Here is a 56,930-nt window from a genome sequence, read left to right as displayed (position 1 = left end):
CGGCATGGCGACAGGCCTCAGGCGATCTGGAACAGTTGTTCGAAGTTGGAAATGGCGAGGATCTTGCGAACGTCGGGGTTGCAGTTGGCCAGGCGGATCTGCGCACGCTCGCCACCGGCGTGGTCGCGCAACAGCAGCAGCATGCCAAGGGCGGAGCTGTCGAGGTAGGTGGTGCCCTTGAGGTCCACGACATAGCGCTTGGGCGTGGTATTGACGCGCTCGTAGGCGTCGCGGAATTCCTGGTGGGCGCCGAAATCGAATCGTCCCTGGATGTAGATGGTCAGCTCCTGCCCATCATCGGAGGGCATCGAGGTGATGGCCATGCAAAGCTCCTTGTTCAAGTTCGGAATGCGCGTGGTGAAGATTTAGCACCCACCATGAGGCAGGGCAACTGGAAAGCCGCGTCGCGGGAGAATTTATGGTTCTGAGATGACGCGTTGAAGAATGCATTCGCTCTCCGGACGTGGGGACGCTGCGTGCACCAGACTCTGTCGCCAGTCCACTCGTGACTGGCTCGGCCTTGACCGCAGGGTGCGCTGTGCGCACCGACTTCTGGATCGACTTCGGCGCCGGGTCGAACCGCCGGTGCTCACGGCGCACCCTAGCCGAGCGGCTTCACCCTGCTGGCCCGGCCATTTGAATGAATTCGCCCCTACAGGTCTCTGGCCGGCAGGCGCTGCACCAGTTCGTCGAGGAGTTTCTGCTCGCGCTTGTCGTCGGCGGCACGGGCTTCGTCAAGGTAGCGCTGCACCAGCTTGCGCAGGCCTTCCAGGCGGGCGTAGCGCTGTTGCCAGGCGCCACGGGCCTTGTCGAGGTTGTCGCGATGCCAGTTGACGCTCTGCGTCTGTTGGCCGATGGCGGACTCCAGTTGGGACAGGAAGCGCTGGTAGTTCATCAGCCACTGGCCGGAAACGCCGCGTCGCCCCTCTTCGATCCATTGCTGCTGGTAGTCGGAGCGGTAGCGCTCGAGTTCACCGAGTTTCATCTCCGCCTGGGTCAACTGGCCCTGGCAGCGACCAAGCATGCGCGCCGCTTCGCGCTCGGCGCGCTCGGCCATTTCCACCACTGGCGCCAGACGCGCCGCCCGATTGCGCGACATGCCCTATCAGCCCTTGGCGCCCAGGCTCGCGGCCAGGCGCTCGGTGCTCTGGGCCAGGCGCTCGCTTTCATCCAGACCCTGGCGCAGGAAGGCGCTCATGGCAGGCTGGCGGGCGATGGCAAGGTCGGTGTCGGGATCGCCACCGGCTACGTAGGCGCCGACGCTGATCAGGTCGCGGCTCTGTTGGTAGCGCGACCAGAGTTGCTTGAAGCGCTGGGCCATCTTCATGTGCTCGGGGCTGACCACCTGGGGCATTACCCGGCTGATGGAGGCTTCGATGTCGATAGCCGGGTAATGACCTTCCTCGGCCAGGCGACGGGACAGCACGAAGTGCCCGTCGAGCACGCCGCGGGCGGAGTCGGCGATGGGGTCCTGCTGGTCGTCGCCTTCCGACAGCACGGTGTAGAAAGCCGTGATGGACCCGCCACCCTGCTCGGCATTACCGGCCCGCTCCACCAGCTTCGGCAGCTTGGCGAACACCGACGGCGGATAGCCCTTGGTGGCCGGCGGCTCGCCAATGGCCAGGGCGATCTCGCGCTGGGCCTGGGCGAAACGGGTCAGGGAGTCCATCAGCAGCAGGACGTTCTTGCCCTTGTCGCGGAAGTACTCGGCGATGCGGGTGCAATACATGGCGGCACGCAGGCGCATCAGCGGCGCATCGTCCGCCGGCGACGCCACCACCACCGAACGCTTGAGGCCCTCTTCACCGAGGATATGCTCGATGAATTCCTTCACCTCGCGGCCCCGTTCGCCGATCAGGCCGACGACGATGATTTCCGCTTCGGTGAAGCGGGTCATCATGCCCAGCAGCACCGACTTGCCCACACCGGTACCGGCGAACAGGCCGAGGCGCTGGCCGCGGCCGACGGTCAGCAGCGAGTTGATCGAGCGGATGCCCACATCCAGCGGCTCGCTGATGGGGTGGCGCTTGAGCGGGTTGATGGTGGGGCCGTCCATCGGCACCCAGTCCTCGGCCTTCATCCCGCCCTTGCCATCCAGCGCACGGCCGGCGCCATCGAGCACGCGGCCGAGCATGGACATGCCCATGGGCAGGCGGCCAGTGTCCGGCAGGGGCACGACGCGGGCACCGGGGGCAATGCCGGAGAGGCTGCCCACCGGCATCAGGTAGATCTTGCTGCCGGCAAAACCCATCACTTCGGCTTCCACCTGCACCGGGTGGTAGCTGTCGTCGTTGATCACCAGGCAGCGGCTGCCAACCGGCGCGCGCAGGCCTTCGGCCTCCAGGGTGAGGCCCACCATGCGCAGCAGGCGGCCCTCCACCAGGGGTTGCGCGGGCAGATCGATGACATCGTTGTATCCCGCCAGGCGCTTGGCGAAGCTGGCGCGCTCAATACGCATGGTCGTGGCTGTCCGGGGCGTCCAGGTCCAGCACCAGGTCGGCCGACGGCGGATGGACCTTCTGTTCGCGCTGTTGCTCGAAGAGCTGTTTCATGGCCTGGTTCAGGCGGGTCTCGATGCTGGCATCGATGCGCGAGTGCTCGGTTTCGACCCGGCAACCGCCCGGCTCCAGGGATTCGTCCTCGAGGATGCGCCAGGATTCCTCATGGCGCTCCCGCAGGGCCTTCACCTGTTCGAAGTCCTGCGGATTGATGTGGATGCGCACGTTGCTGGCGCCCATGGGCAGCAGCTTCAGCGCTTCGCGCAGCACATGGCGGATCTGCCCGGAATCCATGCGCAGCTCGCGCTGGATCACCTGGCGGGTGATCAGGCTGGTGAGGTGCACCAGGGATTCCTCGATCTGCCGGTCCTGCTCGGCGATGGGGTCCAGCAACTGGGCCATCAGGGTTTCGAACTGGGCCAGGCGAGCGCCCAGTACAGCTTCCGCTTCCTGCTTGGCCTTGAGTTGACCGGCATGGAAACCGTCGCGCTCGCCGGTGGCAAAGCCTTCGTTGTAGGCGTCCTGGCGGATGGCCTCGAGCTCGTCCAGCGTCAGCGGCTTGACGTCCTCGACCGGTACTTCCTCGATCTGCGGCTCAGGCTCCGGTTCAGGCGAGGCTTCGGCTTGCGTTTCGTCCGCTTCCTCAGGCTCCGGGGCGTCCGGGTCGAAGCTGGGCAGCGACCAGCGATCGAAGCCGCTGACGTCCTTGGCGCGGATCAGTTCGCTTGCCGAATCCTTGTTGGCCATGGACACCGCCTCAGATCATTTCTTCGCCGCCCTTGCCGCCGAGGACGATTTCCCCGGCTTCGGCCATGCGGCGGGCGATGGTGAGGATTTCCTTCTGCGCCGACTCCACGTCGCTGACGCGTACCGGCCCCTTGGCCTCCAGGTCGTCGCGAAGCAGTTCGGCGGCACGCTTGGACATGTTCTTGAAGACCTTTTCCTTGATGGCGTCGTCCGAGCCCTTGAGGGCCAGCACCAGCACGTCAGACGACACTTCGCGCAGCAGCGCCTGGATGCCGCGGTCGTCCACATCGGCCAGGTTGTCGAAGACGAACATGAGGTCTTCGATCTGGGTGGAGAGGTCTTCGTCCACCTCGCGGATGGAGTCCATGAGCTGGCCTTCGACCGAGCTGTCGAGGAAGTTCATGATGTCCGCCGCGCGCTTCACGCCGCCCATGGTGGTGCGGGTGGTGCTGGCGTTGCCGGCGAACTGCTTCTCGAGGATCAGGTTGAGTTCCTTGAGCGCGGACGGCTGCACGGTGTTGAGCGAGGACACGCGCAGGACGATGTCCAGGCGCACCTTGTGGTCGAAGTGGCTGAGCACCTCGGCAGCCTGGTCCGGGTCCAGGTAGGCGACCACGATGGCCTGGATCTGCGGGTGCTCGTAGCGGATCACGTCGGCCACGGCGCGCGGTTCCATCCACTTCAGGCTGTCCAGGCCGCTGGTGCTGCCGCCCAGCAGGATGCGGTCGATCAGGTTGTTGGCCTTGTCCTCACCCAGGGCCTGGGTGAGCATCTTGCGGATGTAGCCGTCGGCGCCAACGCCCAGGCTGGTCTGGTCGCCGACGATCTCGACGAACTCGCTCATCACCTGCTCCACCTGTTCGCGGTGGACGTTGCGCATCTGCGCCATGGCAACGCCGACCCGCTGCACTTCCTTCGGGCCCATGTGCCGGAGCACCTGGGCAGCATCGGTCTCGCCCAGGGACAGCAGCAGGATGGCTGCCTTGTCGACCTTGTTCAGTTTGGCGGGGGCGCGATTATCACTCATCGGCGTTGATCCACTCTTTGACTACCAGGGCCACGCGGCCGGGATCTTCAGCCACCAGGTTCTTGATGGCATTGAGTTGCGCATCATACCCGTCACTCGGGCTGGGCAGGAGGATGCTCTGCGGTCCACCGAGGCTGACGCGGTCATCCGACAGCTCGCCGGACAGGCCCATTTCGCCCAGGTCGACGTCGCCATCGCGGCCGCCTTCCAGGTCCCTGGACTTGCCGCCGCCAGAGATATTGTTCAGCACTGGGCGCAGCACGAACCACACCAGGATCAGAATCAGCAGGGCGGGGAACACTTGTTTGAGGCCCGAGATGAGCATCTGGAACCAGACCTGCTCGTACCACGGCAGCTGGATCACCTCATCCTGGTCACCGACAAACGCGGTATTGATCACGCTGACGCTGTCGCCACGGCTGGCGTCATAACCCACCGAGTCCTGCACCAGGCGGGTGAAGCGGGCGATCTCGTCGGTGGTCCACGGCACTCGCGTGGTTTCACCGGTCGTCGCGTCGACCTTCACCTGATCGTCCAGCACCACCGCGACGGAAAGCCGGCGCAGGCGGCCCTGCTGCTGCTTGGTGTAGCTGATGGAGCGGTCCAGCTCGAAGTTGCGGGTGGTCTGGTCGCGTTTGTCGGTGGGATACGGCGCGAGCATGGGCTTGCCCGTGGCCGGGTCGATGATCTGCTGGCCGTTGTCGTCCAGGATCGGCTGGCCCGGCTGCACACTTGCGGTCGTGGTGCTCGTGGCCTGTTGCGGCGCGGCGCCAGGGGCCGGCGGCTGGTTGGACAACGCACCGGGCACGCCCTGCGGGCCGCCGTTGTTCTGGCGTTCCTCGGCGAGTTTCTGTTCGCTGCGCAGGGCCGGCTGGTCCGGGTTGTACATTTCAGAGGTGGATTCGACGGCGCTGAAATCCACGTCCGCAGACACTTCGGCCTTGTAGCGGCCATTGCCCAGCACCGGCTGCAGGATGCTGTGCACGCGCTGGGTGTAGAGCGTCTCCATGCGCCGGGTGTAGTCGAACTGCTTGCCGGCCATGGTCAGCTCGGACAGCTCCTGCTGGTCGGACAGCAGGTTGCCTTTCTGGTCGACCACGGTGACCTGGGACTTTTCCAGTTCCGGCACGCTGGTCGCCACCAGGTTGACGATCGCCATCACCTGGCTCGGCTCCAGGGAACGACCCGGATAGAGCTCGACCAGCACCGAAGCGGTCGGCTTGCGCTCGTCGCGGACGAACACCGAGCTCTTCGGAATGGCCAGGTGCACGCGCGCACCCTTGACGTTGTTCAGGCTGGAAATGGTGCGGGCCAGTTCGCCTTCCAGGCCACGGCGGTAGCGGGTGGCTTCCATGAACTGGCTGGTGCCGAGGCCCTGTTCCTTGTCGAGGATCTCGAAGCCGACGGTATTGTCGCTGGGGGCCACGCCGGCGGCGGCCAGTTTCATGCGGGCACGGGCGAGGTCGTCGGACTTCACCAGCAGGGCGCCGGAATTGGGCTCGATCTTGTAGGGGATGTCGGCGGCGCCAAGGGCTTCCACCACCTGGTTGGCGTCCATTCCGGAAAGGCTGCCGTACAGCGGGCGATAGTCCGGCTGTTGCGACCAGAGCACCACGGCGAAGCCGATGGCGACGCTGGCCGCCAGGCCGACCAGCAGGCCGACCTGGCGCAGCATGGTCATCTGCGAGAGGTTTTCCAGGAAGGACAAGCCGAACAGCGGCTTCTTCTCTTCCGACGCCCCGGATGCATCCGCCTTGGCGGGGACCTTTGCAACAGCGGCTTCAGCCATTTCTCAACCCGTCCTCAAACCGGCATCTGCATGATGTCTTGGTAGGCCTGGACCAGCTTGTTCCGCACCTGGGTCATGGCCTCGAAGGAAACGCTGGCTTTCTGCGACGCGATCATCACGTCGGTGAGGTCCACGCCCTTCTGCCCGACCTCGAATGCGGTGGCCATGTCTGTGGAAATCTTCTGGGTTTCAGCCACCTTGTTCACCGCCTTGCCGAGCATGTCGGCGAAGCTCGGCACACTGGCTTCAGGCGCCGCTACGGGGGCGGGTTTGGCACGGGCCATCGCATCCATCTGCATGGCCCGCATTTCCAACATCAGGCGATTGAACTCAACACCCTGGCTCATCACATTCCTCCAACTGCCGCGATTTTTTGACGCTACGCGGTCCGATGAAGGGGTATCTGCAACAAGGGTGCCAAAAGCTCAGGGACGGGTATTACAGGGAGAAATTCGAATCTGCAGGAGCGAGCTCTGCTTGCGAAAGTTCGCGCGCGGGCTGCTCGCGAGCAAAGCTCGCTCCTACGGGAAGGGGAGCCCGAGCCCCCTACGCTCAGCTGGCGTAGAGGTAAGCCTCCACGTCCATGCCGGCGTCACGCATCTGGGCCAGCTTGTAGCGCAGGGTGCGCGGGCTGATCCCCAGGCGCTCGGCGGCTTCCTTGCGGCGGCCACGCTCCGAGCGCAGGGTGTCGATGATCATCTGGAACTCGTGGCGGCGCAGATCATCGCCCAGGGCACCGGGTGCTTCGGCGGGCGCAGCGGCCGTCGGCAGCGGCACCACCGGCGCGGACACCGGCATGGCAGCGAACGCTGGCGCGGCGGGCGCGATGGCCATGCCGATCGGCGCGGTCAGGCACAGATCGTGGGGCTGGATCACCCCGCCCTGCTGCAGGATCAGCGCGCGCTGCACGGCGTTGTCCAGTTCACGCACGTTGCCCGGCCAGGCATGGGCCAGCAGCGCGGCCTGGGCTTCGGCGGAGAAGCGCACGGCGGCGTGATTCATTTTTTTGACGTGCTTGGCGAGCAGGCGCTCGGCCAGGGGCTGGATGTCTGCCGGACGCTCCCGGAGCGGGCGCCAGGCCAGGGGGAAGACCGAGAGGCGGTAATAGAGGTCTTCACGGAAACGCCCCGCCGCCACTTCACCGGCAAGGTCGCGGTTGGTGGTGGCGAGCACGCGGATATCCAGGCTGATGGGACGACGCGCGCCCACTCGCTCCACTTCACGCTCTTGCAGCACGCGCAGCAGCTTGGCTTGCAGGCCCAGGGGCATTTCGGAGATTTCATCGAGCAGGATGGTGCCGCCGTCGGCCAGCTCGAACTTGCCCGGCGCGCTGGCGATGGCGCCGGTGAAAGCGCCCTTCTCGTGGCCGAACAGGGTCGCCTCGAGCATGTTGTCCGGAATGGCCGCGCAGTTGATGGCGATGAAGGGGCCATTGGCGCGAGTCGATTGCTGGTGGATGTACTGCGCCAGCACTTCCTTGCCGGTACCGGACTCGCCCGAGATCAACACGGTGGAGTCGCTACGCGCGACCCGTGCGGCCAGCTCCAGCAGCTGCCGGCTGGCCGGCTCCAGGGCCACCGGACCGTCACCGACGGCCCGGCTCACGCGACCCAGTGCATGACGCGCCACCAGCTCCAGCAGGGTATTGGGCTCGAAGGGTTTGACCAGGTAATCGGCGGCGCCCTGGCGAATGGCATCCACCGCGCGCTCGACAGCCCCGAAGGCAGTCATCAGCAGCACCGGGAGCTGCGGGTAGCGCTGGCGGACGATGGCCAGCAGCTGGTGACCGTCCAGGCCCGGCATGTTGACGTCGCTCACCATCAGTCCGAAGGACTCCTCACCCAGCGCCACCAGGGCGGCCTCGGCGCAATCCACTGCGCGGTAGTCATAGCCGCCGATCATCAGGGTGTCCGCCAGGGCTTCACGCAGGGCGCGGTCATCTTCGACCAGCAGAATTTTGGCAGTCATCGTCCTTTACTCCTGTGTAACCGACTGCGCCGCGGGAATCAGCGGCAGGACCAGGGTGGCGCACGTGCCACGGCCCGGACGCGAGCGCAGCTGCAGCTCGCCCCGGTGGGCACGCGCCACCGCCTTGACCACCGCCAGTCCCAGTCCGGTACCGGTGGTCCTGGTGGTGAAGAAGGGTTCGCCCAGGCGCGCCAGGGTGGCGGCGTCGATGCCCGGGCCGTTGTCGCTGATGGTCAAGCGCAGGTCTCCCCCGCGCTTGTAGAGATGAACCTTCAGGAGCAGGTCGCGGCCGGCGGCCTGGTTGGCGTTCTCGATCAGGTTGAGCATCGCGCCGACCAGCGTGTCGCGATTGCACAGCAGCTCGCCCGCGGAGAGGTCGCACTGCCAGCGCACCTGCCTGCCTTCGAGGTGGGATTCCGCCGAGGCGCGCAGTGCAGTGAACAGTGCGGACGGCGCCAGGCGATCCGGCAGCGGCAGCTCGCCACGGGCGAATACCAGCATGTCACGCACCTGGTGCTCCAGCTCGTGCAGGCGTTCCTTGAGCCGGCTGGCGAAGCGTTGCTGCTGCTCGGTGGGCAGCACCTGCTCTGCCAGGTGGCTGGCATAGAGCAAGGCGGCGGATAGCGGCGTGCGGATCTGGTGGGCCAGGGACGCAACCATGCGCCCGAGGGAGGAAAGCCGTTCGTGGCGGGCCAGTTGATCCTGCAGGCGACGGGTTTCCGTCAGGTCATTGAGCAGTATCAGTTGGCCGGGCTCGCCATGGAGGGAGCGGGTGGCGATGGAAACCCGGCGGCCATCCCTGAGGGAGATTTCATGACCGTCGTCTTCGCGCGGGGCGAAATTGCGGGCGATCACTTCGCGCCAGAGCATGCCCACCAGGGGCTGGCCAAGCAGGCTGCGCGCCACGGGGTTGGCTTCGCGCACCACGCCCTGCCCATCGATCACGATGACACCGCCAGGCAGCAGGTCCAGCAGGCTCTGCAGGCGGTTGGCGAGGCGTTCCTTCTCCGCCAGCTCCTGCATGCGCTGGGCACTGACCAGGGCCAGTTGGCCCTTCAACTCGGTGACCCGCGCCTCCAGCATGCTGTAGGACTCGCTGAGCTGGGTCGACATCTGGTTGAACAGTGCGAAGGCCTGTTCAAGACCAGCGCGGCTGGCCTGCTCGGCTTGGGCGGATTCCGGATTCTGTGCGGGGATTACGGCGTGGCTCATGCTCTTCTCTCGCTCCATCGACCGTCAGCAGACGGTCGGTCGAGGGAGATATAGCAATACCCGTGCCTAAAATTTATTCCTTTAAAAACAAAGACTTGGAAAAAGCGGAATTATTCTTCCGCCAATTCCTCGTCACGACGGCTCATGCCGTACTTGCGCATCTTCTCCACCAGGGTGGTGCGGCGGATGCGCAGGCGCTCGGCAGCACGGGCCACGACACCGGATGCATCGTCCAGCGCCTGCTGGATCAGCCCCTGCTCCAGGTTGCCGAGGTAGTCCTTGAGGTCCAGGCCTTCCGGCGGCAGCAACGCAGGCGAAGAGACGCCCGGCAGGCCGGCACCGATGGCCGAACGCTCTTCGATTTCCTCACGCAGGCTGGCCTTGAGCTGCTCGTCCTCGTCATCCACATGGCGGAATTTCTTCGGCAGTTCGCTGACGCCGATGACACCGTAGGGATGCATGATCGCCATGCGCTCGACGAGGTTGGCCAGTTCGCGGACGTTGCCCGGCCAGTCATGGTTGCACAGGGACATGATGGCGGCGGAGTTGAAGCGGATGGAGCCGCGCTTCTCGTGCTCCATGCGCGAGATGAGTTCGTTGATCAGCAGCGGGATGTCTTCCACACGCTCGCGCAGCGGTGCCATCTCGATGGGGAACACGTTGAGGCGGTAGTAGAGGTCTTCGCGGAAGCTGCCAGCCTCGATCATCTGCTCGAGGTTCTTGTGGGTGGCGGCGATGATGCGCACGTCGACGTTCTGCGTCTTGTTGCTGCCCACGCGCTCGAAGGTGCGCTCCTGCAGCACGCGCAACAGCTTGACCTGCATCGGCAACGGCATGTCGCCGATCTCGTCGAGGAACAGGGTGCCGCCGTTGGCCAGTTCGAAGCGCCCTGCCCGGCTGGTGATGGCACCGGTGAAGGCGCCCTTCTCATGGCCGAAGAGTTCGCTTTCCAGCAGTTCCGCGGGAATGGCGCCGCAGTTGACCGGCACGAAGGGTGCCTCGCGACGCTTGGAATGGTAGTGAAGGTTGCGAGCGACCACTTCCTTGCCGGTGCCGGACTCGCCGAGGATCAGCACGCTGGCGTCGGTATCGGCCACCTGCTGCATCATCTGGCGCACCTGCTGGATGGCGCGGCTGGTACCGACGAGGCTGCGGAACAGGTTGGGTTCGCGCTGGCGGCCACGCTCGCGGGCGTGATCGTACATTTCGCGGTAGACCTGGGCGCGATGCAGGGAATCGAGCAGCTTGTTGTAGCTCGGCGGCATCTCCAGGCTGGCCAGCAGGCGACGGCGCAGGTCTTCGGGCCAATCCGCCTGGACCTGGTCACCGATCAGCAGGACCGGCAGGAACTCGTCCCAGGCCAGCAGTTGCTTGATCAGCTCGAGCACACCGCCCTTGGCGCTCACCTCGCCCAACATGACGCACAGGACGTCGCGGCTGGAATCCAGGGAGCCCGTCAGGTCGCGCCAGTCATTGCTGGCACAGTCCAGGTACTCTTCCCCGAGGAAATTCAGGATCACCGCAAAATCGCGGCGGCGATCGCTATTGTCGTCGATCAGCAGAATCTTGGTTTCACGCCACATTGTCTGGTTCTTGCTTTTAGGGCTGAACGCCGCGTTTCACGGCGCATGGGCAGACGGTGCACCCCGAGGGAGGGATCGACCGGCAATTGGCCACTAGTAAAGTGAAAAACCCTTGCCGAGTCAATTTTATGGCGTGCTTTTTTTGTTCGAACCGACGGAATGGCTAAGCGGTTGTCGGCGCAGTATCGAAGTAATGGCAGTTGGGAATCGCCCGGCCATCAGCCGAACAATTTGTAGACCTTGGCTCCCTGCTGGGCCTGGTTGAGCTGGATCAGTTCGCCGGCGATGCGCTGCTGCTCCGCCTGGCAAATGGTCACCAGCTCGCGATACAGCGACAGCAGTTCCTGCATGCGGCTGCCGAGCGCTTCGACATCATCCACGGCCTCGACCATCGCGTCATCCACCGCCTGGCGGCAAAGCTGGTCGAGCTCGCCGATGGCCGCCCAGTCCTGGCGAGCCAGCGCGTCGCGCAGTGCGCTGCCGGTTGCTTCAAGACGCTGGACTGATGCATTCATTGGAAATCTCCTGCCAACCCGGACGGCATCACTGGGCGATGCCATCCCATCCGGTTTTCACGTTGCGCAGCAATCCTGCCACTTCGTCCACCAGCGCAGCGTCGCTTTTCAGGTTCGCTTCCAGCAGGCGGGACACCATGTACTCGTAGAGTGCATCGAGGTTGGAGGCGATTTCGCCACCCTGCTCGAAGTTCAGGCCGTCACGCAGGCCGCCAATGATAGCGATTGCCTTGCCGATCAGCTCGCCTTTTTGTGCCAGCTGGCCACGTTCGATGGCGCCACGGGCCTGGGCCAGGCGGGTCAGGCCACCTTCCATGAGCATCTGGATCAGTCGATGCGGGCTGGCGTCCACCGCCTGGGCCTGGGTGTTAACGGACTGATACTGCTTGAGGGCCGCCATCGCGTTCATGTTCGCTCTCGCTCGTGTGTCGGGCTGTGATACCCAAGGTATCGGCAGCGACAGCGAGAGCTTTAGCCCGCACCTTTGCGGAAATCAGGAAATTTCCGCGGCGGCCGGCGCATCCACTTCGGGGCCGATGCTGTCCCAGGCCTGCTTGATGTCCAGCAGCAGGGCCTCGACCTCATCGATGGGACGCGGCGAGTTGTCCAGGGCCACACGGGACAGCCGGCGTGTCATGTAGTCGTAGAGGGCATCGAGATTCTCGGCGATCTCGCCGCCGAGCTGCTTGTCCAGGCTGGCCTGGAGCACGCCGATGATGCTGAGGGTGGAGCCCACCGCCAGGCCGCGCACTTCCGGGTTGCCAGTTGCCAGGCCATGACGGGCGAGCGACAGACGCTCCAGGGCACCATCGAGCAGCAATTGCACCGCGCGATAGGGGCTGACTTCCTGGCTGGTCTTGACCTGCTTGTAGGTATCGATCGGATTGGCCATTGCTTAGCTCTGCTTGACTACACCGGGAAGGTTGGAAAGGGCCTGGCTCATCCGGTCGCTGGTCTGCTTCAGATTGGCGATCAGGGAGTCCATGGCGTTGTACTGGGCATACAGGCGCTTCTGGACCTGTTCGATTCGCTGATTGAGCTTGGTGCGCTGGTCCGTCACCGAGTTGAGCGTGTCCTGCAGGCCGTCCTGGCGCTTGGCGAGGATGCCGCCGGTCTCGGTATAGACGTCCAGCTTCGAATTCATGCGAGCGGTCAGCCCCTTCTCGCCAGTGAAGAAACCGGCGACGGCCTCGTACTGGGTGCTGAGGACCTTGTCGAGTTTCGAGTCCTCGACCTTCAGCGTGCCATCCTTCTGGGTGGTGATACCCAGGTCGGACAGGATGGAGATGCCATCCTTCTGACCCGAAGGGTTCACCAGCTCGTTGCGCACGGTGGACACCAGCGAGCGCACCGTGGCATCACCCACGAGGGCGCCGGTCACGGGAGCCTTGTCATCACCGACCGAAGTCACCGACGTCAGCGTCTTGGTCACCCCCATCAGTTTGTTATAGGCATCGACGAACTTCTTGATGTTGCCTTTCACGGTCGAGGTGTCCTGCTCGACCGTTACCTTGAACTTCTTGCCGGGCTCCGCGCTGACCAGGTTGAGGGTGACCTCGGAAATCGCGTCGGACACGGTGTTGCTGGCGCTGCGCAGGCTCAGGCCGTCGATGGTGAATTCCGCATCCTGGGCCTGGGAGATGTAGCCACTGCTGGCGGCATTGTTGCCATCCAGCGCGGTCAGGGCGCCGGTGGGGCTGGAAGTCGGATCGTTGTCGGCGAAGTTGCCGATGCGGAACGCTTCGAGGCCAGCCGAGGCCTGGACATAGATGTCCTTGCCGGCGCCGGTCTTGTCGGAGCTGAGCACCAGGCGTGACGATCCATCCGCCGGGTTGCTGACGATGTTGGCACTGATGCCCTTGTCCTTTAGCGCCTTGTTCAGGCTGTCGCGGATTTCGGAGAGGGAGGCACCGGCGGCAACCTGCACATCGACGCCGCGGTCATCGGGCCCCAGCTTGACGGTGAGCGTACCGGCTGCGGCTGCGGTGGCGTCCTTGGCGAAGGTGGCGGTGCCGACCTTGCTGGCGGTTGCGAGCTTCTCGACAGTGACCTGGTAGGTTCCGGAACTCGCCTTTTTGGTGGCGGAGACGGTCGCCAGATCGGTATTGCTGGACTTCGCCGCACGCTTGGAAAAAAGGTCGCTGGAGTTGAGGTCCTTCAGCGCGGTCTGAAACTCGCTGATGGCGCTCTTGAGCTGGCCGACAGCAGAGAACTTCGAAGTGGCGGCCTTCTCCACCCGCGACAGCTGGTTCTCCTTGGGCGCCCTTTCAGCGTCCGTCAAAGCCTTCACGATGTCGTCGATGTTGATGTTCGAACCGAGTCCGGTTATGCCAGCCATTTTTCCGTTACCTCGCCAATCGTCTGACGCCTGCTCCAATATTCGATAAAGCAGTCAAGAAACGTGCCACGTAGCACGGAGGTACCGCCCCTGCGTGTCAGGCTTCGGCCTTGAACAGCAGGCTGCGCATTTCCGAGAGGCTTTCCGCCAATTTCAGCGCATCCTCCGACGGAATCTGACGGATCACTTCTCCGGACTCCGTATCGGTCACCTGCACCACGACCCGGCCACTGCTGTCGTCAACGTCGAAATTCAGGTTGCGGCGAATGCTCTGGACGAACTCCTGGATGCTGGAGGCGGCGGCTTCGACCGGCTCGCGCTCCTGGGCCTCGGACTTTTGCCGTGCCTGCTCGGACACCTTCTCGGGGCTTTCCTTCTCCGCCGGGCCGCGAACCTGGGCATTGCCGGCCGGAGTGGCATTCACGCCCTTCCCCGTCAGGTTGATGATTCCGATATCCATTGTGCTCACCTCACAAATGGCAAGAAGGGGGGAAGCGCCAAGCACTTCCCCCCGCGTTTACCGCCTTGCCTCGTCCGGGCCTTAGCCCAGGAGGCTGAGGACCGCCTGCGGCAGCTGGTTGGCCTGGGCCAGGATCGAGGTACCTGCCTGTTGCAGGATCTGGTTCTTGGTCAGGTTAGCCGTTTCTGCTGCGAAGTCGGTGTCCTGGATTCGACCGCGGGCGGCCGACACGTTCTCGCCGATGTTCTGCAGGTTCGAGATGGTGTTCTCGAAGCGGTTCTGCACGGCACCGAGGCTGGCGCGCTGGGCGTCGATGGACTGGATGGCCTGGTCGATGATGATCACGGCTTCCTGGGAAGACTTCACCTCGGTCAGGTCGATGTCCTTCACCTGGTTGTCATCGGTCACGGTGGAGATGGCCAGGTTGGTGCCGGTGCCGGCTGCGGATTCGGCAGCGGTGACGCTTGCACCCGAAGCGAAGGTCAGGTTCTGGATGTTGCCGTCGGCGGAGCCAGAGGTCAGCGAGGACACCAGATCGATGCCACCGGTGTCATTGACGAAGGCACCCACGCCGATGTTGGCGTCGTTGATCACGGTAGCCAGGGCCTGCACCTGCTCGGCAGCGGTGGCACCGCTGGCGTAGGTGGCGCTGAAGGTACGCGCCTGGCCGCCAGCCATGGTCACGGAGATGGCGATGGCGCCGGAAGCGCTGGCCGGGGCGGTGGCAACGGAACCGGAAGCAACGGTGCCGGAGCTGAAGGTAGCTTCCAGGGACTCGGTGCTCATCTCGTCGATCTTGACGCTGATGGTTTCGTTGGCGGCGCTGCCCACCTGGAAGGTGGTGGTGCCGAAGGTGCCGTCGAGGAGCTTGCGACCACCGAAGGTGGTGGTATTGGAGATACGATCCAGCTCTTTCTTCAGCTCGGTCACTTCGTCGTTCAGGGCCTTGCGTTCTTCGGTGCTGTTGGAGCCGTTGGACGACTGCAGGGCCAGGTCACGCATACGCTGCAGGATGCTGGTGGACTGCTGCAGAGCGCCTTCAGCGGTCTGCGCCATGGAGATACCGTCGTTGGAGTTCTTCACCGCAACGCCGAGGCCGTTGATCTGGCTGCTCAGGCGGTTGGCGATCTGCAGGCCGGCGGCGTCGTCCTTGGCGCTGTTGATGCGGGAACCGGTGGACAGACGCTGCAGGGAAGTGTCCAGCGCACGGGAGGAGGTGTTCAGGTTGCGCTGGGTATTGAGAGAAGCAATGTTCGTGTTGACGGTCAAAGCCATGGTGGTGTCCTCCGAGGACTGCGTGTTTGCCTGAGCTTGCGACCTTGGGCGGGCATCGCCCAGGCACCCATAAAGTTCGCATTCGTACTTCGTATCGGCGGTGTCGGAGGAAGCTTTAGGGGCATTCAAAAAAAATTTCTTACCCGGGGCTTGCCAAGCCAACGTCCGCCATCCAGCCAGCTTTTCGACCCGCATCCCGAAAACTTGAGGGCCGGATTCTGACCGATCCGGCAAGGGGCCCCGCCCCGGTCAAGAAACGACAAGGCCCCGCATGTGCGGGGCCTTGTCGATTTCGACGTCAGGAGCGTCAGTGCGAACCGGGTGTCCAGCCCTTGAGCCAGAGCTCGAGGTTACGACCCTCCAGCATCCAGTCCCGGCGAACCACGGCCTGGAGCTCGTCACCCATGCGGGCGGTGGCCTCCAGGTCGGCCAGGTGCATGCGGATCGCCTCCACCCAGTCCTTGAAGCGGTTCTTCACGCGGGTCACCGGCAGGTCGCCCTGATAGCAACGGATATCGCTGCAGATCACCGGGAAGCCACAGGCACCGTACTCCAGCAGGCGCAGGTTGCTCTTGCACTCGTTGAACAGGTTCTCCTCCACCGGTGCCAGGGCCAGATCCAGGTTCAACCGGGCGAGCGCTGCCGGATACTGCTCGATGGCCACGCCAGGGTGGAACTCGTGGACGTAGGGGCGCATCGACTCCGGGCACATGCCGAAGAAGACCCACTCCACCTCGTTGGCCAATTCCTTGACGACGTCCTCGATCAGCTCCAGGTCGCCGGTATGGCTCGAACCGCCCGCCCAGCCCACTCGCGGTTTGGCGGAAACGCGGCGCTGACCCTGCAGCCCCTGCCACCAGCCGACCGGCAAGCGGTTCTCGACCACCACAATGTCCTCATGCATGCCGGCAAAGGCTTCGGCGAGCGGATGCGTGGAGACCACGAAACGGTCGACGAACCCCAGGCCACGCCGCAGGGACTTGAGAATGTCCTTGGGCATGTGCTGGCGATGTGCGCTCTTCATCGGCAGGTTCAGCAGGTAGTCGTCCAGCTCGTACACCTTGAAGGCTCCGGAGAAAGCCTTCATCCGCCGCATGGCTTCCAGGCGCTCGTCGCCAATCTGCCGTTGCAGGACGATGGTGTCCGGCGCGTAGCGCTCCAGATCGGTCACGTGCATCAACCCCATCGACAGCGCACCGTCGGCCATCCCTGCCTGTTGCAGGGCGGCGAAGGGCTGCATGACACGGTAATGGCCACAGCCGAACTGGTCCGCCGGATGGGCCAGCACGGTCGGCAGCGGCTTCCAGGACGACAGCGGCCGCCAGGACAGCGCGGTGTCGGCCAACTTGAAGCCGCCGGGCATGGCCAGCGAGAAGCAGGGGTTGTATGCCGGGTCGCGTGCCAACACCGGCAGCCACTTGGCGTAGAACGCGTCCTGTCCCTCCACGGAAACGGCGGGCGCCTCGTCAGCATCGAGCATCAGTTTCGCGTTGGCCGCCCAGACCGTCAGGTAACCTGCCTGCCTGGCGCGCAGGCAGATGTCCGCGTCGATGTAGTTTTCCGGCAGGTCCTCAGCGATTCCGCCCAGCGAGCCGAAAAGCTCCCGGCCAATCATCAGGCACTCGCGGCTGACGGCGCTGTAGTTCTGGTCGACCTGCAGGCGCTGCAGGTAGCCGGGCGCGTCCAGGGGCTCGCCCACGAATGGGCGACCGACCGGCCCCTCCAGCCCGAGGATCAGGCCCGCATGCCGGACCGATCCATCGGCGGCAAGCAACTTGGCCCCGACTACTCCGACTTCCGGACGCTGGGCATGATTGACCAGTTCGTCCAGCCATTGCGGGTCGATCACCGCGGTATCCGGCGAGAGCAGCAACAGGTAGTCGCCCTTCGCCTGGCTGGCAGCAAGATTCAGCGCTGCCGCCGCACTGAGCTGCGCCGCGGCGGGCCAGACGGTTCTCAGGCGCGCTTCGCCCATTCCTTCGAGCGCCTTGAGCCAGTCCCGGACCTCGCCCGCAGCGGGATCGCTCTCGATCAGAAGCAGTTCGTAGCGCGAATAACGAGTCGTCTCGAGCAAACTCTCCACACAGCGTTGCAGCCTCGCAAGCTGGCTGCCCGCCAGGACCAGCAGCGAAACCATCGGCTGCTGCGGGTGCCCGTAGTGGATGCGGTATTGCCCCGGCTGATCGGACTCGATCCTGGGTTGCTCGTAACCCCGCTCCTGCAGATGACGCAGGATTGCCTGTCGTTCGTCTTCGATATCGCAAACCGTCGGCGCATCGGTGATCAGCAGCGGCTCGGCGATGTGCCCGAGCCCGGCAAGACCGCCGGAGCCGATCAGCCGCAGGAGCATCTCCAGTTCGACCGCACGAGGGAGGCCCGCGTCGAAACCGCCCGCCTCCAGCAGCACGTCCCGACGGAACAGCCAGTGATGGGCCATGCCCGCCGGGAAGCTGAGCAGATAGTCGAGGTTGAAGGCCGGCCGGAAGGCGGCCCCCAGATCGCCGTTCGATTGACGGTACATCTGGTCGCAATACACGGCCCTGCAGTCGGGCGCCGTGAGCAATTCCAGGCAAGCCATCAGCAGGCCGTTGGAGGTGAGCTCATCACCGGCATTGACCAGGACGAGCCAGTCGAAATCGGCGGCCTGCAACGCCTGGTTGAGCGGCATTACCCACGCATCCGCAGAAACCCCGACAACCCGCCCCGGGAAGCCCTCCGCAGCCGATTGCGCAACAGTCAGCAACAGCGGCTGCACATTGTGGTAGGCATTACGGGAGGGGTTCAGCGATTCCAGAGTGAGCGCTACGGCGGCAGCATCCCCCTTCATATCCCGAACCACGACGCCGATGCTCGGCCCGCCCTGCTGCAGGCGCTCCTCCACCAGACGCTGCTGGGTCGGCGTGAGCACACGCTTGTGCAACCACTCCTGCAGGCTGGCATTACGCACTCGCCCACCGGCCGAATCCTGGATGCCGAAGCGCTTGAGCATTTCCTGGCGAGCCTGGCGCACGGCATCGCTGCCCAGATCGGAATGGCGGCGATACATCTCCTGGTAGAGGCCGCCGAAATTCTTCTGCTCGCGACCGAGCATATGGTCGGAGCCGGTATTCGGAGCGTCCCGCAGGTGAACCTCGGCGGTCACCTGCGGCACATGGACCAGGGGATGCCGGGCGGCGAGCCGCAGCAGCATGTCCCAGTCTTCGAAGGCCGTCAGGCCGGTATCGAATTCACCGACCTCCGCCAGCATGCTGCGGGGATGCGCCCAGGTATTCACAGGGATGTAGTTCTGGACGAACAGGCGCTCCTTGTCATAGGCCGCATGGGCGAACGGCGCACTGCGGCTCAGCTCGATGCGCTCGCCGCCTTCCACCTGTTCGTTGATGTATTCCACACCGGTGTAGACCACGGCCAGTGGGTGCTGCTCGAAGGTGTTCGCCAGTACCGCCAGGTGTTCCGGGAGATAGATGTCGTCGTCGTCCAGGTAGCTGACGTAGCGTCCCTTCGCCAGCTTAAGTCCCGCGTTCCGGGCGGCGGACAGCCCCTGATTGCGCCCCTGATAGAGGTAGGTGATGGGAAAGTCGAACTCCGCCAGCAGCGACTCCACCGGATCGCCATGGTCGTTCACCAGGATCACCTCGAAGTCGCGCAGGGTCTGATCACCCAGGCTGACCAGGGCATCCCTCAACAGGCCAGGGCGGTTGTAGGTCGTCAGGATGATGGAGAACAGCGGCTCGTATCGCGCACCGGCCAGCTTGTCCAGTTCGGCCAGTGCCTCGGCGTTTTCCTGGCCGAGGGCTCGCGCCTTGTGGGCCATGCGCAGTGCCGGGCCATGCTCGTCGATCTGACGCAGGATGCTCGACACGCGCCAGCAGGCGGCAGCCTTTCCCGCCCGGTCGTCGGCAAGGTCGGGAAACAGTCGGCTGACGGGATAACGGGCGAAGGCATCCAGCACCACCTTGCCTTCGAAGGCCCGGGTCTTCGCGCTGGAAAGACTTTCGCCATGCTGGCGCCAGTGGCAGAGGATCGCGTCGACTTTCTTGAAGTCGGCCGTGTCGGCCAGGCGAGTCCAGATCTGGTAGTCGTGGCAACGGGTGAAGGTCGTGTCGTAGTCGCCATGGCGCGTGTACAAGGCACGGCGCACGGCGGTGCCGGGGTTGGGCAGGCAGTTGCCCTGGACCAGCATCGGCAGCAGCGACTTGCCCTGGTAGTCGGCATAGCGGGTGCGGTGCACCTGGCCGGGGAAGCGATCGTCGAAGATCTCCAGGTCGCCATAGAACACATCCGATCCGGGATTCCCGGCGATGCTCCGGCGCAGCGCCGAAAGCGCGCCCTTGGCCTGGCGGTCGTCGCTGTCGATCCACACCACGAACTCGCCGCGTGCAGCGGCAAGCCCCTTGTTACGCGCCGAAGCGCCGCCGCCGTGGTCGTTGTGGAGCAGGCGGATGCGCGGGTCCTGGATGGAACGGACGATCGCCACCGAACGGTCGGTGGAACCGTCATCCACCACTACCAGTTCGAAGTCGGTGTCGTCCTGCGCCAGCACCGACTCGATGGCCTCGCGCACGTAGCGTTCGCGGTTGTAGACCGGCATGACGACGCTGAAGAAAGGTGGCGCACCTTGTTCCGCCGGTGCAGGTGCGAGGACCGACTCGGTAACTTCAGGCGCCGTGAAAATCGAGAAACGCTTGTTCAGCCAGGCCAGGGTGTCGGCGATCAGTTGCGACTTGGCGGCTTCCGCGACGTTCCGGTGCAGGCAAATGCTCTCGGTGAAGAACGCCGCCAGTTCCTGGTACTTTGGCGCCACGCGCTTGCCAGTGATGCGCTCCATCATGGTCGAGGTGCGCTTGCTGATCTCACGACGGATGTAGAGCGGCCGCTCTATGCGGGCAAAAGGTCCATGGGCGGCCAGGTGGCAGAGAAACACCAGGTCGGCGCTGACGATGGGTCTGAACGGGAGATCGACGAACTCTCGCCGCAGCAGTTGGTTGATCGCCTCGCAGCGGTCGAGTGAGTTCAGCAACCGCTGATGGCGCTCATGGGGCGTCAGCGGCTCATCGAAGACATAGTTGCCGCCATTGGTGTGCGCCAGTACGCGGTCATTCTCATCGATCCACTGGGTATGGCTGTACACGAGACTGAGGCTGCGATCAGCATCCATCCGCGCACAGGCTTCCTGGAGGAACTCGGGATGCAGCATGTCGTGTCCACCGAGCCACATGAACAACTCGGACGACGTGTTCTCGAAGCAATACTGGAAGTTGGCGGTAGCCCCCAGATTGCTATCGTGCCGAACGTAGGTGAAGCGCGGGTCCTTCTCGCAGAACTCTCGGCAGACGCGCTCGGTTTCATCGGTGGACGCGTTGTCTGCGACCAGCGCCCTGAAGTCCGGGTAGGTCTGGGCGGCCAGAGACTTCAGTGTCTCCAGCACGTAGGGTCCTTCGTTGTAGACGGGAACCGTGACAACGACTTTATGTTCGAGCTTTGGCATGGGGCTCCCCGTAACCAGGAATTTCAAAGGCTTTTCCACCCGCGTACAGGCATGCGCGCGTCAGCGGACGCAGCGCAGGTAGCCATCGGGCGCGACTGTGATGAGCAATTTGCTGACGATCCGCTTGTCGATCTCGAAGCGATCGTTCTCGCCAAGGAATTGGTGCACCGCCGTTTTCGGGTTGTTGCCGCGCCCCCACGGACGATCGCTGGCCTGAAGGTCGTCAGGCATGTCTTCCAGCAGGGTGTCGTACACCACGAGATAGCTGTCCCGGGTCACGAACGGCGAGTAAGCCTGCAACTCGGCCAGGACGTGTTCATGGGTATGGTTCGAATCCAGCACAACCAGCACCCGCTGCTTTCCACGAACATGCTCGGCAACCTGCTGGACCGTTTCCGGGGCAATGGACGAGCCCTGGATCAGGCGCAAGCGCTTGCTCATCGGATGGCGTTCGATCTCAGTTCGGTTGTGGGCGCGGATGTCGATATCCACCCCCAGCACGTAACCGTCACCGCCCAGCAATTCGAGCAGCGAGGCGTAGTAGAGCGCGGAGCCGCCGTGGGCCACGCCGGTCTCGATGATCAGGTCCGGCTGGATGTTCCAGATGAGCTCCTGCATGGCGATCATGTCCTGCGGGAACTGGATGATCGGTCGTCCCATCCAACGGAAGTTGTAGGCGTACTTGTGGCGGGTGATCTCCCGCAGCCAGATACGCGACAGCGCCTGCACATCCCGATCTTCGTGCAGGCCGTCGATATTTGCCTCCACCTCGGCCGCGAACCGCTCTATTTCATTCATCTTTCACGAACTCCCGCCAGGGCAAGGTACTGGGTTGGATCAGCTCCGCTCCCTGTCGCCCACAGTTGGCAACGAGGTCGAGGCTGGATACGAAAGGGGTGAAGTCGCCATGCAACTGCGGATAGGACGACTTGCTGTAATTCATGTATTCCACCTGGATACCGGCCCGCTCGAAGGCCTGGTGGTCAAGGTAATTCCGTGCACCGAGCCCGGTCACGTAATGGCTGCCACCCAGGGCCCTGACAATCGCCAGAACCCGCTCACTGCCGGCTCCGCCGATACCCAGTTCTTCAATGCCGACAAAGCGCGTATTGCGCGCCAGGCCGAAATACTCGCAGAGCACCTTGAGCGACAGGTCGCCAATCTTCGCAATGCTGTCGCAGTCTGATGCGTACACCTGATCGAGCAGCGCCAGCATCTCGGTGCGGTACGGTGCAGCGGCGTACGCCTGCTCTAACAGGGCCCGATGCCTGGTGCGCCAGTCGGTGCGATGGTCAGGCCGCACCTCGGCGATCAGTTGGCCAAGCGACAGTCCGGTCAGCGGCACGCTCAACCAGTGGCTGCCCTTGGCCGTCTTGACCTGTACCCGGTTGGTAAAGCTGCCCTTGGAGAACTGCACGTCGTTGTAGTGCACGAACACATCCGCCAGGCACACTTGCTCGAGAAAGCCGGGCCACGGAAAGAACATGGGCTGGGATATGACCACCCTCATGGCAGCAACAGCCTCTCCATGATCAATACATCGCGGTAGGCCCCATCGATGCGGGCATGCGCTTGCAGGCAACCCACCTCGCGGTAGCCGACACGCCGGTAGAAACCGGTGGCCGGATTGTCCGCCAGCACGTGGAGGACAATCTTGCGGATGGAGAAAATCCGGCGGGCGTAGTCTTCGACCAGAATCAGGGCTTCCCGCCCTGCTCCCCTGCCCTGTGCGTCCGGCGCCAGGCAGATGCCGAGCTCAGCCGTCCCGTGGAAAGGGCGCTGGTTGTACAGCTGCAAGTAGCCAAGGCAGTGTCCGCCGTCACGGGCACCAATGATGAAAAACAGCACATCTTCGCTGCCACTCTTGTCGATGAGCCAGCGACGCACCTTCTCGACCGAGTTCGGACGTGCCTGGGCCATCAGCAGGTTCTGCAGCTCCAGATCATTGCGCAGTGCAACGAGGGTGGGCACGTCTTCGTCCCGCCAGGCTCTCAATTCGATTGTCTGTCCTTCCAGCATGGACCGCTCCTCAGAGGTAGAACTGACGCAATGAGCGCCCCTGCAACGCAGGGATGTCGGCGATGATCTGCCGCGCGTGGGCCGGATTGAGGCCCACCAGGATCGTGTCGACGTTTTCGTCCAGCTCGGCCGGAGCCACGATCGGCCTGCCGAACAATTGCCGTCCCCGGAGGAACGGGTTCTGGTCGACGAAGCAGGAGATGCGCTCGGCACCGCCAAGGCAGGCCGCAATGAAGGAGCCATAGAAGCCGGCGCCATATACGGCGCAACAGGCATCTTCTGGCAATCCATCGACGTAGGACATGATCTTGTCCGCCGCCCCCTGCCAAAAGGACGCAATGCGCTCCAGCTCCACCAGGTTTCGCGCCACTACGCCCCCATCCAACGACGGTTCGGCCAGCCCACTCTGCGGGCGACGGGCCAGGATCACGAACGCGCCACGATGCGAGTCGGCATCGATGCACTCGATTTCGAAGCCGGCCTGCTGCAACAGGTAGCCCAGCGAGCTTTCGGTGAAATGGTTGACATGATCGACCACGATGAAATCGGCGATGTTCGTCGCCACGTTAGGGACCACACAATAGAAGTGGCCACCGGGCCGTACCAGCGCGCGAATGCGTTGCAACGCCTGGATCGGCTGGACGATGTGCTCGAGAGCGAAGAACGATGTCACCAGGTCGAAGCTTCCAGCCCATTCCGACTTCGGCTCGAAGGTCGACCAACGCTGTTCCGGAAGGAAAGCGGACCAGAATCGCCGGTAGGCATCACTGACATCGAACAGATGCACCTGCAGGTCGGCCCTGTGCTTTAGCAGTGCCTGCATGGTCGAACTCTTGGCGCAGCCGTAGTCGAGCACTCGTGCACCCGATTCCAGTGGGACCTTCTCCAGCAATACCGCAAGCTGGTGCTCGGTGCGATACAGCGGACGCCCCCCGCGCACTTCGTAGATCTGATCTTCTTCCTCGCTGTCAGCAAGGATGTTGTACTGCTCGGCGTAATAGCGGTCGACCTGCTCCATCTCATCGGTCTGCAGATGCGCGCAGGCCTGGCAGGCCCATACCCGGGTCGAGGCCGGATAGGTCTTACCCAACGAGGTCAGCGCCAGTCCGGAGTCCATCTCATAGAGCATCTTCAGATCGGCGCCAGCGCATACCTGGCACAGTGTCCGAGTCATTCAGCCTCCCCATCGGCACACAGCTCGGGGTGAACACTGCGAAAGTCCACGCCGGCCGCAAAGGATCCCTTCCAGCCATGGGCGCGGCCGGTGGGTTCGTTGAAATTGAAGTAGCGGAGCTGCATCGACCAGCGCGAACGTTGCGCCCGGTTGAAGCCCGAAGCATGCAGCACCAGAAAGTCCACCACCACCAGGTCACCCGGCGCGGTAAGGGGCGCCGCCTGCGGATATCGCGCGATTCGTTCCTGCTCATCCTGCAGGACCAGCGCATAAGCCCGCGTTTTTCCGCCTGCGCCCACGGAATGTACAGGTACGAGTCCGTCGTGGTGCGAGCCCAAGCAGAACTGAACAGGTCCCAGCTCCTCGCTCACCTTGAGCAGAGGGCTCCAGTAGACCAGGCCATCCAGGCTGCGCAACTGAGCCGGATACTCCTGATGCCAGTTGGCGCGAAAGCGTTCTTCCCCGGGATTGTCAATGCGGATGCCATAGCCACCGGCAGCGACGCCCGGCAGTGCGTCTTCGCCGCGCAGCTCGCGGAACAAGCGATCATGCAAGGGATGGGCGACCAGGCGTACGAACGCCGGGATCTGCTTGACCGCGTCATAGACTTCAGCGCCATGGGCACGATTGGTCGCGATCAACGCCTGATAGCCGCTATCGAAGGTTTCGGCACTGAAGGGCTGACGCGAAATCGGCAGTCTGTACTTGTCGATCACCAGGCCGATGATGTCGTAGATGGCACGCTGGATCGGCAGGATGTCACTTTCCAGGTCATAGAAGCCGGGAATGATCAGCAGGCCTTCCTCTTGGAAAGTCTCGCGCTGCGCAGGAGTCAGCAGCGCGCCAGTCACGGAGCAGCTCCCATCATGCCGGTAGCCCGGCCATCGATCCCGGCGAGAATCGCGCTCACCACCCTGTCCTGGTCTATCCGACTCATGTCGTGGTAGCTCGGCAGGTTGAAGGCGCGCTGTGCCAGGTCATGGGAAACGGGGGTCGGCCGGCGGGCAATCCCGGCGAATACCGGCGTGTCGCCCAAGGGCTGGAAGAAAATCCGCGCGTCTATGCCCGCCAGGCGCAGCGACTCGAGCACTTCGGCTCGTCGACCGGCAAACTCGGTGGGCAACACCAGGGTCGGCATCCAGTAGCTATTCAGGCAACCCTCGGGTTCCGGATTCATGCGGCAGCCGGGCAGGGCCGGAAGCAGGCGTTCGGCGTAGTACGCGAAGATCTCACGCTTGCGGCACACCAGCTCGTCGATCCGCTCGAGCTGGGCGCAGCCGAGCGCGGCCTGCAGGTTGGACATCTTGTACTTGTGCCCAAGTTCTGAAGGCCAGAACTGGCGCATGTCGCCGGCAGCCCGCCCGTGGTTGTTGAGCTGCTCGACGCGGCGGACCAGTTCGGCATCGCGGCTGGCCAGCATGCCACCCTCGCCAGTGGTCATCACCTTGGTGCCATGGAAGGAAAACACCGAGAAGGTCGACAGACTGCCGGCCTTGTGGCCGTCGATAGCCGAGCCCAGAGCCTCGGCGGCGTCCTCGATCAGCGCTATTCCATGCTGGTCGGCAATCTCCTTCAGCTCACGCATCGCGGCCAGGTTGCCGTACAGATGGACCGCGATGATCGCGCGGGTCCGCGGGGTAATGGCGCGACGAACCTGTTCAGGGTCCAGGCACCAGCTGTCTTCCAGCACATCCACCAGCACCGGCACAGCGCCAACGTAGAACACTGGCGCAGCAGAGGCGATCCAGTTGATGTCCGCCAGGATGACTTCGTCCCCCGCGCCGATGTCCAACGCCCTCAGTCCCAGGTGAAGGGCACCGGTGCAGCTGGACGCGGCAACGGCATGGGAGACGCCGAGGTAGCGCGCAAAATCGTTCTGGAAGCGATGGATATAGTCGTAGCAACGCTCACCCCAGCCGTTGCGTACGGCATCGGTGACGTACTCGAGCTCCAACTCGCCAATACTGGGCTTGGTGTAATGGATCCTGCTCATAGCACTTGCAACTCCGGTATGGCCACGACGAATCGCCCGCCCCACTCCTCGATCCGGGCATATTGCTGCTGCACTTCCGCCAGCAAGTTCCAGGGCAATACCAGCAGATAGTCCGGGCGATCCTCGTCTATCCGGGCAGGCGAGACGATGGGAATGCGGCTGCCCGGCAGGAACTTGCCTTGCTTGTGCGGGCTCAGGTCGGCGACCCAGGCCAGCAGGTCCTCGCGCACTCCCGCGTAATTCAGCAAGGTATTGCCCTTGGCTGCGGCACCGTAGGCGGCGACCCGCTTGCCCTGTGCCCGGGCCTCGAGCAGGAAGCGCAACAACTCGTGCTTGATGCGCAGCGCCGCTGGCGCCAGGCCGGCATAGTAGGCCCTGGTCTTCACGCCCACCTCGCCTTCCCGGGCAAGCAGGTCGTCGACGGCCTCAGTACGGACTCGACGCCCCATTGCGCGCTGGACGAAGAGCCGCAGAGAGCCTCCATGGGTCGGCAGTTGCTGTACATCGAACACGTGCAAGCCATTGCGCTCGCACAAAGCCGCGACCGCCGTCAGCGAAAGGTACGAATAGTGCTCGTGATAGAGCGTATCGAACTGGTACCCCGCCATCAGGCTCAGCAGATGCGGAAATTCGAAAGTAGCCACGCCGTCGGACTTGAGCAACACGGCGAAGCCCCGGAGGAAGTCGTTGATATCCGGCACATGCGCGAGGACGTTGTTGGCCACCATCAGGTCAGCATTCCATCCTTCCGCGGCAAGGGCATGGGCCTGCGCTTCGCCGAAGAAGGTCTCGCGGATATCAAGGCCCTTCTCGCGGGCAGCGCGCGCCGTACTGGCGGTGGGCTCGATACCCAGGCAGGGAATACCGGCAGCGGCGACGAACTGCAGCAGGTATCCGTCATTGGCGGCCACTTCCACTACCCGGCTGTCCTGGCCCAGGGAAAAGCGCTCGGCCATTTCCCCCACATAGTGGCGGGCATGCTCGAGCCAGCTGCTGCTGAAGGAGCTGAAATAGGCGTAATCGGCATCGAAGAGGCTGTCGGCAGCGCGATAGTCTTCCGTCTGGACCAGCCAGCACGACTCACAGACCAATACCCTCAGCGGCACCCACTGTTCGGTCTGGTCGAGCTGGTCGGCGCGTAGATAAGCGTTCGATGGCGGCGCAGTGCCCAGGTCGATCAGCGGCAGGCGCACCGGCTCGCCACAGCCACGACACTTCATATCTCGACTCCTTGGAAGCTGTCCTGAAGCCAGGGGTGACCTGCGTCACGGGGGGAAAGGTTGCCCACAGGCATGGGCCAATCGATGGCCAGCCTCGGATCGTTGACCGAAAGCCCCCCTTCATGGGTGGGGCTGTAGTCAACGCTGTGCAGATACAGAAGCTCGACGCAATCGCTGGCAGCCTGGAAACCATGGGCGAAGCCCGGGGGAATCAGCAGGCTCTGACCATCCCCCTCTTCCAGCCACTCGGCATGCCAGTGGAGGAAGGTGGGCGAGCCGCGACGCAAGTCCACCGCTACATCCCAGATGCGGCCACGAAGACAGGTGATCAGCTTGCTTTCCCCATGCGGCGGATACTGGAAATGCAGGCCGCGCACCGTTCCGCGCTCTCGAGTAATCGACAGGTTGATCTGGCGCACGTGGAACGGGCAATTCGCCAGTTCGAGGCTTCCTTCGCAGAACAGTCGGGAAAACCGGCCACGCGCATCCTGGTGGCTGCGGTGTCTGAGCAATTGCAGCCCTTCCAGGGGCAAGGCACACAACTGAAGCTCGCTCACACACACCTCCAGTAGTCGGCCAGCTGTGCGAGGCAGGTCGCGCGCATATCAGCGCCCTCGCGCCAGTGGCGATGCCAGGCAAGTGTCTGTTGCAGGCATTGCTGCAGCGGCCACCGGGACCGCCAGCCGAGCAGTTGACGGGCGCGATTGCTGTCCAGTCGAAGGAGGCCGGCCTCGTGCATTTGTGCCGCTTCGACGACCAGTCCAGGGGCTTCCGGCCAGAGTGAAGCCAGCCGCCCGACCAGTTCGCCCACGGTGCTGCAGTCGCTTTCCGAGGGCCCGAAATTCCAGGCACCGGCCAGTGGCATGCCCTGTTCATGAAGCCCCTGCGCCAGCTGCAGGTAGCCGGCAAGCGGATCGAGCACGTGCTGCCAGGGTCGTACTGCCTCGGGGTAGCGCAGGGTGACCGGCTCTCCGCCGCTCCAGGCCTTCAGGATATCCGGCACCAGGCGATCGGGAGCGAAATCACCACCCCCCAGTACATTACCGGCCCGCGCCGTGGCCACCGCCACCCCATGGGCAGCATGCCGCGATGCCGGAAAGTACGAGGCGGCGAAAGACTGCACCAGCAGCTCACAGCAGGCCTTGCTGCTGCTGTAGGGATCATGGCCACCCAGCGGCTCATTCTCGCGGTACGGCCATGGCCATTCGTTGTTGGCATAAACCTTGTCGGTGGTCACTACGACGCAGGCACGCACACTGCCGACGCGGCGAATGGCCTCCAGCAAGTGCAGGGTGCCCATGACGTTGCTGGCATAAGTGCCGACAGGGTCGCGATAGCCCTCACTCACCAAGGGCTGCGCAGCGAGATGCAACACGACTTCCGGCTTGCAATCTTCCACCACTTGCAGCAACGCCGGCAGATCACGCAGGTCGCCGATCCGGCTATCGATCCCCTCGGCAACCCGCGCCAACTCGAACAGGCTGGGACCGGCCACGGCCGGCAGCGCGAAACCGGTTACCCGTGCGCCCCATTGCTGTAGCCAGAGTGCCAACCAACCGCCCTTGAATCCGGTATGGCCTGTCAGCAGGACCCGCTTGCCTTGCCAGAAGGCGGGATTCAGCGCCACAGCTTCCACGGCGCCTCCCCGGTCTGCCACAACTGCTCCAGGTGGTTCTTGTCACGCAGAGTGTCCATCGCGTGCCAGAACCCCTGATGCTGATAGGCCTGCAACTGCCCTTCGGCAGCCAGTCGTTCGAGCGGTTCGGCCTCCCAAGCGGTCGAATCATCGGCAATGTAGCGCAGCACCTCGGGTGACAGCACGAAGAAGCCGCCATTGATCCAACCGCCGTCTCCACGCGGCTTTTCGGCGAATCCGTTGACACGGTTCCCATTCAGATCAAGCGCGCCGTAGCGTCCCGGCGGCTGCACGGCAGTGACCGTCGCACGCCTGCCGTGCTGCCTGTGGAACGCCACCAGGGCACGGATATCCACGTCGGCGACCCCGTCACCGTAGGTGAAGCAGAAGGCCTCTTCGCCTTCGACGAAACGCCCCACCCGGCGCAGACGACCACCGGTCATGCTGTCATCACCGGTATCCACCAGCGTCACGCGCCACGGTTCGCTGTAGTTCTGGTGGACCTCCATCTGGTTGTTGCGCATGTCGAACGTCACGTCGGAGGTGTGCAGGAAATAGTTGGCGAAGAAATCCTTGATGGCGTAGCCCTTGTAGCCCAGGCAGATGACGAAATCCTGGATGCCGTGATGGGAATACATCTTCATGATGTGCCAGAGGATTGGCTTGCCGCCGATCTCGATCATCGGCTTGGGTTTCAGATGGGATTCCTCGCTGATGCGAGTGCCCAGGCCACCGGCAAGAATGACCGCTTTCATCGCTGCTTCCCCTGCTACACCGACCCGTCAATTAGTCGGCAGGCTGTTGTTTGATGCCCTGGCGCTGCAATAAGCAGGCCATACCCGGTCAACAGCAGTCGACCGGGAGGGTATCCAGCGGGGAAGCAATCAGGCCGGGAGACGGCCGATGGAGTGGTAGCGCAGGCCGTAGCGCTGCACGGCGCGGGGCTCGTAGAGGTTGCGCCCATCGAAGATCAGGGCGTCCTTGAGGGAGTTTCTGATCAAGTCGAAATCCGGTGCCTTGAAGCTCTGCCAGTCGGTCATGATGGCCAGCGCATCAGCTCCTTCCAGCGCGGCTTCCTTGCTGTCCACCAGTTCGAGATCCGACCGCTCACCGTAGAGGCGACGGCATTCCAGCATCGCTTCGGGGTCGTAGGCTCGCACCCTTGCGCCAGCCCGCCACAACTGCTCCAGCAGGGTCCGGCTGGGCGCTTCGCGCATGTCGCCGGTGTTGGCCTTGAACGCGAGTCCCCACAAGGCGATGACCCGTCCGCGCAAGTCCTCGCCGTAGTGCTGGTGAATGCTCTCGCCAACCTTGCGCTTCTGCCGATCGTTGACCGTCGCAACCGCCTGCAGGATTGCCGGTTCATGACCGGCCTGCCTCGCGGACGCCTTCAATGCGCTCACATCCTTCGGGAAACAGGCACCGCCATAGCCACACCCCGGATAGATGAAGTCATAACCGATTCGTGGATCGGCGCCTATGCCACGGCGCACGGCTTCGATGTCGGCGCCGAAAAGCTCGGACAGCCCCGCCATCTCGTTCATGAAGGAGATCTTGGTGGCCAGGAAGCAGTTGGCGGCGTACTTGGTCAGCTCGGCGCTGCGCCGGTCCATGACCATGATCTTCTCGCGATTGCGGTTGAACGGGTTGTAGATCTCCTGAAGCAACTCGATGCTGGCGGGCTCGCTGGAGCCGATGATGATCCGATCCGGGCGCTGGCAGTCACTTACCGCCGCGCCCTGCTTGAGGAATTCGGGGTTGGACACCACGTCGACGCGCAGTTCGGATCGGCCGCGCTCGGCGAGCAGCCGGTCCATCAGCGCCTGAAGTTCGTCGGCCGTTCCCACTGGCACGGTGGACTTGTTGATGACCACCTGATCGGATCCGCTGAGATTGGCGATGCCCCTTGCCACCTCGAAGACCTGGCTGAGATCGGCATGCCCCTCGGCATCGGACGGCGTGCCGACAGCGATGAACTGCACCCGGGCGTGCTGAATGGCGTCCTCCAGCGAGCCGGAGAAGCGCAGACGGCCCTCCTGCATATTGGACTGCACCATGCCCGTCAGGCCGGGCTCGAATATCGGCACCTCACCACGCTCGAGCATGGCTCGCTTGGTCGCGTCGTTTTCGATGCACAGCACATTGTGACCGACGTTTGCCAGCACCGCCGCCTGAACCAGGCCAACGTAGCCAGCCCCAAATACACCGATATTCATGCCTGCTCCCTATGACTCCGAACCCGCGTCGATCAACCCAGCTTGTTGAACAGGCTGAGCCCCGCAATCTTCACGTAACTCTGCTGCGACGCTTCCAGGATGATCGACTGGAACGACAGCCGCGACAGCGCCTCGGCGTAGTCCAGTTCCCGCAGGTCGGCCTGGATGGACTGGTTCACCAGGGTCACGTCTTCGTTGTCGGTGAGGGTGGATTCGACCACGTTCAGGCGCGCGCCGATGTCGCCGCGCACCGAGTCGACCACGGTCATGCCGTTGTCCAGGTTGGTCAGGGCCTCGGCGATGGCGTCGCGGACGACGTTGCTTCCCGCCGGTGTATCGGGTGAGTTCTCAAGGGCCATGCGCAGGTTGGCGATGGTGTCGAGGATGCCCTGCTTCTGCTGGGTGGGCTGGGGCGTGATCTCGATGGTCTCGCCGCCTACGGGCACGCCGTCGAACTTGATGCTGACGCCGCGGAACACGACCTGGTCGGCGGTCGAGTCATCCGTGTCGATGGCGCCGCTGCCGAGCACCGGCGTGGTGGTGCCCAGCGCGAAGATTTCGTAGCTGTTGGGGTCGGGGTTGCCGAAGACGACCTGTACGCCGGCATCGGGGAATGGCGGGTTGCCGGTGAAGGAAACCTCGTCCTGCACCAGCGGCGCCGAAGGGCTCAGGGTGGAGCCCGCGGGGCTGTTGGTCAGGGCGCTATCCAGCCGCCCGGCATTGATCACGTTTTCGAAGACACGCTTGCCGTTGTCGCTGATGGCGACCTGCAGGGAACTCGCCACCTGCAATTTGCGCTGGCCTTCGTCGCCCTGGTAGCTGTAGCTGCCGTCAGCATTGCGCACGAAGGGCTGGGTCTTGCCCTGGAAGCCGGAGAAGATGTACTCGCCGCGCGCGTTGCGCGTATTCATCAGGCTCAGCAGCTCGTCCTCGCGTTCCTTGAGTTCGGCGGAGATGGCCTTGCGGTCCTCCGCGCTGAGGGCGCCGTTGCCGGCCTCCCCCGCCAGCTCGCGCACGCGCTGGAGCACGGTGTTGACCGAATTCAGCGTCACTTCTTCCTGGGTCAGGCTGTTCTTGGCCGCTGTCAGGTTGGAGGCGTACTGATCCAGCACGCCCTGCTGCTGATCGAGTTGCAGGAGGCGTACCGAGGCCACCGGATCGTCAGCGGGGGTGAGGATACGGTTGCCGGTGCTGATCTGTTCCTGGGTACGGGTGACGTTCGCGTAGTTCCGCTGCAGGCCCGTCACGCCATTGTTGTATTGCTGGATGGTGGAAATGCGCATGGCGGGCTCCGTTAGCGGAAGGTGCTCATCAAGGTATCGAACAGGCTCCGGGCAACTTGAATCACTTGCGACGAGGCGTTGTAGTACTGCTCGAACTTGATCAGGTTGGCCGCTTCCTCGTCCAGGCTCACGGCCGAGAGCGAGTCGCGGTTGTCCGTGGCCTGCTTGAGAATCGCCGTGCTCGCTTCACTGTCCACCCGCGCCTGGGCGGTCAGGGTGCCCACCCGCTCCACGAGATCGCCGTAGCTGTCGGAGAAGCTGGAGCCGGTGCCGCCCACCAGGGCATCGACACCGACGGCGGCCTTGGTCTGCAAGTCCACCAGCTTGAGAGCGTTACGGTTATCGGACACGCCGTTGCTGCTCATGGCGAGGCTGAAGGTATCGCCGGTTTCCGCCCGCCCGCTGAAGCTCTGGGTGATCTGGTACTCCTGCGTGGTGGCAGGAGTACCGGTGGTGACCGACACGGTGTAGCTCAGCTGGTTGGTCTGCCCCGGGGTCACGCTCAGGGTTCCCGACGGTGGCTGGGTGATGGTCACGCCAGGCGGCAGGCCGGAAAAGCTCAGGCTGCCCGGCGTGCCTGCCGTGTAGTTCATGGTGATGGACGAGATCGCCGCCAGGTGCGCCTGGCTCATGGGAGTCAGCGTATTGGTGATGCTGGGCTGGCCAATCGCGCCGGTACCCTTGTTTTGCAGGTTCGCTTCCGAATGCAGGGGCGCGGCGAAGGCCAGCTGGTCCGCCTGGTCCAGCACGGCGGCCATGTCCTTGGCCCCGGTACGTGTGGGCTGCAGGATGTATTTGTCACCGGTGGTGGGCGGCGGCACGCCGAGGGCGATCTGGAAGCCCTGATCGCGACCCGAGCTGTCGGTGATGGTCAGGGTGCCGGACGGGGTGCTGTCGCTGACCACCATTTCCTGGTTATCGCTCAGGCGGCGCACCCTGTAGGGCGGCGTCGCCGTGGCGTCGTACTCCATCTGGTAGTCGCTGGTATTGAGCAGGCTGGTGTTGGTGATGTTCAGCGCCGGCTGGGCATTGCTGTTGCCGGCAAAGGCCTTGACCCGCAACGCCGTCAGGGCCGGGTCGTTGTAGTTGCCGAACAGCGCCGCGCCGACTTTTCCCTTCAGATCCAGGCCCTGGCCGAGCTGGGTGTTGACCTGGTCGCTGATGGACATGGCCAGGCGCCCCAGGGTGTTCAGGCTGGAGTCCAGGGTTTCGCTGCGGTAGCGGATCAGGCCACCCAACTCGCCGCCGCTGAGCAGCGAGGTGACGCCCTGGCGGGAATCGCCGCTGACGAATTCCAGCTCGAATCGGCTGGGGTCGCCCTTGCCAGGCACCGCTTCCAGGCGGTTGGCGGTATTGCCCACCACCAGCGGTTGGCCGGTGCCGACGAAGATGCTCTGGGTGCCATCGCTCTGCGGCACCACGCTGACGCCCACATAGGTGGAAAGCTGACGGATCGCTTCGTCGCGGGAGTCCAGCAGGTCGTTGGGCACCTGGCCGTTGGAGGACGCGACGGCGATGGCGTCGTTGAGGCTGGCGATGGAGCCGGCCAGGCGGTTCACCTGGTCCGCCACCGACGACATCTGCTTGTTCAGCGAATCGTTCTGCGCGTTCAGGCGGTCGTAGACGGTGTTGAAGCGTCGCGCCAGTCCCTCGGCCTCGGACAGCACCAGTTGCCGCGCCGGCATATTGGCGGGGTCTTCGGCGGCGGTCTGCATGGCCGCGAAGAAGCTCTTCAGCGACGGCGTGATGCCGGTGGTGGTGCCGGACAACAGCGAGTCGAGCTGGTCGATCTGGCTCTTGTACGCATCCACATCGCTGCTCAGCGACGTGGTGTTGCGCAGTTGCGCCGTCAGGAACTCGCTGTAGCTGCGACGGATATCCGTCAGGGTGACGCCGCTGCCGATGTAACCCGAACCGGAGAACTGCGGCAGGGTCGTGGACTGCGTCGCGCTCTGCCGCGTGAATCCGGGCGTATTGACGTTGGAGATGTTGTGGCCGGTAACGGTGAGCTGCGTCTGGCTCACGCGCAGTCCCGACAGGCCAATGTTCAGTAAGTCAGCCATGACTCAAGCCTCATATCCTGGTGGTCGTGCTGTCGACTGCAGCAACGGCCTGGTAAACCTGCATGCCGCGGGCGATCTGGGAAATCTTGCGGGCGTATTGGGGGTCGGTGGCGTAGCCGGCTTTTTGCAGCTCGCGAACGAATTGCTCGGAGTTGTCGGCGGAATTCAGCGCCTTGTCGTAGCGGTCGTTGTTCTGCAGGAAGCTCACGTAGTCGTGGAAGCTCTGCTCGAAGGAGTTGTAGGAGCGGAACGATGCCGCCTCCTTCACCGCCTTGCCGCCCTTGTATTCGGTGGTCATCACCCGCGCGGAATCGCCGTCCCAGCTCTTCTGGGCCTTGATGCCGAACAGGTTGTGGCTGCTGCTGCCATCACCCTCGCGGATGATCGACTTGCCCCACCCGGTTTCCAGTGCGGCCTGGGCCACCAGATAGCGCGGATCGACGCCGATGCGTTCGGCGGCCTTCTCGGCCATCGGCAGCAGCGTCTCGATGAATTCGTTGCGTGACGCGAACGCGCGCTTGCTGGTGCCCTTGGTGGCCTCGACACCCACGGACTCGCGCTCCGGCGCGGCGTAGGTCTTGGCCGGGGTCCAGTCCTCGCCGGCCAGTGAGGTAGCGGCAACCTGCTCGGGCGACGGCACGATGCCGGCGGCCTGGCGGTCGCTGAGCTTGCCCGGCAGGGCCAGACGACGCTGGTTGAGCAGTTTGGAGTCGTCGCGCTCCGCGAAGCCCGAGGCTTCGGCTTTCGCCACCTGCCTGCTGCCCTGCGCCGGCCAGTTGGCCTGGGCGCCGGACTGTACCTGGGCGAAGGGATTGGGGCCGGTCGACTTGTTGGTCTTGGACAACTGACGGGTCAGCACATCGGCCAGGCCGACGCCGCCCTGCTTGGACAGGGTCACGGCCAGCTGCTGGTCGTGCATGTCCTGGTAGGTCTTGGTCTCGTTGCTGTTCAGGTAGTTGCCTTCGGCGAAGGCTTCGCCCGCCTGGCGCATGGACTTCATCATCTCGTTGAGGAACAGCGACTCGAATTCCTGGGCCACTTTGCGGATATTGGCCTCGCTGTCGCGGTCCTTGCCGGCCTTGAACTGGCTGAGCCGGTTCAGGTCGGTGTAGGCGCCGCTGTCCACCTTGGAACTGCCGGCCAGACCTGCGGAGAATTTCGCGTTCATCGCTTTCCCTTAAATCACGATCAGGTCGGCTTGCAGGGCGCCGGCCTGCTTCAGCGCTTCGAGGATGGCCATCAGGTCGGACGGTGCAGCGCCCACCTGGTTGACCGCGCGAACTATTTCATCAAGCGTGGTGCCAGGGCCGAACTTGAACATCGGCTTGGCTTCTTCCTCGGCATTGACCTTCGAGCGCGGCACCACGGCGGTCTGGCCACCGGAGAAGGCTTCCGGCTGGCTGACGATGGGGTCCTCGGTGATGGTGACGGTCAGGCTGCCGTGGGTCACGGCGGCCGGCTGCACCTTCACGTTCTGGCCAATGACGATGGTGCCGGTGCGCGAGTTGATGATGACCTTGGCCACGCCCTGGCCAGCCTCCACTTCCAGGTTCTCGATCACCGAGAGGTAATCCACGCGCTGGCCCGGATCCAGCGGCGCGCTGACCCGAACCGAGCCGCCATCCACGGCCTGGGCGACGCCCGGACCGAGCAGTTCGTTGAGCTTGTCGACGATGTTCTTTGCGGTGGTGAAGTCCGGGCGGTTGAGGTTCAGGGTGAGGAAATTGCCCTGCTCGAAACCGCTCGGCACCGGACGCTCAACGGTGGCGCCGGAAGGAATGCGCCCGGAGGACGGGACGTTGACGGTGATCTTCGAGCCATCGCTGCCCTCGGCGTCGAAACCACCCACCACCAGGTTGCCCTGGGCGATGGCATACACGTTACCGTCGATACCTTTCAACGGGCTCATCAACAGGCTGCCGCCGCGCAGGCTCTTGGCGTTGCCGATGGAGGAAATGGTGACGTCGATGGTCTGGCCCGGCTTGGCGAAGGGCGGCAGGTCGGCGTGGATGGACACCGCCGCCACGTTCTTCAGCTGCACGTTGCCGACGTTGGCCGGCACCTTGATGCCGAACTGCGCCAGCATGTTGTTGAAGGTCTGCAGGGTGAACGGCGTCTGGGTGGTCTGGTCACCCGTGCCGTTCAGGCCCACCACCAGGCCGTAGCCGATAAGCTGGTTGCTCCGCACGCCCTGGATGCTCGCCAGGTCCTTCAGGCGCTCGGCCTGGGCAACGCCTGCGGCGAGCAGCAGGCAGAGGGCGGTGATCAGTCGCTTCATGGTCGGTCTCATCAGAACGGGAACAGCGGGCTCATGAAGAACCGGTCGAACCAGCCGGGCTGGCTGGCATCGGCGAAGGCGCCGGTGCCGGAATAGGTGATACGCGCATCGGCCACACGGGTGGAAGACACGGTGTTGTCGGTGCCGATGTCGTCGGCGCGGACCATGCCGGCGATGCGCACCAGCTCGTCGCCGGTGTTCAGGGTCAGCCACTTCTCGCCACGGACCGCGAGGATGCCGTTGGGCAGCACTTCGGACACGGTGACGGTAATGGAACCGGACAGGCTGTTGCTCTGCCCCGCCTTGGAATCGCCCTTGGTGTCGCGGGTGGCGTTGTACTCGGCATCCAGGGAAAGGCGCGCGGCATCCAGCGGGTTCAGGCCGCCGTTGGGGTTGTTCACCGACACGCCGCCGCCAAACAGCGAGGTCAGGCCGATGTTGGCGTTGCTGTCCTTCTGGATCTGCGAGTTGGCATTCTTGCTGGCCTGGGTGCGCTCGTTGAGGGTGATGGTGATGATGTCACCCACGCGATAGGCCTTGCGGTCGTCGTAGAGGTTGGTTTCGAAACCGGCCTGGTAGATAGCGCCATTGTTCTGCGCCACCGGCAGCGGGGTGCGCGGCAGGACCGGCGCGTAATACGGATCGTTCGGCCGCGGAGCCGGCTGCACGCAGCCCTGGACAAGGGTGATACCGAGCAGCGGGAGAAGAATGATCAGCCGGTTCATGGCGACTACCTCAGGGCGTTACAGGTTCTGCGTGACGAAGGAGAGCATCTGGTCGGCGGTGGAGATGACCTTGGAGTTCATCTCGTAGGCGCGCTGGGTGGTGATCATGTTCACCAACTCCTCGACCACGCTGACGTTGGAGTTTTCCAGGGTGTTCTGCTGCACGGTGCCAAGGCCGGTGAGGCCGGGAGTACCGACCTGCGGCGCACCGCTGGAAGCGGTCTCCAGGAACAGGTTGTTGCCGATGGCCTGCAGACCGCCGTAGTTGACGAAGTCGGCGGTCTGGATGTTGCCGATCACCTGGGCGGCGGGGTTGCCGGTGGTGGTCACGGAGACAGTGCCGTCTTCACCCACGGTGAAGGTCTGCACTTCGGCGGGCAGGACGATGGCCGGTTCCAGGGCGAAACCCTGGGAGGTGACGATCTGGCCGTCGGAGTTCAGGTGGAAACTGCCGTCGCGAGTGTAGGAGACAGTGCCATCGGGCAGCAGCACCTGGAAGAAGCCACGGCCGTTGATGGCCATGTCCAGCGGCTGTTCGGTGGTCTGCAGGCTGCCCTGGGTGAAGATCTTCTGGGTCCCCGCGATGCGCACACCGGTACCCAGTTGCAGGCCGGTGGGCAGCTCGCTGTCCTGGCTGGTCTGGCCACCGGGCTGGCGGCGGATCTGGTACAGCAGGTCCTCGAACTCGGCGCGGTCGCGCTTGAACCCCGTGGTCGAGACGTTCGCCAGGTTGTTGGAAATGGTGGTCAGGTTCATGTCCTGGGCGGACAGGCCGGTCTTGCTGACCCAGAGTGCCGGAAGCATCTATTTCTCCTCGGGCGCCGGAAACGTGGCGCCGCCTACTGGTGATTAGCTGAACTGCAAGACCCGCGCCATTGCCGAAGAATTGTCTTCGGCGGTACGCATCATCTTCACGGAAAGCTCGAACTGGCGGGACAGCGAGAGGATCGCGGTCATCTCTTCCACGGCGTTGACGTTGCTGGCTTCGATGAAGCCGGAAGTCACGCGGACATTGGCGTCGGCCTGCACCGCCTGCTGCGGGTCCTTGATCCGGATCAGGCCGTCGGCGCCCTTCTCCAGCTGCTTGGGATCGGGATTGACCAGCTTGATGCGGTCGACCTCGGCCACCACGTTTGGGGCTTCGCCGAGAGCACGAATGCTGATGGTGCCGTCCTGGCCGATCTCGACTTTCTGCTCCGGCGGAATGGCGATGGGACCGGCATTGCCCATGACCGGCAAACCATTGCCGGTGCGGAGCTGGCCAAGGGCATCAATCTGCAGGCTGGCGGTGCGCACATAGGCTTCGCCGCCGTCGGGGGCCTGAACGGCAATCCAGCCCTCCCCTTCGATGGCCACGTCCAGGTCACGACCGGTTTCCTGCAGGGCGCCGGGAGTGAAGTCAGTGCCGGGCCGCTCGGTCATGGCATAGACCCGCGACGGAAAGCTGTCGCCGAACACCGGCATGGAGCGCGCCTGTTCGAAGTCGCGACGGAAACCGGAGGTCGAGATGTTCGCCAGGTTGTTGGCATGAGCACGCTGGGCCAGGCTGTTCTGGCTGGCCCCGCTCATCGCGACATAAAGCATCTTGTCCATGAATCTCTCCGAGTGGGCGTTGCCGCCCTTGGCTCTTTGCCTGCTATGCAGCAAGCGCCATGCCAACGCCGAAGTTCAATCGCAAGACATTGAATTAAAGGATTCTTTAGAAAAGAAAAAGGCCCACTGAAGGGCCTTGTCAAAGCGCTGGCGGCGAGGGGATGCCGCCAGCGGCAAGGGGATTTGCCGCTTGGGAAACGCTTTCCCGGCTTGCTTCTCGTAAGAGCGAATTCATTCGCGATCGGCCGGCGCAGCCGGCCCAGGCCTCAGACGGGCAGGTCTTCGACCTGCTTCGCGATTGAAATCGCTCCCACAGGCAGTCTATTTATCAGCGGAGGTTGATGATGGTTTGGGTGACGGCGTCTTCGGTCTGGATAGTCTTGGCGTTCGCCTGGTAGTTGCGCTGGGCGACGATCAGGTTCACCAGTTGGTCCGACAGTTCGACGTTGGAATCTTCCAGCGCGCCGGCCTGCAAGGCACCCAGGGTGCCGGAACGCGGGGTGCCGACCACCGGCTCACCGGACTCGAACGATTGCACCCAGCCGGTCTTGCCTACCGGCGTCAGGCCCTGGACGTTGGCGAAGTTGGCGAGGATCACCTGGCCCTGCACCTTGGACTGGCCGTTGGTGTAGCGGGCGAAGATCACACCGGTGTCGTCGATTTCCAGGCCTGCCAGTTGACCGGTGGTGTAGCCGTCCTGGCTGATGCTGTTGACGGCGAACGCGCTGGAGTACTGGGTGGAGCCACGAATATCGACGCTGATGCCGCCGGCGTTGGCGGTGGCGCCGTTGGACGACCAGTTGGCCGGAGTACCGCCGTCGGAAACCGCGGGCACCCAGTCGTCGAGGTTCATCAGGCCGGTGGCGGGGTCGTAGTTCAGCTCGCCACCCGCCGCCATGCCGGCGGTGTTCAGGCTGCCGTCGGCGTTGAACAGCAGGTTGGTGGTGTGCGGGTCGGTGCTGGCCGGGTTGGACGGATTGCGTCCATCCACCAGCACGGCCATGGTCCAGTTGTTGGTCACCGGCGGGGTAGCGGCCGGGTCCGAGTTGTTGATGAAGTACTGGGTCATGACGTGGGCGTTGCCCTGGGAGTCATAGATGTTGACCGAGGTGGACGAGGTGTAGGTCGTCGGGTCGCTCGGATCGAACGGCGTATTGGTCGGCGCCTTGGTGGTGGAGTTCAGGTTGAACTTCTGCGCGACTTCGGTGGTGGCCTTGGGCGCCTGGTTGGAGGTCTGGATCTGCAGATCACTGACTACGCCGTTCTGGACGTTGCCATTGCCGTCGATGCCGTAGCCCTGCAGGCGATAGCCGAAGTTGTTGACGATGTAGCCGTTGCGGTCGGTACCGAAGTAACCGGCGCGGGTGTAGCTGATCTCGCCGTTGTTGCTGGTCTGGAAGAAGCCGTTGCCGTTGATGGCCAGGTCCAGGGCATTCTGGGTGTAGTTGATGTTGCCCTGGTTGAACAGCTGGGACACGTCCCCCAAAGCCACGCCGCTACCCTGGGCGTTCTTGCCGGTGCCAAGCACCGAGGCGGCATAGACGTCGGCGAACTCGGCACGGGACTGCTTGAAGCCCGCAGTGCCGGCGTTGGCAATGTTGTTGCCGGTGACGTTGAGGTCGCTGGTCGCTGCGCGCAGACCACTGAGACCGATGTTGAACGCCATTACTTTCTCCTTTGCCGGTGCTTCCCGGCGCTCTTGACCGGGAGGTTACTGACCGATGACCTGGACCTTGGACAGACCGACACTGCCGATGCCGGCGAGGTTGAGCATCAGCTCGCCGCCGTTCTGGCCCAGGGTGACGCTGTCGACGTTGGCCGGAAGCATGGTGTAGAGGGCTTTGGTTTCGCCGCTGTACTGGGCCTGGGCTTCGAACTTGTAGGTGCCCGGCGGCATGACCTTGCCGCTGGAGTCCTTGCCGTCCCACATGAAGCTGACGCTGCCGGCCGGCTGCTCGCCGAGGTTGATGCGGTTCACCAAGGTGCCGGCGTTGTCGTAGACGTTGACCCAGACGTTGCTGCTGGAAATGGGCAGATTGGCGCTGGCCTTGAAAGTTTCCGCGGTATCCACCACGGCCTTCTCGCTGGGCACGATGACCTTGCGCCCCACCAGGGACGAGGCCTGAAGTGCCTGGGAGGACTGGTAGCCGGACAGCAGCGAACCCATGCTGCTGTTCAGCTTCTCGATGCCTTCCACCTGGCTGAACTGCGCCAGCTGGGCGATGAACTCGCCGTTCTCCTGGGGCGCCAGCGGGTCCTGGTTGTTCAACTGGGCGACCAGCAGCTCGAGGAACTCGTTCTTGCCGAGGTCCTTGCTCTTGGGTTCGTTCTTGATGGCGTACTGGTCGAGGAACGACTGGCCATCGGTGGACGCTACGTTACTGACACTCATGCTGTTCCCTCGCGCGCTATCACTGACCCAGGGTCAGCACTTTCTGCATCATCTGTTTGGCGGTGTTCATCATTTCCACGTTGGTCTGGAAGGACCGGCTGGCGGAAATCATGTCGGCCATCTCTTCAACCACGTTCACGTTCGGGTAGTAGACGTAGCCGTCCGCGTTGGCCGCCGGGTGGTTCGGCTCGTAGCGCGGGGTCAGGGTGCTCTGGTCCTCGATCACACCGAGAACCTGCACGCCGGCGCCGGACTGGTCCTGGTCGGCGAACAGCGAACCACGGTCGCCGTTGCCCAGGCTGTCCTGCATCACGGTGGCGAACACCGGATGGCGGGCGCGGTAGGTCTGGTCGAGGCTGGAGGACACCGATTCGGCGTTGGCGATGTTGCTGGAGATGGTGTTCAGCCGAGTGTTCTGGGCACTCATGCCGGTGCCGGCGATGTTGAAGATGCTGGACAGGGACATGGCTGGGCTCTCCGTTATTCGCCGCGCAGGGCGTTCATCAGCCCTTTGAACTTGCTGTTGAGGAAGGTGAAGCTGGCCTGGAACTGCATGGCGTTCTCGGTGTAGTTCGACTGTTCCAGCTGGGCGTCGACGGTGTTCTGGTCGATGGCGGCCTGGAACGGTACGCGGTACTTCAGCGAGGCGTCGGCGATCTCGAAACCTTCGGCGGCAATGTGATGCTCGTTGGTCCGGGTGGCCTGGAAGCTGCCGTGGGCGGCCTTCTCCGACTGCTGGGCCAGCACGCTGGCGAAGTCCAGGTCGCGAGCCTTGTAGTTCGGGGTATCGGCGTTGGCGATGTTGTTGGCCAGCACCTCGCCGCGCTGGGCGCGGAAGCTGAGGGCTTGCTGATGGATGCCGAGGGCCTTTTCGAAACTGATGCTCATGTCCGGAACCTTTGCCAGTGGCAATGTGGTTTTGCTTGCATGACATTCAGCAAAGGCCGTGCCACTTTAGTTTTTCCTTTATTTTCAACGCTTTGAATGAAAAACAAGCGGCAAAAAGCGGCAAGAGGCGCTGGCAGGGCGGCAAAGCGGCAAGGGCGGTTTGCCGCTGGTTGCCGCTTTGCCGGGGGTACGAGTTGTGGGAGCGAATTCATTCGCGAATGATTTCGCTCCCACCGGAAAAAGAAGAAGGCCGCCCTTGGGCGGCCTCGCTGCACTCATCACGCCAGTGGGTACAACCTGTCGTCGAACTGGTCCAGCCGGGGAAACGCGAGCGGCACATCCTGGTCCAGCCCCAGCAGTCGTGCCTGGTAGTCACGCAGGAAATCCTGGCGCGCGTCATTGCTGATATAGGGCACGTGCCAGGCCACGAAAGGCGGCAACACATCCAGGCCGACATAGGCCAGGGTGCCGCGCAACAGCGGACGCAGCATGTCTTCCAGCGGGCCATGAATGGCGCCTTCACCGAACATGTGCTCGCGGCCGCCCAGGGTCAGGGTGACCAGCGCCTTCTTGCCGGCCAGGCCGCCCTGGTCATAGAAGCGCTTGCCGCCATAGCAGACGCCGGACACCAGCACCCGGTCGATCCAGCCCTTGAGAATGGCCGGCACCGAGAACCAGTAGAGCGGGAAGTTGAGAATCAGCAGGTCGGCCCAGAGCAGCTTCTCCAGCTCGCGCTGGATATCCGGCGCGATATCGCCGGCCTTGACCCCTTCACGTTGTTCCAGGGCATAGACCAGGTAATCCGGATTCTGCCGCTGGCCGAAATCAGCCGCGCTGGCCACCGGGTTCCAGTCCAGCGCGTGGAGGTCGGACTGGCGGACTTCGTGCCCCTGCCCCTGCAGGGTTTCCACCGCCAGGTTGCGCAGGGCGCTGCAGAACGACTGCGGCTCCGGGTGCGCATGGACGATCAGTACTTTCATGGGAATTCCTTGTGCGGGATGTGCCACGGATTGGCGCTGGACATTACCGGACCCGACGATGGCGATTTCCGGTCCCGGCGCCAACCATCATTCATGCGATTGCTCGCAGCTCAATCAGTGCGGCGGCGCAGCCGGCGATGCGTCGGCAGGCTTCCTCCAGCGGCTCGCTGCCCAGCACCAGCCCCAGGCGGATATGCCCCGCGGCGCTGGGCCCGAATGCCTCGCCCGCCAGCACCGAGACGCCGTAGTCGTCCAGCAGGCGGTCGGCGAAGTCCTGGGCGGACAGGCCGGTTTCACGGATGTCCACCATCACGAACATGCCGCCATCCGGCCTCAACGCACGCAGGCCGGGGCAACCTTCGAGGGTGGCGCACACCAGGTCGCGCCGCTGGCGATAGGCCTCGCGCATGGCTTCCAGCTCCGGAAGTCGCGCTTCAAGGGCAACGCAGGCGGCGTCCTGGACGAAGTCAGGCGAGCCGTAGAGCATGCACAGGGCGAGGTTTTCCAGGTGTCCGGTCAGTTCCTCCGAGCCGACCACCCAACCCACGCGCCAGCCGGTCATGGCGTGAGACTTGGACAGGCTGTTGATGGTCGCGGTGCGCTCGGCCATGCCCGGCAGGCTGGCCGGGCTGATGTGCTCGCCCTCGAACAGCAGCTCGCTGTAGACCTCGTCGGAAATCATCCACAGGTCATGGGCGATGCAGAGTTCGGCCAGGGCATTCCAGGTGGAGCGCGGCAGGCTGGCGCCGGAGGGGTTGTGCGGGCTGTTCAGGGCCAGCGCGCGAGTGCGCGGGGTGATGGCGGCAGCCACATCCTCGGGCTGGATGCGGAAGCCATTCTCCGAACGCACCGGCACCGGGACCACCTTGGCGCCACAGGCACCGAACACCGCCTCGTAGGTGACATACATGGGTTCGGCGACTATGACCTCGTCGCCCGGGTTGAGCAGGCACTGCACCACACAGAACAGCGCACACTGGGCGCCGGCCAGCACCACCACCTGATCGGCACCCACGCTCTGCCCGCTGCGCTGGTTGTGCCAGGCGGCAATGCGTTGCCGCAGGGGAAACTTGCCACGCACATCGGAGTAGTGGGTATTGCCGTTGAGCAGGCTGTCGATGGCGGCCTGTATGATGGGTTGCGGCGTGTCGAAATCAGGGTCGCCTACCGACAGGAGGAGAATGTCGTCCCCCCGGGCCTGGCGCTCCAGTGCGCGGTAGTGAATATTCCAGGCGGCCGCGCCGTCGCCGGCAATGCGTTGGGTGAGGTCGGAAAAGCGCATGTTCAGCTCCTTGCCCGTGCTCAGCGAGCACAGGCATGTTTCAGTTCGATCAGGGTGACGCCGGGGTGGCCGAAGCCTGTGCGCAGGTCGACTTCCAGTTCGTCAAGGCTGCGGGGCTGCTTCACGGCGCAATGGAAGGCACGGGCCAGGCCGGCGAAGTCCGGGTTGCGCGGCAATACGCCCACCGGCTCGATAGCCAGGGCCAGCATGTCGTCGCGGATCTGGCCCAGGGCATCGTTGTTCCACAGCAGCACCACCAGTGGGCTGTCGAGCTCCTCAGTGGCGGTCGCCAGCTCCTGCGCGGTGTAGAGGAAACCGCCATCCCCGACCAGCACCAGGCCGGGCCGCTCCGGTGCGCCGAACTTGGCACCGATACCTGCCGGCAGGCCGTAGCCGAGGGTGCCGTAGCCCGTGGGGTGCAGCCAGCTGCGCGGCGCCCGGCTGGCGAAGGCGTAGTTGCCGGTGTAGGCCAGTTGGGTCATGTCGGTGCTGATGAAGGCATCCGCCGGCAAGGCAGCGGCAATGCGGTCGAGGATCGCCTGGTGGATACCCTGTAGCGGCGCGTGGCCGTTGCGGATGTCCTCTCGCAGCCGGGCGACGCGGGCGGCGGCTGCCTGCCCTGCCCTGCCCGTCTCCGGCAGACGTTGCAGCAGCGCCTCCAGGGTCTGGCGGGCATCGCCCTTGAGCGCGACGGCACAGGGATAGAAGTCGTTGAACTTGCGTGGATCGATATCGACGCGGATCAGCTCGCCGGACAGCGGCAGGCGCTCGCGCCAGAAATCGGTATCGGCCATCTCGGTGCCCACGGCCAGGACCAGGTCGGCTTCGGCGATCATCTCCCAGCCCGGCGCCACGCAAAGGCTGGCACCGGCATTGAGCGGGGCATCCGGCGGCAACAGTCCCTTGCCGGCCACGCTGGTGAATACCGGAGCGCCCAGGCGCTCGCTGATTGCCCGCACGGCACCGGCCGCGTCCAGCGCGCCACCACCGGCAATGATCATCGGCCGCGTGGCTGCCGCCAGCCGCCTGGCGGCGGCGTCCAGGGATTCGCCATCGGCCACGCCCCGGCCGGGACGGCGTACCACCTCGGAGGTCCAGTCACGGGCCACCGGTGCGGCGAGCACGTCCAGCGGTACCGAGATATGCACCGGACGCGGGCGCTCGCCATCGAATACGGCGAAGGCACGGGCCACCAGCTCGGGCAGGTCTTCCGGGGTCAGGGCGACAGCCGAGAAGGCCGTGATGGGCGCGGTGATGGCGCGCTGGTCCTGGGTCTCGTGCAGGCAACCCCATCCCTTGCCGAGGCTGGCGGTGTGGTTGACGCTGGAAATCACCAGCAGCGGAATCGAATCGGCATAGGCCTGGCCGATGGGCGTGGCGGCGTTGGTCACGCCCGGGCCGGTGATGATGAACGCCACGCCCGGCTTGCCGCTGACCCGCGCGTAGCCGTCGGCCATGAAACCGGCGCCCTGCTCGTGGCGGGTCAGCACATGGCGGATGCCACTGCCGGGCAGGCCGCGATACAGCTCCAGGGTGTGCACGCCGGGAATGCCGAACACGGTGTCCACGCCGTAGTTGGCCAGCAGACGGACCAGGGCCTGGCCGCCAGTGAGAGTGTTCTGCTGTTGCATGAGGTGTCTCCTCGAATCGATGCCAAGAGCTGTAGGAGCGAGCTCTGCTCGCGAACGGCCGTGTGCCGGACTTTCGCCAGCAAGCTGGCTCCTACAAGAGCGTCATTTACCCAACCGAATCAGCGCATCCACCGCCACGGCACCGTCGGCGCCGACCAGCAGCGGATTCACATCCAGCTCCAGCAGGCGTCCAGCGTTCTCGCTGGCGTAGTCGGCCACCGCGCGAACGGCGGCTACCAGCGCGTCCAGATCCGCTGCAGGGCGACCACGGAAGCCGGTGAGCAGCGGCGCACTGCGCAAGCTCAGCAAGGCATCGCGGATCGCGGCATCGTTGGTGGGCAGCAGCAGGCTGCGGCTGTCCTTCAGCAACTCGACGAGAATGCCGCCAGCGCCTATCACCAGGGCCAGGCCGAAGCCTTCCTCGCGCTTGACGCCCACGATCAGCTCCGCGAGTGGCGGTGTAGCCATGCGCTCCAGCAGTACCCGGTCGAAGGCCACGCCCGGTGCGTAGGCGGCAATGCGTTGCCGCATTTCGCCCAGGGCCCGTTGCAGGGCGTCGGCATCCCGCAGGTTGAGGGCCACGGCGCCGGCCTCGGTCTTGTGTGGCAGGTCTGCGCTGACGGCTTTCAGCACCAGCGGGTAGCCAAGCTGGCCGGCATCCTCCACGGCCCGTTCCGGCGTACTGAGCCGCGCTTGCGGAACCGGAAGACCGAAAGTGCGCAGGGCCTGCTTGGATTGCCATTCATCCAGCAACCCACCACCGGCCAGAGGCGATGGACTCAGGGGCACCAGGGCCGACTCGCCCCGGGCCAGCAGAGCTTCACGGCGTTGCTTGTAGGCGGCGATCCGGCCCCAGGCGGCCAGACCGTCCTCCACGCCCTGCAAGGCAGCGACGCCACGGGCGTGCAGGTATTCGCGGGCGGACTCCGGCAGCAGTTCCGGGAAGGCCGAGGCAATGAAACCGGTCTTGCCATGACGCGCCAGGGCTTCGCAATACAACTCCAGCAGCAGATCGCACTGGGGCCGCTCGCCGGTTTCCTCCCCTGGATAGTCCAGCACCAGCAACGCGGCATCGGCAGCGCTGCGCAGGGCGCTGTCGAGCATGCGTTCCAGGGCGTCACCGTTGCCCCAGATAGCGGTAGTGAAGTCCAGCGGGTTGGCGATATTGGCGTAACCCGGCAGGACCTGCGCCAGCTCGTGGCGTTGGCCTTCGTCCAGCTTTGGCAGTTGCAGGCCATTGACCTCGGCGTAGTCGGCAATCAGGCCGGCATCGCCGCCGGAGCAGGCCAGGGCGATCAGGCCGGGACCGGCAGGCAGCTTGCCGCAGGCAGCGGCCTTGAGGGTCTCCATGAAGCTCACGGGGCCACTGACACGGATCACCCCGAGGCGCTCGAAGAGGCTGTCGTACAGGGCATCGGAGCCGGCCAGGGAGCTGGTGTGGCTGAGGGCCAGTTCGGCGCCTATCTGCGATACGCCCGTCTTCAAGGCAATGATCGGGATGCCCTTCTCCAGGGCCTTGTGCGCGGCGCGGGCGAAGCCCGGTACGTTCTTCAGGCCTTCCAGGTGCAAGCCGATGGCGGTGACGCGGGGTTCATCCAGCAGCACGTCCATCAACTCAGCCACGCCCAGTTGGGCCTGGTTGCCGACCGAGGCCATGTAGGCGATCGGCAGGGAGCGGTCGCTCATGGACAGGTTGTAGGCGAAGTTGCCGCTCTGGGTGAGCACAGCCACGCCCTTCTCCACCAGTTGGCCACCGTGGGCCACCGGCCAGAGGGCGGCGCCATGGAGGTAGTCCAGCAGGCCGTAGCAGTTGGGTCCGAGCAGCGCCATGTCACCCGTCGCTGCCAGCAATTGCGCCTGCAGGGCCTGGCCCTCGGCGCCGGTTTCGGCGAAGCCGGAGGCGTAGCAGATGGCCCCGCCTGCCCCCTTGGCGGCCAGGGCTGCGACGCTGTCCAGCGTCTGTTCACGGTTGGTGGCGATGAACACCGCGTCCGGCCCGCACGGCAGGTCCGCGACACTGGCCACGCAGGGCACGCCTTCCAGTTCGGCGTGTTGCGGATTCACCAGCCACATCTGGCCGGCGAAGCCGCCTTCGGCGCAGCGCTTGAGGGCACGGGCCATGCTGCGACCGCCGATGAAGGCCAGGTGCCGGGGCGCCAGCAGGCGCTTGAGGTTGTCTCGATTCATGTCGGATCTCGGAATAGGATTTGCCAGGACTTCCCTCACCCCTACCCCCGCTCTGCGCCCCAGCCTGATCGCTTGGCGATCAGTCGCTCATCGGCACCGGAAGCGATGCTCCCGAAAGCGTGCCTCTTCGCCCCAAAGGGAGAGGGGAACAAAGGCGTCAGCGCAGCAGCGGGCGCAGCAGTTCGCGGGAAATGATGTGGCGCTGGATTTCCGAAGTGCCTTCCCAGATCCGCTCGATCCGGGCGTTGCGCCAGATGCGCTCCACCGGGCCTTCGTCCATCAAGCCCATGCCGCCGAAGATCTGCACCGTCTCGTCGGCCACCTTGCCCAGCACTTCGCTGGCAAAAAGCTTGGCCATGCCGGCTTCGCCGTCGGTCATGGTGCCCTGGTCCATCTTCCAGGCGGTGTGCAGGGTCATCAGCTCCGCCGCGCGAATCTGCGTGGCCATGTCGGCGAGCTTGAAGGAGATGCCCTGGTAGGTGCCGATGGGCTGGCCGAACTGCTTGCGGTCGGCGGCCCATTGCAGCGACAGGTCGAGGGCACGCTGGGCCTGGCCGACGCAGTTGGCGGCGACCATTACGCGGCCCGCGGTGAGCCACGCGTTGGCCACTTCCCAGCCTTTGTCCACCTCGCCGAGGACCTTGGAGGCCGGCACGCGGCAATCGTCGAAGAAGATTTCGTAGGTGTGGTAGCCCTTGTTGCTGACGCACCTGGGACCGCGGCGCACGGTCATGCCGGCGGTGCCCTTGTCCACCAGGAAGGCGGTGACGGCATTGCGCTTCTTGCCGTTGTGCTCGTAGGTGTCGGTGACGGCGAAAACGATGGCGAAGTCGGCATGGCCGGCATGGCTGATGAAATGCTTTGCGCCGTTCAGCACGAAGTCGTCGCCATCACGTACCGCGCGGGTCTTGATGGAGTTGGCGTCGGAACCGGCACCCGGTTCGGTCAGGGCAAAGCAGTCGATCTTTTCGCCCTGGACGCAGGGCAGCAGGTACTGCTCGATCTGCTCGCCCTTGCACGCCATGAGGATCTTCGAGGGCCGCGCAACGAACACGTGCAGCGCCCAGGAAACCTTCGACAGCTCGCGCTCCACCAGTGCCTGGGACAGATAGTCGAGGCCGCCGCCACCTACTTCCTCCGGCATGTTGAAGGCATAGAAACCGGCTGCGAGCGCCTTGCCGCGAATCTGGGCGGCCAACTCGGGGGACACGGCGTCGGCACGGTCCACGGCTTCCTCGTGGGGCAGCAGCTCCTTGTCGACGAATGCGCGCACCGCGTCGACCAGCATTTCCTGTTCCTGGGTCAGTTGGAAGTTCATTGCTCTGTCCTCTGTCGAGTTCGGCGCATCAGCGGCCGGTGAATTGGGGGGCACGCTTTTCGGCAACGGCACGCAGGGCCTCGGCGGCATCCGCGCTGCGGCCGCACAGCAGTCCGGCAGCCTGTTCCGCAGCCAGTTGCTCGGCGAGACTGCGGCTGGCGCCACCCTGGATCAGGGCCTTGGTCTGGGCGAAGGCGAAGGTCGGGCCGGCAGCCAGGCGCGCAGCCAGTTCACCGGCAACGGCCTGCAATTGCTCGTCGGCGCACACCTCGCCCACCAGGCCAACGGAAAGCGCCCGCTCGGCGCCCCAGAGTTCGTCGAGGAACAGCAGGCGCTTGGCCTGCTCGGCGCCGATCAGGCGCGGCAGGTGCCAGCTGGCGCCGGCGTCAGGGGAGTACGCCATGCCGGTGTAGCCGGCCTTGAAGCGCGCGGAGGCGGCCGCGATGCGGAAATCGCAGCACAGCGCCAGGTCCATCCCCGCGCCGACCGCGGTGCCGTTGACGGCGGCGATGGTGGGCTTGGCCAGGCCGTGCAGGCGGCTCATCAGGGCATGGGCGGTTTCGGTCCAGCCGTAGGTTTCCAGCTCACCCCGGGCTTCGGCCTCGGCCCACTCGGCGAGATCTGCGCCCGCACAGAAGCTGCGCCCCTCACCACTCAGGATCACCACGCGCACAGCAGGATCCGCCTCGTGGGCATCGAGCAGTTCGAGCAGGCCGTTCAGGGTGGGGATGTCCAGTGCATTGCGCTGCTGGGGGCGGTTCAGGGTGATGCGGGCAACGCCGCCATCGACCCGGCTGAGCAAGGTGGTCATGGGAACCCTCGTCTTGTTGTATTGCTGTGAGGAAGAACGTGGAAAGATCCTAAACGAGTGTTCAGGAAGGCGGCAATCCTGCCCTTTTGGGGTATGTAACGCTCAATAACGAACATATCTATTTGTTTTCATTGAATTTTTATTTTGAAGCGGGGTGTAGAAAGAACGGGCTGTTACATCTTCGAACAAGTCAGAACGGGCCTCCTTCTCGCCCCATTCCTGCAAGGCAGAGCCGGCACCTATCTCCCGCAGATAGGAATGGATTGGCCGATCAGGCTCGCGTCCTGCCCCGTGAAACGCCAACGGCCTTCTCCCAAGGGGGAGAAGGCCGTTGGTTGCACCTGAGACCTGGCAGAACGAAGCAGGCCGGTGCCCCGTCTACGCAATCACACCGCTGGAGCGGCGATCACACCGCGTTGGCGCTTGAACTGCAGGAAGAAGTAGGCGGCGTAGCAGACACCGACGAAACCGAAGCCCCAGTAGAGCGAGGGACGCTGGGTCGGATCCATGGCGAGGAAGACGAACAGCGAGCTGCACAGCAGGATGCAGGCCAGCGGCAGGAAGGGGTACAGCGGCGCGGCATACTTGAGGTCCTTCACGGTGCCGCCGGCCTTGTAGTGCTCGCGGCGGAAGCGGTACTGGGCCAGGGCGATGACGATCCAGGTCACGGTGCCGGCCATGCCGCTGATGGCCATCAGCACCATGAACAGCGTGTCGGCGGCCACCACGCTGGTCAGCAGCGACAGCAATGCGAAGCACAGGGTGATGCAAAGCGCACGCAAGGGCACGCCGCGCTTGCTCAGGGTCGACAGCCCGCGCGGCGCCATGCCGGTCTTGGACATGGCCCAGAGGATGCGGGTGGAGGCATAGAGGCCGGAGTTACCCACCGAGAGGATGGCGGTGAGGATGACGAAGTTCATCAGGTCGGCGGCGAAGGGAATGCCCACCATGTCGAACACCTGGACGAAGGGGCTTTCCATCAGGCCGGCCTGCTGCCAGGGCACGATGGCCGACAGCACGACGATGGCGAGCACATAGAAGATCAGCACGCGGAACACGACGTTGCGCACGGCGCGCGGGATGCTCTTTTCCGGCTGGTCGGTTTCACCTGCGGCCACGCCCATGATTTCGCAGCCCTGGAAGGCGTAGACCACCGCCATCATGACTGCGAACACGGCGGAAAGGCCGTTGGGGAACAGGCTGTCGCCAATCAGGTTGGAGAGCATGGGCGCCGGTTCGCCACTGGCCAGCGGCAGGACGCCGAAGATCGCCAGCAGGCCGACGATGATGAAGCCGAGGATGGCGGCGACCTTGATGCCGGAGAACCAGTACTCGGCTTCACCGAAGGCGCGGGTGGCCAGGCCGTTGAGGGAGAACAGCACCACCACGAACAGCGCCGACCAGTACCAGATGGGCACATCGGGGAACCAGCGGGTCATGAGCATGCCGGCGGCGGTGAATTCCAGGCCGACGGTGGTGGCCCAGCTCATCCAGTACACCCAGCCGATCATGAAGCCGGTGCCCGGACCGATGTAACGGGTGGCGTGGGCCTGGAAGGAGCCGGATACCGGCATCTGCACCGAGAGTTCGCCCAGGCAGACCATCACCAGGTACATCAGCACACCGGCTACCAGGTAGGCCAGCACGGCGCCGGCCGGGCCGCCCTGGTTGATGGTGACGCCCGAGCCCATGAACAGGCCGGTGCCGATCACGCCGCCGAGGGAGAGCATGAAGATGTGACGGCTTTTCAGCGCGCGGGTGAGTTGTATGCGATCTTCAGACATGACGCACCTCCGAAAGGAGGTGGCGGGACAGGTGGGCTTTGCGGGTCATTATTCTTGTCTCCAATAGGCCACGAGGACCGCGTTGGACGCGGTTCGGACCGATTATTGGAAGGACTTGTAAGACCCCGTTGTACGTGGGGATCGAAGTTGTAAAAAGTCGTAAGGAATTTGTTCGACTCTTACGAAGCGCCTTGCAGCTGTGCGTCCAGCAGCGCCGTCGAGCGTACCAGCAGCTCTTCCAGACGCGGCTTCAGCGCCTGCAAGGCATTGGCATCCCCGGCCAGCGCCAGGGTCTCAAGCTCCCGCAGACACGCGGCCAGGGCCCGCAGGCCAAGGGATTCGCTGCTGCCCGCGAGGCGGTGGGAGAGGTGCCCGACTTCGGCGCAGTCCTGGGCGGCCAGGGCCTCCAGCAGGCCCGCACGTTGCTCGTCGAGCATGCGCCGCAACATGACCAGCAGCCCCTGGACCTTCTGCTCGCCGAGCAGGCCACGATGGGTATCCAGCAGTTGCCGGTCCAGCAATTCGGCCGCGCCATCGCCATCCTGCGTCACCCCGCGCCCGGCCAGCGCCCGGCGCAGGTCATCGAGCTTCAGCGGTTTGGCCAGCGCACCTTGCATGCCGGCATCCAGGCAACTGCGCACCAGCGCCGGCTGCAGGCTGGCGGTGAAGGCAAGGATGCGGCTACTGCGGTTGGCGCCTTGTTCATCGGCACGGATCAGCCGGCACAGGTCGGTGCCGGACATGCCGGGAAGGTGCAGGTCGAGCAGGATCAGGTCGAAGGGCCGCTGCCGGCACAGGTGCAGGGCCGGCTCGGCGTCTTCGGCCAGGGTGACCCGATGGCCGTCGCGCTCCAGCAGCCCGGACACCACCTCGCGGTTGAGTGCAACGTCCTCCACCACCAGGACATCCAGTGGCTCTAGCTGCGATACGACGTTCGGGGCGACGGCCTGGTTTCGCGCGGCAGCCAGCTCCAGCTCGAACCAGAAGCAACTGCCCTCGCCTTCCACGCTTTCGACGCCGATCCGCCCACCCATCAGCTCCACCAGACGCTTGCTGATGGCCAGCCCCAGGCCGGTTCCGCCGTAGCGCTGAGCCACGGCTTCGCTGGCCTGGGTGAAGCGCTCGAAGATCTTCGCCTGCATTTCCGGGGCGATGCCGATCCCGTCGTCGGTGACGCTGATGCGCAGGCGCTGCCCCGCCTCCCGGGATTCCAGCAATTGCACTTCGACGAGGATTTCTCCTTCTTCAGTGAATTTCACCGCGTTGGCCAGCAGGTTGCTCAGCACCTGACGCAGGAATTGCTCGGCTCCGTGGCAGCGGCCCTGCACCCGGGAGTCGATGCGCGTACGCAGGACGGTGCCGTTGGCGCTGGCCCGCGGTTCCAGCAGGGTCAGTACCTGATCCAACAGCGCCGGCAGGGAGAAGTCGATCCGTTCGGGCCGGCCCTCCCCTTCTTCCAGGCGAGCGAAATAGAGCACCTCGTTGAGGATCGTCAGCAAGCCCTCGGCGGCCTTGTGCAAGGCCTCCAGGCGCTTGCCGTCGCGCTCGTCGAGCGATGCCCCCCGCAGCAGTTCGGCCATGCCGAGGATGCCGTTGAGCGGCGTGCGGATCTCATGGCTCATGGTGGCGAGGAAACGCGACTTGGCCAGGTTCGCGGCCTCAGCGTCCTCCTTGGCCCGCTGCAAGCTGGCGGTACGTCGCTCCACCATGCCTTGCAGGGCGGCGCGGTCTTCCTCGCGACGCTGGATGTCGTCGAGGATGGCCCGGCGCATGTCATCCAGGGCCTGGGCCACCGTGTCGATCTCATCGGCGCCACGGCCGGGCCGGCGATCGAGGCGCAACGCCTCGTACCAGTCGCCAGCGCCGACCCGGCGGGCGAAGTCGGCCATCACCTGCAGGTGACGGGTGACCAGGCGGTGGAACAGCCCGGAAAGCGCCACGGCGAGGCCGCAGAGGAAGATCCCCATCCACAGGAGGCTGGTAAGACCGGTGGCATAGAGGCGCTGATGGACAGCACCGAGGTCGACGACGACTTCCAGTTCGCCGAGCTGGCGCCGTTCACCGCCGGGCGGTTGGTAGGAGAGTGGAAAGCTCGCGCGTCGCAGCGGACCTGCGGGGTCGCCGACACCTTCCTGCAGGTCGAAATCGGCACTGGTCAGGCGCACTCGGGCAATGTCGGGGAAGTCCGCCAGGCCGCGCAGCTGCATCTTCAGTTGCTCCTGGTTGAGGTCCCAGAGGCTGCGTTCGAAGCTGGCCAGGTAGCCGACGCGGATCAGTTCCAGTCGCGCCTCGATGTCGCGCATCTCGCGGCGGTATTCCAGGTGCAACTGCACCGCGCTGGCGACGAAGGTGAAGCACAGGCTGAACAGCAGGATGAACAGCAACAGCCGGCGCAACAGGCCACTGGCAGGTTTCGATGCGGTCATGGCCTGGACTCCGGCTGAACGATCATGTCGCGATAGGTGGCTTCGCTCTCGGCCAGCCAGCGCTCGATCTCGCCGCTGTTTGTCAGGCGCTGCAACTCGGCGTCGATCTCCGCCATGCGTGCGGCAAGAGGCGAATGCCGGGACACCGCCAGGCGCAGGTGGTCGACGGCCAGGGTCAGGGGCAACGCGCGGAGGTCGCCGCCGCCGGGCAGGTGTTCGATGTACAGCAGGCCGGTACGCCGCTCGTAGGGGATGAAATCGATGCGCCCGCGGATCAGCTTGCCGAAGTTCTGCCTGCTGTCGGAAACCCACTCGATATTGCCGGCGCGGGCGACGATCTGGTCGAAGGCGTCGCCATAGCTTTCACCGAACAACAGGCCGCCGCGATAACGCTTGAGGTCCTCCAACTTGTCCACCTGGAGCGGGCGCTGGCGGTTGTAGAACACCGCCACCTCCTCGCGCAGCACCGGCATTTCGGCGAAGGCCAGCGTGGCCTCGCGTTCGGGCGTGCGGTAGGCCAGCACCACGTCCACCCGCCCCTGCGCGGCATCCATCAGGCAGCGCTTCCAGTTGCCCAGCACCACCACCTCCACGTCCAGGCCGAGGCTGGCGAACACCGCCTTGACCACGGTCGGCGCCAGGCCGCGTACCTGCTTGCCGTCACTCCAGGAAATCGGCGGATAGACCGGGTAATCGCAGTAGCGCACCGCAGGCGCGGCCTGGGCGGCACCGCAGGACAGGAGGACGGCCAGCAGCCAGGCGCGCGCCATGGGTTCAGGCGGCGCTGGCCGTGGAGGTGAACAGGTAGCCCGCGCCGTGGATGGTGATGATCAGCTGCGGTTCGGCCGGATCGTCGCGAAGCTTTCGGCGCAGGCGCCCGACCAGCACGTCGATGGAGCGGTCGTTGGGCAGCCATTCGCGGTTGCGGATCTGGTCCATCAACTGGTCGCGGCTGAGGGTATGTCCGGCGTTGCGCAGGAAGACGCTGAGCAGTTGGAACTCGCCATGGGTGAGCAGGGTTTCGCTGCCATCCTGATCGATCAGGCGGCGGCGGTCGTTGTCCAGCATCCAGCCGGCGAAACGCTTGAGCTGGGTGGCGGGGGCTGCGACGGCCGGTTGCTGGGCATGGCGCACCCGGCGCACCAGGTTCTTGGCGCGGGAGACCAGTTCGCGGGGGTTCAGCGGCTTGACCACGTAATCGTCGGCGCCGCATTCAAGGCCGACGATGCGGTCGACTTCGTCGTTGCGGCCGGTGATGAGGATGATGCCGACCTCGGAGCGCACCCGCAGTTCGCGGGTAAGGGTCAGGCCGTCCTTGCCGGGCAGGCGGATGTCGAGCATCACCAGGTCCACCGGGCTTTCCGCCAGGCAGGCTTCGGCCTGTTCGGCCGTACTGGCGCAACGCACCTGGTAGCCCTCCTGGGCCAGGTAGGACTGGAGCAGTTCACGGATCAGCGGATCGTCGTCGACGATCAGCACACTGGGAGCCATTGCAATTGCCCTCCGCCTCCGCACATTGGCGGGGCGCTCTTATTGTTGGAGTGGCTGGAGGTTATCGCCGGTTGAACGACCGATCAACAGCCCCCGACAGGACGCAGGAAGCGCCGAACCCCGCCCGCCTCGAGACCATCCACCCAGGCCTCGCAGATCTGCACGCCCTGCTCCGGGGTGAAGGTCTGCGGATTCAGCCCGGACTCCAGCCAGAGGCCGTCCAGTAGCGCGCTCAGGCTGATGGCGGCGAGCTCCGCGTCGAAACCCTGCCAGCCTTCCTCCGCCGCCAGTTCGGTGAGCACCTTGACGAGGATGGCGCGGTACTCGCCATAGGAATGGTCGTGGGCCTGGTTGATGGACTGGGCGGTCTTCACCGCGCCCCAGAAGGCCAGCCAGGCATCCAGCAGCTGCGGGTCCAGCAGTTCGGCGCAGAACGACGCCTGGAAGAACGCCGACAGCCGCGCCCGCGGGCCCGGCGGTGCCGCGTCGATGGCATCGCTCAGGAGCTTCATCACCCGCCCGGTCACGGCCAGGTAAGCCTCTGCCACCAGTTCGTCCTTGCTCGCGTAGTGATGGTTGATCAGCCCCACGGAAACACCGGCTTCGGCGCAGATTTTGCGGATGGACGCCCCCTGGAAGC

General features: G+C 64.5%; 52 protein-coding genes (2 of these 52 only partly in view). 1 reads left to right on the top strand and 51 read right to left on the bottom strand.

Annotated elements, in window-relative coordinates; all coding sequences use genetic code 11:
- The 36 genes from FXN65_RS08400 to flgF form a co-directional block, all read right to left on the bottom strand.
- Positions 1–6: the beginning of an ATP-binding SpoIIE family protein phosphatase gene (locus FXN65_RS08400; protein WP_151132629.1), read on the bottom strand. The gene continues 1,689 nt to the left of window position 1, outside the view; the window shows 6 of its 1,695 coding nt (coding positions 1–6); the start codon lies at positions 4–6; its stop codon lies off the left edge, out of view.
- 11 nt (positions 7–17) lie between these two features.
- The gene (locus FXN65_RS08395; RefSeq protein ID WP_151132628.1) at positions 18–323 is read right to left on the bottom strand and encodes an STAS domain-containing protein; all 306 of its coding nucleotides are present in this window, start codon (positions 321–323) and stop codon (positions 18–20) included.
- A 329-nt stretch (positions 324–652) separates the two neighbouring features.
- Entirely contained in the window at positions 653–1,099 is a 447-nt protein-coding gene (fliJ, locus tag FXN65_RS08390; protein ID WP_151132627.1) for a flagellar export protein FliJ, read from the bottom strand.
- 6 nt (positions 1,100–1,105) lie between these two features.
- On the bottom strand, positions 1,106–2,458 hold the full coding sequence (gene fliI, locus FXN65_RS08385) for a flagellar protein export ATPase FliI (protein ID WP_151132626.1): 1,353 nt from the start codon (positions 2,456–2,458) through the stop codon (positions 1,106–1,108).
- A complete protein-coding gene (gene fliH / locus FXN65_RS08380; protein ID WP_151132625.1) occupies positions 2,448–3,245 on the bottom strand; it encodes a flagellar assembly protein FliH in 798 nt (265 codons plus the stop codon). Before fliH ends, fliI begins: the two co-directional genes overlap by 11 nt.
- A gap of 10 nt (positions 3,246–3,255) precedes the next feature.
- A complete protein-coding gene (gene fliG / locus FXN65_RS08375) occupies positions 3,256–4,272 on the bottom strand; it encodes a flagellar motor switch protein FliG (RefSeq protein WP_151132624.1) in 1,017 nt (338 codons plus the stop codon).
- Positions 4,265–6,061 (bottom strand): flagellar basal-body MS-ring/collar protein FliF, encoded by a 1,797-nt coding sequence (gene fliF, locus FXN65_RS08370; RefSeq protein ID WP_151132623.1) that lies wholly within the window; start codon positions 6,059–6,061, stop codon positions 4,265–4,267. The genes fliG and fliF overlap by 8 nt, the downstream gene beginning before the upstream one ends.
- A 14-nt stretch (positions 6,062–6,075) precedes the next feature.
- Entirely contained in the window at positions 6,076–6,408 is a 333-nt protein-coding gene (fliE, locus tag FXN65_RS08365) for a flagellar hook-basal body complex protein FliE (protein WP_151132622.1), read from the bottom strand.
- A gap of 205 nt (positions 6,409–6,613) precedes the next feature.
- On the bottom strand, positions 6,614–8,029 hold the full coding sequence (gene fleR / locus FXN65_RS08360) for a sigma-54-dependent response regulator transcription factor FleR (RefSeq protein WP_151132621.1): 1,416 nt from the start codon (positions 8,027–8,029) through the stop codon (positions 6,614–6,616).
- Between the two features lie 6 nt (positions 8,030–8,035).
- Complete coding sequence (locus tag FXN65_RS08355) at positions 8,036–9,241, bottom strand: sensor histidine kinase (RefSeq protein WP_151132620.1); 1,206 nt, start codon at positions 9,239–9,241, stop codon at positions 8,036–8,038.
- A gap of 110 nt (positions 9,242–9,351) precedes the next feature.
- Entirely contained in the window at positions 9,352–10,824 is a 1,473-nt protein-coding gene (locus FXN65_RS08350; RefSeq protein WP_151132619.1) for a sigma-54 dependent transcriptional regulator, read from the bottom strand.
- Between the two features lie 218 nt (positions 10,825–11,042).
- A complete protein-coding gene (locus FXN65_RS08345) occupies positions 11,043–11,339 on the bottom strand; it encodes a flagellar protein FliT (RefSeq protein ID WP_151132618.1) in 297 nt (98 codons plus the stop codon).
- A gap of 28 nt (positions 11,340–11,367) precedes the next feature.
- Positions 11,368–11,748: a flagellar export chaperone FliS gene (gene fliS, locus FXN65_RS08340; protein ID WP_151132617.1), complete on the bottom strand. Its 381-nt coding sequence runs from the start codon at positions 11,746–11,748 to the stop codon at positions 11,368–11,370.
- A gap of 84 nt (positions 11,749–11,832) precedes the next feature.
- Positions 11,833–12,231 (bottom strand): flagellar export chaperone FliS, encoded by a 399-nt coding sequence (fliS, locus tag FXN65_RS08335; RefSeq protein WP_151132616.1) that lies wholly within the window; start codon positions 12,229–12,231, stop codon positions 11,833–11,835.
- A gap of 3 nt (positions 12,232–12,234) precedes the next feature.
- Entirely contained in the window at positions 12,235–13,677 is a 1,443-nt protein-coding gene (fliD, locus tag FXN65_RS08330; protein WP_151132615.1) for a flagellar filament capping protein FliD, read from the bottom strand.
- Between the two features lie 97 nt (positions 13,678–13,774).
- A complete protein-coding gene (locus FXN65_RS08325) occupies positions 13,775–14,137 on the bottom strand; it encodes a flagellar protein FlaG (RefSeq protein WP_151132614.1) in 363 nt (120 codons plus the stop codon).
- An 81-nt stretch (positions 14,138–14,218) separates the two neighbouring features.
- Positions 14,219–15,412, bottom strand: coding sequence for a flagellin (locus FXN65_RS08320; protein WP_151132613.1), 1,194 nt, complete (start codon positions 15,410–15,412; stop codon positions 14,219–14,221).
- 307 nt (positions 15,413–15,719) lie between these two features.
- The gene (locus FXN65_RS08315; protein ID WP_151132612.1) at positions 15,720–20,900 is read right to left on the bottom strand and encodes a glycosyltransferase; all 5,181 of its coding nucleotides are present in this window, start codon (positions 20,898–20,900) and stop codon (positions 15,720–15,722) included.
- A gap of 60 nt (positions 20,901–20,960) precedes the next feature.
- The gene (locus FXN65_RS08310; protein ID WP_151132611.1) at positions 20,961–21,698 is read right to left on the bottom strand and encodes a cephalosporin hydroxylase family protein; all 738 of its coding nucleotides are present in this window, start codon (positions 21,696–21,698) and stop codon (positions 20,961–20,963) included.
- Positions 21,691–22,332, bottom strand: a complete 642-nt coding sequence (locus tag FXN65_RS08305) for a WbqC family protein (protein ID WP_244620716.1) — start codon at positions 22,330–22,332, stop codon at positions 21,691–21,693. The genes FXN65_RS08310 and FXN65_RS08305 overlap by 8 nt, the downstream gene beginning before the upstream one ends.
- Positions 22,333–22,406: 74 nt before the next feature.
- Complete coding sequence (locus tag FXN65_RS08300; protein ID WP_151132609.1) at positions 22,407–22,919, bottom strand: GNAT family N-acetyltransferase; 513 nt, start codon at positions 22,917–22,919, stop codon at positions 22,407–22,409.
- 10 nt (positions 22,920–22,929) lie between these two features.
- Positions 22,930–24,093: a class I SAM-dependent methyltransferase gene (locus FXN65_RS08295; protein ID WP_151132608.1), complete on the bottom strand. Its 1,164-nt coding sequence runs from the start codon at positions 24,091–24,093 to the stop codon at positions 22,930–22,932.
- Positions 24,090–24,944 carry a phytanoyl-CoA dioxygenase family protein gene (locus FXN65_RS08290; protein ID WP_226283835.1) on the bottom strand — a complete coding sequence of 285 codons (855 nt, stop codon included), beginning with the start codon at positions 24,942–24,944 and terminating at the stop codon, positions 24,090–24,092. Before FXN65_RS08290 ends, FXN65_RS08295 begins: the two co-directional genes overlap by 4 nt.
- Positions 24,941–26,086 (bottom strand): DegT/DnrJ/EryC1/StrS family aminotransferase, encoded by a 1,146-nt coding sequence (locus FXN65_RS08285; RefSeq protein ID WP_151132607.1) that lies wholly within the window; start codon positions 26,084–26,086, stop codon positions 24,941–24,943. The genes FXN65_RS08290 and FXN65_RS08285 overlap by 4 nt, the downstream gene beginning before the upstream one ends.
- Complete coding sequence (locus tag FXN65_RS08280; protein WP_151132606.1) at positions 26,083–27,306, bottom strand: class I SAM-dependent methyltransferase; 1,224 nt, start codon at positions 27,304–27,306, stop codon at positions 26,083–26,085. Before FXN65_RS08280 ends, FXN65_RS08285 begins: the two co-directional genes overlap by 4 nt.
- Positions 27,303–27,863: a dTDP-4-dehydrorhamnose 3,5-epimerase family protein gene (locus FXN65_RS08275; protein WP_151132605.1), complete on the bottom strand. Its 561-nt coding sequence runs from the start codon at positions 27,861–27,863 to the stop codon at positions 27,303–27,305. The genes FXN65_RS08280 and FXN65_RS08275 overlap by 4 nt, the downstream gene beginning before the upstream one ends.
- Positions 27,860–28,942: a CDP-glucose 4,6-dehydratase gene (rfbG, locus tag FXN65_RS08270; RefSeq protein WP_151132604.1), complete on the bottom strand. Its 1,083-nt coding sequence runs from the start codon at positions 28,940–28,942 to the stop codon at positions 27,860–27,862. Before rfbG ends, FXN65_RS08275 begins: the two co-directional genes overlap by 4 nt.
- Positions 28,924–29,697: a glucose-1-phosphate cytidylyltransferase gene (gene rfbF / locus FXN65_RS08265; RefSeq protein WP_151132603.1), complete on the bottom strand. Its 774-nt coding sequence runs from the start codon at positions 29,695–29,697 to the stop codon at positions 28,924–28,926. Before rfbF ends, rfbG begins: the two co-directional genes overlap by 19 nt.
- 129 nt (positions 29,698–29,826) lie before the next feature.
- Positions 29,827–31,158 (bottom strand): UDP-glucose dehydrogenase family protein, encoded by a 1,332-nt coding sequence (locus tag FXN65_RS08260; RefSeq protein WP_151132602.1) that lies wholly within the window; start codon positions 31,156–31,158, stop codon positions 29,827–29,829.
- Between the two features lie 32 nt (positions 31,159–31,190).
- Entirely contained in the window at positions 31,191–32,441 is a 1,251-nt protein-coding gene (gene flgL / locus FXN65_RS08255) for a flagellar hook-associated protein FlgL (protein WP_151132601.1), read from the bottom strand.
- 11 nt (positions 32,442–32,452) lie between these two features.
- Positions 32,453–34,504, bottom strand: a complete 2,052-nt coding sequence (gene flgK, locus FXN65_RS08250) for a flagellar hook-associated protein FlgK (RefSeq protein ID WP_151132600.1) — start codon at positions 34,502–34,504, stop codon at positions 32,453–32,455.
- 10 nt (positions 34,505–34,514) lie between these two features.
- On the bottom strand, positions 34,515–35,672 hold the full coding sequence (gene flgJ / locus FXN65_RS08245) for a flagellar assembly peptidoglycan hydrolase FlgJ (protein WP_151132599.1): 1,158 nt from the start codon (positions 35,670–35,672) through the stop codon (positions 34,515–34,517).
- A 9-nt stretch (positions 35,673–35,681) separates the two neighbouring features.
- Positions 35,682–36,782: a flagellar basal body P-ring protein FlgI gene (locus tag FXN65_RS08240; RefSeq protein WP_151132598.1), complete on the bottom strand. Its 1,101-nt coding sequence runs from the start codon at positions 36,780–36,782 to the stop codon at positions 35,682–35,684.
- Between the two features lie 11 nt (positions 36,783–36,793).
- Positions 36,794–37,507 carry a flagellar basal body L-ring protein FlgH gene (flgH, locus tag FXN65_RS08235; RefSeq protein WP_151132597.1) on the bottom strand — a complete coding sequence of 238 codons (714 nt, stop codon included), beginning with the start codon at positions 37,505–37,507 and terminating at the stop codon, positions 36,794–36,796.
- 18 nt (positions 37,508–37,525) lie between these two features.
- Positions 37,526–38,311, bottom strand: coding sequence for a flagellar basal-body rod protein FlgG (flgG, locus tag FXN65_RS08230; RefSeq protein WP_151132596.1), 786 nt, complete (start codon positions 38,309–38,311; stop codon positions 37,526–37,528).
- A 45-nt stretch (positions 38,312–38,356) separates the two neighbouring features.
- The gene (gene flgF / locus FXN65_RS08225) at positions 38,357–39,100 is read right to left on the bottom strand and encodes a flagellar basal-body rod protein FlgF (protein WP_151132595.1); all 744 of its coding nucleotides are present in this window, start codon (positions 39,098–39,100) and stop codon (positions 38,357–38,359) included.
- On the opposite strand from flgF, the gene FXN65_RS28410 reads away from it, so the two are divergent.
- On the top strand, positions 39,099–39,230 hold the full coding sequence (locus FXN65_RS28410) for a hypothetical protein (RefSeq protein WP_280178740.1): 132 nt from the start codon (positions 39,099–39,101) through the stop codon (positions 39,228–39,230). The genes flgF and FXN65_RS28410 overlap by 2 nt on opposite strands.
- Before the next feature lie 198 nt (positions 39,231–39,428).
- Here FXN65_RS28410 and flgE read toward each other — a convergent pair whose 3' ends face one another.
- The 15 genes from flgE to FXN65_RS08150 form a co-directional block, all read right to left on the bottom strand.
- Positions 39,429–40,766, bottom strand: a complete 1,338-nt coding sequence (gene flgE / locus FXN65_RS08220; protein WP_151132594.1) for a flagellar hook protein FlgE — start codon at positions 40,764–40,766, stop codon at positions 39,429–39,431.
- Positions 40,767–40,811: 45 nt separating this feature from the next.
- On the bottom strand, positions 40,812–41,492 hold the full coding sequence (gene flgD, locus FXN65_RS08215) for a flagellar hook assembly protein FlgD (RefSeq protein ID WP_151132593.1): 681 nt from the start codon (positions 41,490–41,492) through the stop codon (positions 40,812–40,814).
- A 19-nt stretch (positions 41,493–41,511) separates the two neighbouring features.
- Positions 41,512–41,958: a flagellar basal body rod protein FlgC gene (gene flgC, locus FXN65_RS08210; RefSeq protein WP_151132592.1), complete on the bottom strand. Its 447-nt coding sequence runs from the start codon at positions 41,956–41,958 to the stop codon at positions 41,512–41,514.
- A gap of 14 nt (positions 41,959–41,972) precedes the next feature.
- Positions 41,973–42,380, bottom strand: a complete 408-nt coding sequence (gene flgB, locus FXN65_RS08205) for a flagellar basal body rod protein FlgB (RefSeq protein WP_151132591.1) — start codon at positions 42,378–42,380, stop codon at positions 41,973–41,975.
- 278 nt (positions 42,381–42,658) lie between these two features.
- Positions 42,659–43,360 carry an NAD(P)H-dependent oxidoreductase gene (locus FXN65_RS08200; RefSeq protein WP_151132590.1) on the bottom strand — a complete coding sequence of 234 codons (702 nt, stop codon included), beginning with the start codon at positions 43,358–43,360 and terminating at the stop codon, positions 42,659–42,661.
- Positions 43,361–43,451: 91 nt separating this feature from the next.
- Positions 43,452–44,642 carry a pyridoxal phosphate-dependent aminotransferase gene (locus FXN65_RS08195; protein ID WP_151132589.1) on the bottom strand — a complete coding sequence of 397 codons (1,191 nt, stop codon included), beginning with the start codon at positions 44,640–44,642 and terminating at the stop codon, positions 43,452–43,454.
- 20 nt (positions 44,643–44,662) lie between these two features.
- Positions 44,663–46,273, bottom strand: a complete 1,611-nt coding sequence (locus FXN65_RS08190) for a 5-guanidino-2-oxopentanoate decarboxylase (RefSeq protein WP_151132588.1) — start codon at positions 46,271–46,273, stop codon at positions 44,663–44,665.
- A gap of 102 nt (positions 46,274–46,375) precedes the next feature.
- Positions 46,376–48,460, bottom strand: a complete 2,085-nt coding sequence (locus FXN65_RS08185) for an acetate--CoA ligase family protein (protein ID WP_151132587.1) — start codon at positions 48,458–48,460, stop codon at positions 46,376–46,378.
- Positions 48,461–48,617: 157 nt separating this feature from the next.
- Positions 48,618–49,778 (bottom strand): acyl-CoA dehydrogenase family protein, encoded by a 1,161-nt coding sequence (locus FXN65_RS08180; RefSeq protein ID WP_151132586.1) that lies wholly within the window; start codon positions 49,776–49,778, stop codon positions 48,618–48,620.
- Between the two features lie 28 nt (positions 49,779–49,806).
- Positions 49,807–50,589 (bottom strand): enoyl-CoA hydratase/isomerase family protein, encoded by a 783-nt coding sequence (locus FXN65_RS08175; protein ID WP_151132585.1) that lies wholly within the window; start codon positions 50,587–50,589, stop codon positions 49,807–49,809.
- Between the two features lie 386 nt (positions 50,590–50,975).
- Entirely contained in the window at positions 50,976–52,373 is a 1,398-nt protein-coding gene (locus FXN65_RS08170) for an amino acid permease (RefSeq protein ID WP_151132584.1), read from the bottom strand.
- A gap of 179 nt (positions 52,374–52,552) precedes the next feature.
- Complete coding sequence (locus FXN65_RS08165; protein ID WP_151132583.1) at positions 52,553–54,799, bottom strand: ATP-binding protein; 2,247 nt, start codon at positions 54,797–54,799, stop codon at positions 52,553–52,555.
- On the bottom strand, positions 54,796–55,569 hold the full coding sequence (locus tag FXN65_RS08160; RefSeq protein WP_151132582.1) for a substrate-binding periplasmic protein: 774 nt from the start codon (positions 55,567–55,569) through the stop codon (positions 54,796–54,798). The genes FXN65_RS08165 and FXN65_RS08160 overlap by 4 nt, the downstream gene beginning before the upstream one ends.
- Before the next feature lie 4 nt (positions 55,570–55,573).
- Positions 55,574–56,296 (bottom strand): response regulator, encoded by a 723-nt coding sequence (locus tag FXN65_RS08155; protein ID WP_151138701.1) that lies wholly within the window; start codon positions 56,294–56,296, stop codon positions 55,574–55,576.
- 77 nt (positions 56,297–56,373) lie between these two features.
- Positions 56,374–56,930, bottom strand: partial view of a TetR family transcriptional regulator C-terminal domain-containing protein gene (locus FXN65_RS08150; protein WP_151132581.1) — the 3' portion only. Its footprint extends 94 nt past the window's final position; only the last 557 of its 651 coding nucleotides appear in the window; its start codon lies beyond the right edge, outside the window; the stop codon is at positions 56,374–56,376.

The sequence above is a fragment of the Pseudomonas lalkuanensis genome (genome assembly GCF_008807375.1).
Lineage (GTDB): Bacteria > Pseudomonadota > Gammaproteobacteria > Pseudomonadales > Pseudomonadaceae > Metapseudomonas > Metapseudomonas lalkuanensis.
Note: the sequence above shows the minus strand (reverse complement) of the source record. Positions and strands in the feature narration are given on the sequence as shown.

Excerpts from the sequence above, each read along its gene's own strand:
- FXN65_RS08395 (WP_151132628.1), bottom strand. The coding sequence starts at position 323 with ATGGCCATCACCTCGATGCCCTCCGATGATGGGCAGGAGCTGACCATC.
- fliJ (WP_151132627.1), bottom strand. The coding sequence starts at position 1,099 with ATGTCGCGCAATCGGGCGGCGCGTCTGGCGCCAGTGGTGGAAATGGCC.
- fliI (WP_151132626.1), bottom strand. The coding sequence starts at position 2,458 with ATGCGTATTGAGCGCGCCAGCTTCGCCAAGCGCCTGGCGGGATACAAC.
- fliH (WP_151132625.1), bottom strand. The coding sequence starts at position 3,245 with ATGGCCAACAAGGATTCGGCAAGCGAACTGATCCGCGCCAAGGACGTC.
- fliG (WP_151132624.1), bottom strand. The coding sequence starts at position 4,272 with ATGAGTGATAATCGCGCCCCCGCCAAACTGAACAAGGTCGACAAGGCA.
- fliF (WP_151132623.1), bottom strand. The coding sequence starts at position 6,061 with ATGGCTGAAGCCGCTGTTGCAAAGGTCCCCGCCAAGGCGGATGCATCC.
- fliE (WP_151132622.1), bottom strand. The coding sequence starts at position 6,408 with ATGAGCCAGGGTGTTGAGTTCAATCGCCTGATGTTGGAAATGCGGGCC.
- fleR (WP_151132621.1), bottom strand. The coding sequence starts at position 8,029 with ATGACTGCCAAAATTCTGCTGGTCGAAGATGACCGCGCCCTGCGTGAA.
- FXN65_RS08355 (WP_151132620.1), bottom strand. The coding sequence starts at position 9,241 with ATGAGCCACGCCGTAATCCCCGCACAGAATCCGGAATCCGCCCAAGCC.
- FXN65_RS08350 (WP_151132619.1), bottom strand. The coding sequence starts at position 10,824 with ATGTGGCGTGAAACCAAGATTCTGCTGATCGACGACAATAGCGATCGC.
- FXN65_RS08345 (WP_151132618.1), bottom strand. The coding sequence starts at position 11,339 with ATGAATGCATCAGTCCAGCGTCTTGAAGCAACCGGCAGCGCACTGCGC.
- fliS (WP_151132617.1), bottom strand. The coding sequence starts at position 11,748 with ATGAACGCGATGGCGGCCCTCAAGCAGTATCAGTCCGTTAACACCCAG.
- fliS (WP_151132616.1), bottom strand. The coding sequence starts at position 12,231 with ATGGCCAATCCGATCGATACCTACAAGCAGGTCAAGACCAGCCAGGAA.
- fliD (WP_151132615.1), bottom strand. The coding sequence starts at position 13,677 with ATGGCTGGCATAACCGGACTCGGTTCGAACATCAACATCGACGACATC.
- FXN65_RS08325 (WP_151132614.1), bottom strand. The coding sequence starts at position 14,137 with ATGGATATCGGAATCATCAACCTGACGGGGAAGGGCGTGAATGCCACT.
- FXN65_RS08320 (WP_151132613.1), bottom strand. The coding sequence starts at position 15,412 with ATGGCTTTGACCGTCAACACGAACATTGCTTCTCTCAATACCCAGCGC.
- FXN65_RS08315 (WP_151132612.1), bottom strand. The coding sequence starts at position 20,900 with ATGCCAAAGCTCGAACATAAAGTCGTTGTCACGGTTCCCGTCTACAAC.
- FXN65_RS08310 (WP_151132611.1), bottom strand. The coding sequence starts at position 21,698 with ATGAATGAAATAGAGCGGTTCGCGGCCGAGGTGGAGGCAAATATCGAC.
- FXN65_RS08300 (WP_151132609.1), bottom strand. The coding sequence starts at position 22,919 with ATGCTGGAAGGACAGACAATCGAATTGAGAGCCTGGCGGGACGAAGAC.
- FXN65_RS08295 (WP_151132608.1), bottom strand. The coding sequence starts at position 24,093 with ATGACTCGGACACTGTGCCAGGTATGCGCTGGCGCCGATCTGAAGATG.
- FXN65_RS08285 (WP_151132607.1), bottom strand. The coding sequence starts at position 26,086 with ATGAGCAGGATCCATTACACCAAGCCCAGTATTGGCGAGTTGGAGCTC.
- FXN65_RS08280 (WP_151132606.1), bottom strand. The coding sequence starts at position 27,306 with ATGAAGTGTCGTGGCTGTGGCGAGCCGGTGCGCCTGCCGCTGATCGAC.
- rfbF (WP_151132603.1), bottom strand. The coding sequence starts at position 29,697 with ATGAAAGCGGTCATTCTTGCCGGTGGCCTGGGCACTCGCATCAGCGAG.
- FXN65_RS08260 (WP_151132602.1), bottom strand. The coding sequence starts at position 31,158 with ATGAATATCGGTGTATTTGGGGCTGGCTACGTTGGCCTGGTTCAGGCG.
- flgL (WP_151132601.1), bottom strand. The coding sequence starts at position 32,441 with ATGCGCATTTCCACCATCCAGCAATACAACAATGGCGTGACGGGCCTG.
- flgK (WP_151132600.1), bottom strand. The coding sequence starts at position 34,504 with ATGGCTGACTTACTGAACATTGGCCTGTCGGGACTGCGCGTGAGCCAG.
- flgJ (WP_151132599.1), bottom strand. The coding sequence starts at position 35,672 with ATGAACGCGAAATTCTCCGCAGGTCTGGCCGGCAGTTCCAAGGTGGAC.
- FXN65_RS08240 (WP_151132598.1), bottom strand. The coding sequence starts at position 36,782 with ATGAAGCGACTGATCACCGCCCTCTGCCTGCTGCTCGCCGCAGGCGTT.
- flgH (WP_151132597.1), bottom strand. The coding sequence starts at position 37,507 with ATGAACCGGCTGATCATTCTTCTCCCGCTGCTCGGTATCACCCTTGTC.
- flgG (WP_151132596.1), bottom strand. The coding sequence starts at position 38,311 with ATGCTTCCGGCACTCTGGGTCAGCAAGACCGGCCTGTCCGCCCAGGAC.
- FXN65_RS28410 (WP_280178740.1), top strand. The coding sequence starts at position 39,099 with ATGAATCTCTCCGAGTGGGCGTTGCCGCCCTTGGCTCTTTGCCTGCTA.
- flgF (WP_151132595.1), bottom strand. The coding sequence starts at position 39,100 with ATGGACAAGATGCTTTATGTCGCGATGAGCGGGGCCAGCCAGAACAGC.
- flgE (WP_151132594.1), bottom strand. The coding sequence starts at position 40,766 with ATGGCGTTCAACATCGGTCTCAGTGGTCTGCGCGCAGCGACCAGCGAC.
- flgD (WP_151132593.1), bottom strand. The coding sequence starts at position 41,492 with ATGAGTGTCAGTAACGTAGCGTCCACCGATGGCCAGTCGTTCCTCGAC.
- flgC (WP_151132592.1), bottom strand. The coding sequence starts at position 41,958 with ATGTCCCTGTCCAGCATCTTCAACATCGCCGGCACCGGCATGAGTGCC.
- flgB (WP_151132591.1), bottom strand. The coding sequence starts at position 42,380 with ATGAGCATCAGTTTCGAAAAGGCCCTCGGCATCCATCAGCAAGCCCTC.
- FXN65_RS08200 (WP_151132590.1), bottom strand. The coding sequence starts at position 43,360 with ATGAAAGTACTGATCGTCCATGCGCACCCGGAGCCGCAGTCGTTCTGC.
- FXN65_RS08195 (WP_151132589.1), bottom strand. The coding sequence starts at position 44,642 with ATGCGCTTTTCCGACCTCACCCAACGCATTGCCGGCGACGGCGCGGCC.
- FXN65_RS08190 (WP_151132588.1), bottom strand. The coding sequence starts at position 46,273 with ATGCAACAGCAGAACACTCTCACTGGCGGCCAGGCCCTGGTCCGTCTG.
- FXN65_RS08185 (WP_151132587.1), bottom strand. The coding sequence starts at position 48,460 with ATGAATCGAGACAACCTCAAGCGCCTGCTGGCGCCCCGGCACCTGGCC.
- FXN65_RS08180 (WP_151132586.1), bottom strand. The coding sequence starts at position 49,778 with ATGAACTTCCAACTGACCCAGGAACAGGAAATGCTGGTCGACGCGGTG.
- FXN65_RS08175 (WP_151132585.1), bottom strand. The coding sequence starts at position 50,589 with ATGACCACCTTGCTCAGCCGGGTCGATGGCGGCGTTGCCCGCATCACC.
- FXN65_RS08170 (WP_151132584.1), bottom strand. The coding sequence starts at position 52,373 with ATGTCTGAAGATCGCATACAACTCACCCGCGCGCTGAAAAGCCGTCAC.
- FXN65_RS08165 (WP_151132583.1), bottom strand. The coding sequence starts at position 54,799 with ATGACCGCATCGAAACCTGCCAGTGGCCTGTTGCGCCGGCTGTTGCTG.
- FXN65_RS08160 (WP_151132582.1), bottom strand. The coding sequence starts at position 55,569 with ATGGCGCGCGCCTGGCTGCTGGCCGTCCTCCTGTCCTGCGGTGCCGCC.